The 56,692-nt window shown below is 73.8% G+C and carries 59 protein-coding genes and 1 pseudogene (1 of these 60 cut by a window edge); 44 read left to right on the top strand and 16 right to left on the bottom strand.

The genetic code is table 11. The features are described 5' to 3' along the window. Together rnc and mutM are read left to right on the top strand one after the other, a co-directional pair. On the top strand, positions 1–45 hold the 3' end of the coding sequence (rnc, locus tag Q8R60_03060; GenBank protein MDP3711452.1) for a ribonuclease III. It extends 675 nt beyond the left edge of the window; 45 of the gene's 720 nt are visible here — the last part of the coding sequence; its start codon lies beyond the left edge, outside the window; its stop codon occupies positions 43–45. Next, positions 45–896 (top strand): bifunctional DNA-formamidopyrimidine glycosylase/DNA-(apurinic or apyrimidinic site) lyase, encoded by an 852-nt coding sequence (mutM, locus tag Q8R60_03055; GenBank protein ID MDP3711451.1) that lies wholly within the window; start codon positions 45–47, stop codon positions 894–896. Before rnc ends, mutM begins: the two co-directional genes overlap by 1 nt. Here mutM and Q8R60_03050 read toward each other — a convergent pair. Continuing rightward, entirely contained in the window at positions 884–1,081 is a 198-nt protein-coding gene (locus tag Q8R60_03050) for a hypothetical protein (protein ID MDP3711450.1), read from the bottom strand. The genes mutM and Q8R60_03050 overlap by 13 nt on opposite strands. Before the next feature lie 18 nt (positions 1,082–1,099). On the opposite strand from Q8R60_03050, the gene Q8R60_03045 reads away from it, so the two are divergent. From Q8R60_03045 to ftsY, 5 genes are all read left to right on the top strand, one after another. After that, a complete protein-coding gene (locus Q8R60_03045; protein ID MDP3711449.1) occupies positions 1,100–1,372 on the top strand; it encodes an acylphosphatase in 273 nt (90 codons plus the stop codon). 181 nt (positions 1,373–1,553) lie between these two features. Continuing rightward, on the top strand, positions 1,554–1,751 hold the full coding sequence (locus tag Q8R60_03040; GenBank protein MDP3711448.1) for a hypothetical protein: 198 nt from the start codon (positions 1,554–1,556) through the stop codon (positions 1,749–1,751). Between the two features lie 142 nt (positions 1,752–1,893). Then, on the top strand, positions 1,894–5,430 hold the full coding sequence (gene smc, locus Q8R60_03035; protein ID MDP3711447.1) for a chromosome segregation protein SMC: 3,537 nt from the start codon (positions 1,894–1,896) through the stop codon (positions 5,428–5,430). Between the two features lie 14 nt (positions 5,431–5,444). After that, entirely contained in the window at positions 5,445–6,893 is a 1,449-nt protein-coding gene (locus Q8R60_03030) for an aminotransferase class V-fold PLP-dependent enzyme (GenBank protein ID MDP3711446.1), read from the top strand. A gap of 30 nt (positions 6,894–6,923) precedes the next feature. Continuing rightward, positions 6,924–8,114, top strand: coding sequence for a signal recognition particle-docking protein FtsY (gene ftsY / locus Q8R60_03025; protein MDP3711445.1), 1,191 nt, complete (start codon positions 6,924–6,926; stop codon positions 8,112–8,114). A gap of 4 nt (positions 8,115–8,118) precedes the next feature. Here the strand turns inward: ftsY and Q8R60_03020 are convergent, their stop codons facing one another. Genes Q8R60_03020 through Q8R60_03010 form a run of 3 tightly spaced genes read right to left on the bottom strand, consistent with a single transcriptional unit; the run spans position 8,119 to position 9,351 of the window. Further along, positions 8,119–8,511, bottom strand: a complete 393-nt coding sequence (locus Q8R60_03020) for a type II toxin-antitoxin system VapC family toxin (GenBank protein ID MDP3711444.1) — start codon at positions 8,509–8,511, stop codon at positions 8,119–8,121. Continuing rightward, complete coding sequence (locus Q8R60_03015) at positions 8,508–8,738, bottom strand: hypothetical protein (GenBank protein ID MDP3711443.1); 231 nt, start codon at positions 8,736–8,738, stop codon at positions 8,508–8,510. The genes Q8R60_03020 and Q8R60_03015 overlap by 4 nt, the downstream gene beginning before the upstream one ends. A gap of 31 nt (positions 8,739–8,769) precedes the next feature. Continuing rightward, positions 8,770–9,351: a class I SAM-dependent methyltransferase gene (locus tag Q8R60_03010; protein ID MDP3711442.1), complete on the bottom strand. Its 582-nt coding sequence runs from the start codon at positions 9,349–9,351 to the stop codon at positions 8,770–8,772. A 152-nt stretch (positions 9,352–9,503) separates the two neighbouring features. Between Q8R60_03010 and Q8R60_03005 the strand changes: the two genes are divergently transcribed. From Q8R60_03005 to Q8R60_02990, 4 genes are all read left to right on the top strand, one after another. Then, positions 9,504–10,913, top strand: a complete 1,410-nt coding sequence (locus Q8R60_03005; protein MDP3711441.1) for an ammonium transporter — start codon at positions 9,504–9,506, stop codon at positions 10,911–10,913. Continuing rightward, on the top strand, positions 10,910–11,248 hold the full coding sequence (locus tag Q8R60_03000) for a P-II family nitrogen regulator (GenBank protein MDP3711440.1): 339 nt from the start codon (positions 10,910–10,912) through the stop codon (positions 11,246–11,248). Before Q8R60_03005 ends, Q8R60_03000 begins: the two co-directional genes overlap by 4 nt. Then, positions 11,245–11,583: a P-II family nitrogen regulator gene (locus tag Q8R60_02995; protein MDP3711439.1), complete on the top strand. Its 339-nt coding sequence runs from the start codon at positions 11,245–11,247 to the stop codon at positions 11,581–11,583. Before Q8R60_03000 ends, Q8R60_02995 begins: the two co-directional genes overlap by 4 nt. A 70-nt stretch (positions 11,584–11,653) precedes the next feature. Continuing rightward, positions 11,654–13,927: a [protein-PII] uridylyltransferase gene (locus Q8R60_02990; GenBank protein MDP3711438.1), complete on the top strand. Its 2,274-nt coding sequence runs from the start codon at positions 11,654–11,656 to the stop codon at positions 13,925–13,927. Positions 13,928–14,034: 107 nt separating this feature from the next. On the opposite strand, the gene Q8R60_02985 is transcribed toward Q8R60_02990, so the two are convergent. Then, positions 14,035–15,969 carry a protease pro-enzyme activation domain-containing protein gene (locus Q8R60_02985; protein ID MDP3711437.1) on the bottom strand — a complete coding sequence of 645 codons (1,935 nt, stop codon included), beginning with the start codon at positions 15,967–15,969 and terminating at the stop codon, positions 14,035–14,037. Positions 15,970–16,024: 55 nt separating this feature from the next. Between Q8R60_02985 and ffh the strand changes: the two genes are divergently transcribed. Next, a complete protein-coding gene (gene ffh, locus Q8R60_02980; protein MDP3711436.1) occupies positions 16,025–17,596 on the top strand; it encodes a signal recognition particle protein in 1,572 nt (523 codons plus the stop codon). Positions 17,597–17,726: 130 nt separating this feature from the next. After that, the gene (locus tag Q8R60_02975; protein ID MDP3711435.1) at positions 17,727–19,385 is read left to right on the top strand and encodes a hypothetical protein; all 1,659 of its coding nucleotides are present in this window, start codon (positions 17,727–17,729) and stop codon (positions 19,383–19,385) included. A gap of 3 nt (positions 19,386–19,388) precedes the next feature. Here the strand turns inward: Q8R60_02975 and Q8R60_02970 are convergent, their stop codons facing one another. Together Q8R60_02970 and Q8R60_02965 are read right to left on the bottom strand one after the other, a co-directional pair. Continuing rightward, on the bottom strand, positions 19,389–20,300 hold the full coding sequence (locus Q8R60_02970; GenBank protein MDP3711434.1) for a PHB depolymerase family esterase: 912 nt from the start codon (positions 20,298–20,300) through the stop codon (positions 19,389–19,391). Positions 20,301–20,354: 54 nt separating this feature from the next. After that, positions 20,355–21,608: an MFS transporter gene (locus tag Q8R60_02965; protein MDP3711433.1), complete on the bottom strand. Its 1,254-nt coding sequence runs from the start codon at positions 21,606–21,608 to the stop codon at positions 20,355–20,357. A gap of 263 nt (positions 21,609–21,871) precedes the next feature. Between Q8R60_02965 and rpsP the strand changes: the two genes are divergently transcribed. From rpsP to whiG, 15 genes are all read left to right on the top strand, one after another. Next, entirely contained in the window at positions 21,872–22,468 is a 597-nt protein-coding gene (gene rpsP, locus Q8R60_02960) for a 30S ribosomal protein S16 (GenBank protein MDP3711432.1), read from the top strand. Beyond that, the gene (locus Q8R60_02955) at positions 22,468–22,707 is read left to right on the top strand and encodes an RNA-binding protein (GenBank protein ID MDP3711431.1); all 240 of its coding nucleotides are present in this window, start codon (positions 22,468–22,470) and stop codon (positions 22,705–22,707) included. The genes rpsP and Q8R60_02955 overlap by 1 nt, the downstream gene beginning before the upstream one ends. A 4-nt stretch (positions 22,708–22,711) precedes the next feature. After that, positions 22,712–23,287 carry a ribosome maturation factor RimM gene (gene rimM, locus Q8R60_02950; protein MDP3711430.1) on the top strand — a complete coding sequence of 192 codons (576 nt, stop codon included), beginning with the start codon at positions 22,712–22,714 and terminating at the stop codon, positions 23,285–23,287. Between the two features lie 2 nt (positions 23,288–23,289). Next, entirely contained in the window at positions 23,290–24,093 is an 804-nt protein-coding gene (trmD, locus tag Q8R60_02945; protein ID MDP3711429.1) for a tRNA (guanosine(37)-N1)-methyltransferase TrmD, read from the top strand. 99 nt (positions 24,094–24,192) lie between these two features. After that, positions 24,193–24,612 carry a 50S ribosomal protein L19 gene (gene rplS, locus Q8R60_02940; GenBank protein MDP3711428.1) on the top strand — a complete coding sequence of 140 codons (420 nt, stop codon included), beginning with the start codon at positions 24,193–24,195 and terminating at the stop codon, positions 24,610–24,612. Between the two features lie 37 nt (positions 24,613–24,649). Further along, the gene (lepB, locus tag Q8R60_02935; GenBank protein MDP3711427.1) at positions 24,650–25,579 is read left to right on the top strand and encodes a signal peptidase I; all 930 of its coding nucleotides are present in this window, start codon (positions 24,650–24,652) and stop codon (positions 25,577–25,579) included. Positions 25,580–25,595: 16 nt separating this feature from the next. Further along, complete coding sequence (locus Q8R60_02930; protein MDP3711426.1) at positions 25,596–26,051, top strand: NUDIX domain-containing protein; 456 nt, start codon at positions 25,596–25,598, stop codon at positions 26,049–26,051. Next, on the top strand, positions 26,051–26,764 hold the full coding sequence (locus Q8R60_02925; protein MDP3711425.1) for a ribonuclease HII: 714 nt from the start codon (positions 26,051–26,053) through the stop codon (positions 26,762–26,764). The genes Q8R60_02930 and Q8R60_02925 overlap by 1 nt, the downstream gene beginning before the upstream one ends. After that, positions 26,754–27,074: a DUF2469 domain-containing protein gene (locus Q8R60_02920; GenBank protein ID MDP3711424.1), complete on the top strand. Its 321-nt coding sequence runs from the start codon at positions 26,754–26,756 to the stop codon at positions 27,072–27,074. Before Q8R60_02925 ends, Q8R60_02920 begins: the two co-directional genes overlap by 11 nt. A gap of 33 nt (positions 27,075–27,107) precedes the next feature. Further along, positions 27,108–27,509: a hypothetical protein gene (locus Q8R60_02915; GenBank protein MDP3711423.1), complete on the top strand. Its 402-nt coding sequence runs from the start codon at positions 27,108–27,110 to the stop codon at positions 27,507–27,509. A 75-nt stretch (positions 27,510–27,584) separates the two neighbouring features. Then, a complete protein-coding gene (locus tag Q8R60_02910) occupies positions 27,585–27,947 on the top strand; it encodes a YraN family protein (protein ID MDP3711422.1) in 363 nt (120 codons plus the stop codon). Next, positions 27,947–29,479 carry a YifB family Mg chelatase-like AAA ATPase gene (locus Q8R60_02905; GenBank protein ID MDP3711421.1) on the top strand — a complete coding sequence of 511 codons (1,533 nt, stop codon included), beginning with the start codon at positions 27,947–27,949 and terminating at the stop codon, positions 29,477–29,479. The genes Q8R60_02910 and Q8R60_02905 overlap by 1 nt, the downstream gene beginning before the upstream one ends. Then, positions 29,476–30,690 (top strand): DNA-processing protein DprA, encoded by a 1,215-nt coding sequence (dprA, locus tag Q8R60_02900; GenBank protein ID MDP3711420.1) that lies wholly within the window; start codon positions 29,476–29,478, stop codon positions 30,688–30,690. Before Q8R60_02905 ends, dprA begins: the two co-directional genes overlap by 4 nt. Before the next feature lie 116 nt (positions 30,691–30,806). Then, a complete protein-coding gene (locus tag Q8R60_02895) occupies positions 30,807–31,682 on the top strand; it encodes a tyrosine recombinase XerC (protein MDP3711419.1) in 876 nt (291 codons plus the stop codon). Beyond that, positions 31,657–32,559 (top strand): RNA polymerase sigma factor WhiG, encoded by a 903-nt coding sequence (whiG, locus tag Q8R60_02890; GenBank protein MDP3711418.1) that lies wholly within the window; start codon positions 31,657–31,659, stop codon positions 32,557–32,559. The genes Q8R60_02895 and whiG overlap by 26 nt, the downstream gene beginning before the upstream one ends. A 57-nt stretch (positions 32,560–32,616) precedes the next feature. Here whiG and Q8R60_02885 read toward each other — a convergent pair whose 3' ends face one another. The 3 genes and pseudogenes from Q8R60_02885 to Q8R60_02875 form a co-directional block, all read right to left on the bottom strand. Beyond that, on the bottom strand, positions 32,617–33,225 hold the full coding sequence (locus Q8R60_02885; protein ID MDP3711417.1) for a mobile mystery protein B: 609 nt from the start codon (positions 33,223–33,225) through the stop codon (positions 32,617–32,619). Then, complete coding sequence (locus tag Q8R60_02880; GenBank protein ID MDP3711416.1) at positions 33,218–33,631, bottom strand: mobile mystery protein A; 414 nt, start codon at positions 33,629–33,631, stop codon at positions 33,218–33,220. The genes Q8R60_02885 and Q8R60_02880 overlap by 8 nt, the downstream gene beginning before the upstream one ends. Before the next feature lie 705 nt (positions 33,632–34,336). Next, a pseudogene (locus tag Q8R60_02875) lies at positions 34,337–34,771 on the bottom strand (M23 family metallopeptidase). Between the two features lie 283 nt (positions 34,772–35,054). Here Q8R60_02875 and rpsB point away from each other — a divergent pair. The 11 genes from rpsB (at position 35,055) to Q8R60_02820 (ending at position 46,468) form a co-directional block, all read left to right on the top strand. Beyond that, on the top strand, positions 35,055–35,999 hold the full coding sequence (gene rpsB / locus Q8R60_02870; GenBank protein MDP3711415.1) for a 30S ribosomal protein S2: 945 nt from the start codon (positions 35,055–35,057) through the stop codon (positions 35,997–35,999). Between the two features lie 37 nt (positions 36,000–36,036). Continuing rightward, complete coding sequence (gene tsf / locus Q8R60_02865) at positions 36,037–36,852, top strand: translation elongation factor Ts (GenBank protein ID MDP3711414.1); 816 nt, start codon at positions 36,037–36,039, stop codon at positions 36,850–36,852. A gap of 53 nt (positions 36,853–36,905) precedes the next feature. Next, positions 36,906–37,652, top strand: coding sequence for a UMP kinase (gene pyrH / locus Q8R60_02860; protein ID MDP3711413.1), 747 nt, complete (start codon positions 36,906–36,908; stop codon positions 37,650–37,652). After that, complete coding sequence (gene frr, locus Q8R60_02855; protein ID MDP3711412.1) at positions 37,649–38,206, top strand: ribosome recycling factor; 558 nt, start codon at positions 37,649–37,651, stop codon at positions 38,204–38,206. The genes pyrH and frr overlap by 4 nt, the downstream gene beginning before the upstream one ends. Continuing rightward, on the top strand, positions 38,206–39,099 hold the full coding sequence (locus Q8R60_02850) for a phosphatidate cytidylyltransferase (GenBank protein ID MDP3711411.1): 894 nt from the start codon (positions 38,206–38,208) through the stop codon (positions 39,097–39,099). Before frr ends, Q8R60_02850 begins: the two co-directional genes overlap by 1 nt. 66 nt (positions 39,100–39,165) lie before the next feature. Beyond that, a complete protein-coding gene (gene rlmN, locus Q8R60_02845) occupies positions 39,166–40,257 on the top strand; it encodes a 23S rRNA (adenine(2503)-C(2))-methyltransferase RlmN (GenBank protein ID MDP3711410.1) in 1,092 nt (363 codons plus the stop codon). Further along, positions 40,254–41,432: a 1-deoxy-D-xylulose-5-phosphate reductoisomerase gene (gene dxr, locus Q8R60_02840; GenBank protein MDP3711409.1), complete on the top strand. Its 1,179-nt coding sequence runs from the start codon at positions 40,254–40,256 to the stop codon at positions 41,430–41,432. The genes rlmN and dxr overlap by 4 nt, the downstream gene beginning before the upstream one ends. Next, positions 41,426–42,655 (top strand): site-2 protease family protein, encoded by a 1,230-nt coding sequence (locus tag Q8R60_02835; protein MDP3711408.1) that lies wholly within the window; start codon positions 41,426–41,428, stop codon positions 42,653–42,655. The genes dxr and Q8R60_02835 overlap by 7 nt, the downstream gene beginning before the upstream one ends. 14 nt (positions 42,656–42,669) lie before the next feature. After that, positions 42,670–43,806 carry a flavodoxin-dependent (E)-4-hydroxy-3-methylbut-2-enyl-diphosphate synthase gene (gene ispG / locus Q8R60_02830; GenBank protein MDP3711407.1) on the top strand — a complete coding sequence of 379 codons (1,137 nt, stop codon included), beginning with the start codon at positions 42,670–42,672 and terminating at the stop codon, positions 43,804–43,806. Positions 43,807–43,948: 142 nt separating this feature from the next. Then, positions 43,949–44,791 (top strand): GNAT family N-acetyltransferase, encoded by an 843-nt coding sequence (locus Q8R60_02825; GenBank protein ID MDP3711406.1) that lies wholly within the window; start codon positions 43,949–43,951, stop codon positions 44,789–44,791. Between the two features lie 138 nt (positions 44,792–44,929). Beyond that, a complete protein-coding gene (locus Q8R60_02820; GenBank protein MDP3711405.1) occupies positions 44,930–46,468 on the top strand; it encodes an aldehyde dehydrogenase family protein in 1,539 nt (512 codons plus the stop codon). A 111-nt stretch (positions 46,469–46,579) separates the two neighbouring features. On the opposite strand, the gene Q8R60_02815 is transcribed toward Q8R60_02820, so the two are convergent. Further along, positions 46,580–47,329 carry a peroxide stress protein YaaA gene (locus Q8R60_02815; GenBank protein ID MDP3711404.1) on the bottom strand — a complete coding sequence of 250 codons (750 nt, stop codon included), beginning with the start codon at positions 47,327–47,329 and terminating at the stop codon, positions 46,580–46,582. Positions 47,330–47,339: 10 nt separating this feature from the next. Further along, complete coding sequence (locus Q8R60_02810; protein MDP3711403.1) at positions 47,340–47,933, bottom strand: antibiotic biosynthesis monooxygenase; 594 nt, start codon at positions 47,931–47,933, stop codon at positions 47,340–47,342. Between the two features lie 105 nt (positions 47,934–48,038). On the opposite strand from Q8R60_02810, the gene Q8R60_02805 reads away from it, so the two are divergent. Further along, complete coding sequence (locus tag Q8R60_02805; protein ID MDP3711402.1) at positions 48,039–48,617, top strand: hypothetical protein; 579 nt, start codon at positions 48,039–48,041, stop codon at positions 48,615–48,617. Beyond that, a complete protein-coding gene (locus Q8R60_02800; GenBank protein ID MDP3711401.1) occupies positions 48,614–50,725 on the top strand; it encodes a bifunctional polysaccharide deacetylase/glycosyltransferase family 2 protein in 2,112 nt (703 codons plus the stop codon). Before Q8R60_02805 ends, Q8R60_02800 begins: the two co-directional genes overlap by 4 nt. Here Q8R60_02800 and Q8R60_02795 read toward each other — a convergent pair. After that, the gene (locus tag Q8R60_02795; GenBank protein MDP3711400.1) at positions 50,722–52,062 is read right to left on the bottom strand and encodes a S8/S53 family peptidase; all 1,341 of its coding nucleotides are present in this window, start codon (positions 52,060–52,062) and stop codon (positions 50,722–50,724) included. The genes Q8R60_02800 and Q8R60_02795 overlap by 4 nt on opposite strands. Before the next feature lie 173 nt (positions 52,063–52,235). Here Q8R60_02795 and Q8R60_02790 point away from each other — a divergent pair, with 173 nt between their 5' ends. Genes Q8R60_02790 through Q8R60_02780 form a run of 3 tightly spaced genes read left to right on the top strand, consistent with a single transcriptional unit; the run spans position 52,236 to position 55,158 of the window. After that, positions 52,236–53,960: a proline--tRNA ligase gene (locus Q8R60_02790; protein ID MDP3711399.1), complete on the top strand. Its 1,725-nt coding sequence runs from the start codon at positions 52,236–52,238 to the stop codon at positions 53,958–53,960. Beyond that, the gene (locus tag Q8R60_02785) at positions 53,960–54,439 is read left to right on the top strand and encodes an aminoacyl-tRNA deacylase (protein ID MDP3711398.1); all 480 of its coding nucleotides are present in this window, start codon (positions 53,960–53,962) and stop codon (positions 54,437–54,439) included. The genes Q8R60_02790 and Q8R60_02785 overlap by 1 nt, the downstream gene beginning before the upstream one ends. A gap of 35 nt (positions 54,440–54,474) precedes the next feature. Continuing rightward, positions 54,475–55,158: an HAD-IA family hydrolase gene (locus tag Q8R60_02780; protein MDP3711397.1), complete on the top strand. Its 684-nt coding sequence runs from the start codon at positions 54,475–54,477 to the stop codon at positions 55,156–55,158. Between the two features lie 216 nt (positions 55,159–55,374). Here the strand turns inward: Q8R60_02780 and Q8R60_02775 are convergent, their stop codons facing one another. The 3 genes from Q8R60_02775 to Q8R60_02765 all read right to left on the bottom strand — a co-directional run. Beyond that, a complete protein-coding gene (locus Q8R60_02775) occupies positions 55,375–55,794 on the bottom strand; it encodes a ferritin-like domain-containing protein (protein ID MDP3711396.1) in 420 nt (139 codons plus the stop codon). Then, entirely contained in the window at positions 55,791–56,300 is a 510-nt protein-coding gene (locus tag Q8R60_02770; protein ID MDP3711395.1) for a hypothetical protein, read from the bottom strand. The genes Q8R60_02775 and Q8R60_02770 overlap by 4 nt, the downstream gene beginning before the upstream one ends. A 103-nt stretch (positions 56,301–56,403) precedes the next feature. Continuing rightward, positions 56,404–56,692 (bottom strand): hypothetical protein (locus tag Q8R60_02765; GenBank protein MDP3711394.1); only part of this gene is annotated, 289 nt, incomplete at its 5' end.

Below are 56,692 nucleotides of genomic sequence, written 5' to 3'. Positions count from 1 at the left end.
CTGACCGCCGATCCGCCGGCCGCGCCGGCCGCGTCGGGGGACTAGTGCCCGAGCTGCCCGAGGTCGAGGTTGTCCGCTTCGGCCTGGAGCGCGGCGTCGCCGGCCGCACGATCGCCTCCGTCGACGTCCACCACCCGCGCGCGGTGCGCCGCCACGCCGCCGGCGAGCGCGACTTCGCCGACCTGCTCGCCGGCCGGACCGTCACTGCGGCGCGCCGCCGCGGGAAGTACCTCTGGCTGCCGCTCGACTCCGGCGACGCCCTCACCGGCCACCTCGGCATGAGCGGGCAGCTGCTCGTCGTACCCGACGACAAACCGGTCGAGGCCCACCTGCGGATCCGCGTCCGCTTCGCCGACGGCGGCCGCGAGCTGCGCTTCGTCGACCAGCGCACCTTCGGTGGGCTGCAGGTCGTGGCCGGTGGCGCGGAGCTCCCAAGCACGATCGCCCACATCGCGCGCGACCCGCTCGACCCGGACTTCGACGACGCGGCCTTCGTGCGGCGGCTGCGGGCGAAGACCACCGGCATCAAGCGCGCGCTGCTCGACCAGACCCTGATCAGCGGGATCGGCAACATCTACGCCGACGAGGCGCTGTGGCGCGCCGGCCTGCACGGCGGCCGTGCGACCGAGCTGGTCACGACGCCCAAGGCCCGCGAGCTGCTGGCCCATGCGCGCGACGTCCTGACCGAGTCGCTGGCTCAGGGCGGCACGTCCTTCGACGCGCTCTACGTCAGCACCGAGGGCGTGAGCGGGCTGTTCGAGCGGTCCCTGCACGCCTACGGCCGGGAGGGCGAGCCGTGCGACCGGTGCGGCACGCCGATCCGGCGCGAGGCGTGGATGAACCGCTCGTCGTACTCCTGCCCGCGGTGCCAGCCGCGTCCGCGCTACCCGCGCTGAGCGGTGTCACGGGCCTCGCGGACCCCGGGCGGCCACGACCCGTCGAGCTGACGCGGCGCCCAGGCCTCGCCGGGCTGCCACTGCGACCCGCACCCCACACAGGCCCACAGCGGAACCGGTGGGCGCACGGCCTGCCAGTCGCAGGCGGAGCGGCAGGGCGCGGAGGTGAGGGGGGAGTCGAGCACGTCGCTAGCCTCCCAGGGATGCAGCCCGTCCGCCTCACGGCGACCGTGAAGGGGCGCGTCCAGGGCGTCGGCTTCCGGTGGTGGACGCGGGCGCGGGCGCTCGAGCTGGGCCTGTCCGGGGCGGCGACCAACCTCGAGGACGGCCGGGTCGAGGTCGTCGCGGAGGGGCCGCGCGTGGCGTGCGAGGCACTGCTGGCGGCGCTGCGCACCGGGGGGACCCCGGGTCGCGTCGACTTCGTCGGGGAGCGCTGGGGAGACCCGCGCGGGGAGACCGGCTTCGTCGAGCGCTGACGGTCTGCCCGGTTCGTGACCGGACCGTGATCAGGTCCTTGACCCGCGCGCCGACGGGTGTCATCCTCGACTCACCACCCCTGTGCACACCCGGTAGACATGGACGACGCCGGACGCCGTGCGGGGTGCTCGGGACACCGATCACGACCACCGTCACCGTCGACGCGGAGGAACCACAGCCATGGCCAAGGCCCTGTTCGGACACGTCGGCACGTCTGCGGACAGCCGACTCGCGGCGGAGTGCCACCGGCTCCGCGCCCGCGTCGTCGACCTGGAGGCCGAGCTCAGCCGTGTCAGGGCCGCCAACGACGCGCTCGTCGCGACCGTGACGGTCGACGACGACATCCGCGTGCTCACCGAGGAGCCCGTCCTCACCTGAGCCACCCGCTCCACCCGCAGAGGGCGTCCCGTGCCGGGGCGTCCTTTGTGCTGTTGGGGGTCGGCCCGTCCTCCCCGCGCCCGGCGAGGCCTCCCGGTAGGCTCTCCCCGGCCTTCCCCACGGCCGACGGACAGGCAGCCAGGTGCACCTCAAGAGCCTCACGCTGAAGGGCTTCAAGTCCTTCGCGTCACCGACGACCCTGCGCTTCGAGCCGGGCATCACCTGCGTCGTGGGGCCCAACGGGTCCGGCAAGTCCAACGTCGTCGACGCGATCGCCTGGGTGCTCGGCGAGCAGGGCGCCAAGGCGCTGCGCGGCGGCAAGATGGAGGACGTCATCTTCGCCGGCACGCCCGGCCGGCCGCCGCTCGGGCGGGCCGAGGTGACGCTGACCATCGACAACACCGACGGCGCGCTGCCGATCGACTACGCCGAGGTCAGCGTGACCCGGCTGATGTTCCGTGACGGCGCGTCGGAGTACGCCATCAACGGCACCAAGTGCCGGCTGGTCGACATCCAGGAGCTGATGAGCGACAGCGGCATCGGCCGCGAGCTGCACGTCGTCGTCGGGCAGGGCCAGCTCGACGCGGTGCTGTCCGCGCGGCCCGAGGACCGGCGCGCCTTCATCGAGGAGGCCGCGGGTGTCCTCAAGCACAAGAAGCGCAAGGAGAAGGCCCTGCGCAAGCTCGACGCGATGCAGGCCAACCTCACCCGCCTGCAGGACCTCACCTCCGAGCTGACGCGTCAGCTCAAGCCGCTCGGCCGGCAGGCGGAGGTCGCCCGTCGGGCCGCTCAGGTGCAGGCCGACCTGCGCGACGCCAAGCTCCGGCTGCTCGCCGACGACCTGCTGCAGCTGCGCGCGACCCTCGACGCAGAGGTCCGCGACGAGACCGCGCTGCGCCAGCGCCGGGCCGAGGTCGAGCGCGACCTCGCCGGGCTCCAGGAGCGCGAGACGGTCCTGGACGAGGCCGTGGCCGAGCAGGCGCCGCGGCTCACCCGGGCGCAGGAGACGTGGTACCGCCTGTCCGCGCTCGAGGAGCGGCTGCGCGGCACCGCCCAGCTCGCCTCCGAGCGGCACCGCCACCTCACCTCCGAGCTGCCCGAGGAGGCCCGGCAGGGCCGCGACCCTGAGCAGCTCGACGCCGAGGCCGCATCGGTGCGCGGGCAGGAGCGCGATCTGGCGGAGCAGATCGCCGCCGACGGGGTGCGGCTCACCGACGCCGTGACCCGCCGCACCGACGCCGAGGCCGCCCTCGCGACCGAGGAGAAGGCCCTGGTCGCCGCCCGGCGCGCGGTCGCCGACCGCCGCGAGGGGCTGGCCCGGCTCACCGGGCAGGTCGGCGCGCTGCGGTCCCGCGCCGCGGCCGCCGAGGCCGAGCTCGGCCGCATCGCCGCGTCGCTCGCTGACGCCGAGGCCCGCGTGCTGCGCGCGCAGTCCGACCTCCAGACCCTGCAGGGCGAGGCCGGTGGGCTCGACGAGGGCGAGACCGACCTCGACGCGCGCCACGAGGCCGCCGAGGTCGTCCGGTCCACCGCCGCCGACAAGCTCGCCGCCCTGCAGGTGCAGGAGCGCGAGGTCGAGCGCGACCGCAGCACCTGGGCCGCGCGGCGCGACGCGCTGTCGCTGTCACTGGCCCGCAAGGACGGCAGCGCCGCGCTGCTCGGCACCGACGGCGTCCTCGGATCGGTCGCCTCCATCGTCAGCGTGCAGGCAGGTCACGAGGCTGCCGTCGCCGCGGCCCTGGGGGCTGTCGCCGACGCGGTCGCCGTCGCCTCCCCGGCCGACGCCGCCCGCGCCCTGCAGCGGCTCAAGGACGACGACTCCGGCCGGGCCGGCCTGCTCGTCGGAGGCGGGCCGCTCGTCGACGAGCCAGCCTGGCCCGCCCTGCCCACCGGCGCCCAGTGGGCGGTCGACCTCGTCGACGTCCCCTCATCGCTGCGCCCCGCGGTGGTCCGCGCGCTGCACCAGGTCGCCGTCGTCGCGTCCCTCGACGAGGCCCGCCACCTCGTCGAGCAGCACCCCTCGGTGCGGGCCGTCACCGCCGAGGGCGACCTGCTCGGCGCTCACTGGGCCGTGGGTGGCTCGGCCTCCGCGCCCTCGCTGCTCGAGGTGCAGGCGGCCGTCGACGAGGCCACCGCAGCCCACGACGAGGCCCAGCACCGCCTCGAGCGCCTCGGCTTCGAGCTCGCCACCGCAACCGGCGAGCTGGCCGCCGCGACCGCCGAGGTCGAGAACGCGCTGGTCGCCCTGCACGAGTCCGACGCCCGGATGGCCGCGCTGTCCGAGCAGCTCGGCCTGCTCGCGTCCGCCGCCCGCTCCGCCGAGGCCGAGGCCGGTCGCCTGCAGCAGGCCCGGGTGCGCGCCGAGGAGGCTCGCGACAAGGACCTCTCCGGCCTCGCCGAGCTCGAGGAGCGGCTCGCCTTGGCAGAGCAGGCCCCCACGGAGGAGGAGCCCTCCACGGATCTGCGCGACCGGCTCGCCGGCGAGGCCTCCGCTGCCCGCACCGCCGAGACCGAGGCGCGCCTCGCGGTCCGCACCGGCGAGGAGCGCGCCAAGGCGCTGGCCGGCCGGGCCGAGTCGCTCGAGCGGGCCGCCCGTCAGGAACGGGCCGCCCGCGAGCGGCTCGTCGAGCTGCGCGAGCAGCGTGCCCGTGGTGCCGTGATCGCCGCGGACGTCGCGCGCGGGGCGCAAGAGGCGCTGGGCCGGATCGGCGCCTCGCTCGCCGCTGCAGCCGTCGAGCGCGAGCAGGCCCAGGCCGCGCGCACCGTCACCGAGGGCGAGCAGCTCGCCCTGCGGGCCCGCAGCCGCGAGCTGTCCGCCGAGCTCGACCGGCTCACCGACGTCGTCCACCGCGACGAGGTCGCCCGCGCCGAGCAGCGCATGCGCATCGAGACCCTCGAGTCCCGCGCGGTCGAGGAGTGGGCCGTCCCGCTCGAGCAGCTCCAGGCCGACTACGGCCCCGAGGTCGCCGTCCTCACCTTCCTCGAGGACGGCAGCCCGGGGGAGCCGGTGCCCTACGACCGCACCGAGCAGGAGAAGCGCGCCGGCTCCGCCGAGCGGGCCCTCGCGCTGCTCGGCAAGGTCAACCCGCTCGCGCTGGAGGAGTACGCCGCGCTCGAGGAGCGGGCCGCCTTCCTCTCCACCCAGCTCGAGGACCTCAAGGCCACCCGCCGCGACCTGCTCACGGTCGTCAAGGACGTCGACGAGCGCATCCACGACGTCTTCCAGAGCGCCTACGAGGACACCGCCCGCGAGTTCGTCCACGTCTTCGCGACGCTGTTCCCCGGTGGCGAGGGCAAGCTCGTCCTCACCGACCCGGGCGACCTGCTCACCACCGGCATCGAGGTGATGGCCCGTCCCGCGGGCAAGAAGGTGTCGCGGCTGTCGCTGCTGTCGGGCGGCGAGCGGTCCCTGACCGCGATCGCGCTCCTGGTCGCGATCTTCCGCGCCCGCCCCTCGCCGTTCTACGTCATGGACGAGGTCGAGGCCGCCCTCGACGACCGCAACCTCGGTCGCCTGCTCGAGGCGCTCGAGGGCCTGCGCGAGTCCTCCCAGCTCATCGTCATCACCCACCAGAAGCGCACGATGGAGATCGCCGACGCGCTCTACGGCGTGACGATGCGCGGCGACGGCGTCTCGACGGTCGTGTCCCAGCGGCTCCGCGAGCGCGAACCGGCCTGACGCGAGGAGTGGTCGTGGAGCGGGAGACAGGTCGCCTCACCGAGCTGACAGCCGCGGTGCTGCCCGCCCTCGACGCCTTCCTCAGGGGCGACCACGCGCCCCTCGAGCACCGCGACGACCCGCCGGGGTCGTGGCGTGCTGCGCTGGCAGGGACGCTCCCCGTGCAGGGCCTGCCTGCGGACGACGTCGTCCGGTTGCTCGCGGACGTCGTCGTGCCTCACGGCAGCCCGATGTCCGACCACGGCTTCCTCGGCTTCATCACCGCACCGGGCACGACGGTCCCGACCGTGGCGGCACTTGTGCAGTCCGTCGTCGCCAACCAGCGCTACATGGACAGCTGCGGCAGCCTGCTCGAGCGCCAGGCGCTCCGGTGGACGGCCGACCTGCTGGGGCTGCCGGACCACGGCGACGGGGTCATCAGCTCGGACGGCTCGGCCGCGACTCTCGTCGCGCTCGGCGCCGCCCGGCAGAGGGCCTTCGAGGCCCGCGGCGTCGACGTCGCCGCCGCGGGCCTGCCGACGGGGGCCGAGCCGGTCGTCTACGCCAGCGCCGAAGCGCACCACTGCGTCCTCAAGGCGGCTGCGGTCCTGGGCCTGGGTCGCCACGCGGTGCGGCTGGTCGACGTCGACGACCGGGTCCGGATGCGCGTCGACCACCTCGCCGAGCTGCTCGGCGCCGACCTCGCCGCCGGTCGGGTGCCCGTCGCCGTGGTCGCCACCACGGGCACGACGGCGACCGGCTCGATCGACCCCGTCCGTGAGATCGCCGACCTGTGCGCGCAGCACGACGTCTGGCTGCACGTCGACGGTGCCTACGGCGCGTGGGCGGTGCTCGACGAGCGGGTAGCCCCGCTCTTCGCAGGGTGGGAAGCCGCCGGGTCGGTGCTCGTCGACGCCCACAAGTGGCTGGGCACCCCGATCGGCGCCGGGCTGCTGCTGGTCCGCGACCCCGCGCTCCTCGAGCGCGCGTTCACCGGCGAGCCGAGCCCCTACCTGCAGGACGCAGCCCATGACGACCGCTCCTTCTACGGCGACCTCGCGACCCGCTGGGACGAGCGCGGTCTGGAGCTGTCTGCGCCCGCCCGTGGCGTCATGGTCTGGGCCGCCCTGCTCGAGCTCGGACGGGCCGGCGTCACGGAGGTGGTCCGCACCGACAACGACCGCGCCTGGCGGCTCGCGCAGCTCGTGCGCGACCACGACGAGCTCGAGCTGCTCGTCGAACCGGACCTCTCCGTCGTCTGCCTGCGCTACGTCGCCGGTGTCCCGTCCGAGGGGCTCGACCTGCTCAACGCCCGGCTGCTCGAGCGGCTGCGCCGGGAGACGCCCTACGCGCCCTCACCGGCGCGCCCGCACGGGCGCTTCGCGATCCGCCCCGTCTTCCTCAACGCCCGCACCCGCGACGACGACGTCGAGGGCCTGCTCGCCGAGGTCGTGCGCCTCGGTCGGGAGCTCGCCACCCCCTGATCGCCCGGGTGCTCTGCTAGACCTGTCGGCGTGATCGAGCTCCTCCTCATCGTCGTTGCCGTCCTCGTCGTCTCGGTCGTGGCCGTGGTCGCGCTCGTCAAGCCCGGCGGCAAGAAGTCCCTCCCGCCCGCGCCGCAGCCCGGCGTCGACTACGCCCCCGGCACCGGTGACGACGCCGAGGTCCCGCGCGACACCCCGAAGCGCTCGGTCGACACCGTCACGCTGCCCGCCGAGGACATCCACGTCGACGCGGCCCCGACGGCCCCGGCACTCGACGTCCCCGAGCCCACCGCCGGTCGGCTGTCGCGCCTGCGCGGCCGGCTGTCGCGTAGCCAGGGCACGCTCGGCCGCGGGCTGTTCGCGCTGCTGTCGCGCGACACCCTCGACGAGGACACCTGGGAGGAGGTGGAGGACACCCTGCTCACCGCCGACATGGGCGTCGCCGCCACCCAGGAGCTCGTCGGCCGGCTGCGCACCCGGGTCCGGGTCGAGGGCGCCAAGACCACGTCGGAGCTGCGGGCGATGCTGCGCGAGGAGCTCGTGACGACGATCGGTGCCGACACCGACCGGTCGCTGAAGACCCTGCCCCACGCCGACGGCCGGCCCGCGGTCGTGCTGGTCGTCGGCGTCAACGGCGTCGGCAAGACCACCACCTGCGGCAAGCTCGCGCGCGTCCTCGTCGCCGACGGCCGCAGCGTCGTGCTCGGCGCGGCCGACACCTTCCGCGCCGCCGCCGCCGACCAGCTCGAGACCTGGGGCGGCCGGGTCGGCGCCACCACCGTGCGCGGCCCCGAGCAGGGCGACCCCGCGAGCGTCGCCTTCGACGCGGTCGCCAAGGGCATCGAGCAGCGCGTAGACACCGTCCTCATCGACACTGCCGGCCGGCTGCACACCAAGACCGGCCTGATGGACGAGCTGGGCAAGGTGAAGCGGGTCGTGGAGAAGCACGGGCCGGTCGACGAGACGCTGCTCGTGCTCGACGCCACCACCGGTCAGAACGGCGTCGTGCAGGCCCGGGTCTTCACCGAGGCCGTCGACGTCACCGGCATCGTGCTGACCAAGCTCGACGGGACGGCCAAGGGCGGCATCGTCATCGCGGTCCAGCGCGAGCTCGGCATCCCCGTCAAGCTCATCGGCCTCGGCGAGGGCCCGGACGACCTCGCGCCCTTCGAGCCCGAGGCGTTCGCCGACGCCCTGCTCGGCGACGAGGCCGCCCTCTGACCGCTCAGTGCACGAGGTCGACGCGCACAGTGCCGGCCGACCACGCCAGCGCCGCGTCGAGGGTGACGAGCGGCGCATCGAGGGCCTCAGCGAGGGCCAGGTACGCCGCGTCGTAGGCCGTGACGTTCGCGCGGCGCGCCCAGATGCCGGCCAGGAGCGGCTCGTGCGCGTAGAGGTTGACGTCGAGGTCTGAGAGGGCCTGCAGCGCCTCGATCCCACGAGCCTCCGACAGGGCGCCGACGAGGTGGTACCTCCTGACCACCTGCGCGACCTCGATCGTCAGCAGGTGGGGGGCGTGCAGCGAGGGGGCCCCCTCGATCAGTCGCCGCTCGACGGCCTGAGCCCGTGGCCCCTGCAGCAGCAGCTCCACGACAGCGGAGGCGTCAAGGACGATCACCGCCCGGCGTGATCCCGCTCAGCGCGGACTGCTGCAGCTGCGTCCACGCCCTCGACCGCAGACAGTGAGCGGACCCGCGCGAGCAGCTCGGCGCGGGTCGGGCGTTCCATGGCTCGCCGGAGCTCGTCGAGCGCGAGCTCGGACAGGGAGCGCCCTTGCAGTGCCGCCCGAGCCTTGAGGCTGCGATGGAGCTCCTCGGGGACGTTCCGAATCTGCAGAGTGGTCATGCATTCAGCATGAAAGCATGCACAATGCATGTCAAGAGGGCGTCGTGGTCCGGTCCACCGCGACGCACCAGTCGGCGTCGTCGTGCCAGGGGGCGCAGTCCCAGGTCGACCAGCGCGCGACCGGCTCGAGCCCGGCGGTCGCGGCGAGGTCGTCCCACGAGGCCCGCGACAGCAGGTCGGTGCGCCAGCCGCAGACCAGCAGCCCACCAGGCCTGAGCACGCCGGCCAGCCGGCCCACCACCTCCTGCTCGGTGCCCGGCGCCAGGAAGACGACGACGTTGCCGGCGGCCACGACCAGGTCGTACGACGCCTGCGCGGGCAGCTCGGTGAGGTCGGCGAGCCGCCAGTCGAGGTCCGGGGCGTCTCGGCGGGCCACCTCGAGCATCGAGGCGTCCGAGTCGACCCCCACGACGTCGTAGCCCCGACGGGCGAGCTCGACGGCGACGCGACCGGTGCCGCAGCCGGCGTCGAGGACGCGGGCGCCAGGGGCTACGAGCGCGCCGACGAAGGCCGCCTCACCGTGGACGTCCACGCCTGAGGCGGCCAGCTCGCGGAACCTCTCGGCGTACTCCTCGCCCCTGGTCCCGCCGGTCTCCTCCAGCCACCTGCTCACGGCACCAGCCTGCCAGCCCGTCGGTCCGCCCGAGTGTTCACGTCGGTGAAACACAGCCGCAGCAACCGTCACGACCGCGAAACACGACACGGGACCCCCGCGAAACACGCGACGGCCAGTCTCTGGGGCAGTCCCCGCCCTAGAGGAGAAGCATGGAACCCGTCCCCGTCATCAACCAGGCGAGCACCGCATGGGTGCTGGTCAGTGCCGCGCTGGTGCTGCTCATGACGCCCGGCCTCGCCTTCTTCTACGGAGGCATGTCGCGCAGCAAGAGCGTGCTCAACATGCTCATGATGAGCTTCAGCGCGCTCGGCGTCGTCAGCATCCTGTGGGTCGTCTACGGCTACGCGATCGCCTTCGGCGCGTCGGAGGGCGGCCTGTTCGGCTGGACCGCCGATCTCGTCGGACTCGACCTGCTCATCCGCAACGCGGGCATCGACGACTCCACGCAGGACGCCTTCATCTCGGCGACCTTCGGCCTGCCCGACATCGCCTTCGCCGGCTTCCAGCTGATGTTCGCGGTCATCACCGTCGCGCTCGTCAGCGGTGCCGTCGCCGACCGCATGAAGTTCGGCGCCTGGATCGGCTTCACGGTCCTGTGGTCGTCGGTCGTCTACTTCCCGGTCGCGCACTGGGTCTTCGGCTTCGGCACCGTCGCGGCCGAGGGCGACGAGCCCGGCGCGGGCGCGGCGTCGCTGTTCGCCGCCGACACCGGCGGCTGGATCGTCAACCGGCTCGGCGCGCTCGACTTCGCCGGCGGCACCGCGGTCCACATCAACGCCGGTGCGGCCGCCCTCGCGCTCATCCTCGTCCTCGGCAAGCGCAAGGGCTTCGGCAAGGAGCCGATGAAGCCGCACAACCTGCCGCTGGTCATGATCGGCGCCGGTCTGCTGTGGTTCGGCTGGTTCGGCTTCAACGCGGGCTCGGCGCTGGCCGCCAACGGCATCGCGTCGCTGGCCTTCGTCAACACCCAGGTCGCCACCGCCGCCGCGCTCGTCGCGTGGATCGGCACCGAGCGCCTGCGTGACGGCCACGCCACCACCCTCGGCGCCGCCTCCGGTGCGGTCGCCGGTCTGGTCGCCATCACCCCGGCCTGCGCCTTCGTCAGCCCGCTCGGCGCGATCCTCATCGGCCTCGTCGCCGGTGGCGCGTGCTGCTTCGCGGTCACCTTCAAGCACAAGCTGGGCTACGACGACTCGCTCGACGTCGTCGGTGTCCACCTCGTCGGTGGCCTCGTCGGCACCCTGATGATCGGCATCGTCGCGGACAGCGAGTTCGCCGCGGGCTACGAGAGCGTCCTCGACGGCGGCAGCTTCGAGCTGCTCGGCAAGCAGGCCCTCGCGGCCGGTGCGGTCATGGCGTACTCCTTCGTCGCGACCCTCGTCATCGCCCTGCTGCTCAAGGTCACCATCGGCCTGCGCATCAGCGAGGACGACGAGATCACCGGCATCGACCAGACCAGCCACGCCGAGGCCGGCTACGAGCTCACCGGCATCGGTGGCGGCGGCAGCGCCTTCGCCGGGGCGTCCCGGACGGCCCCGGCCGCGACGGTGTCCTCGTGAGGCTCGTGACGGGCGTCGTCAAGCCGTTCAAGCTCGACGACGTCAAGACCGCGCTGGAGTCCTTCGGGGTCCAGGGGATGACGGTCAGCGAGGTGCAGGGCTTCGGCCGCCAGCGCGGGCACACCGAGGTCTACCGCGGCGCGGAGTACACCGTGTCGTTCGTCCCGAAGGTCCGCATCGAGGTCCTCGTGGACGATGCTGATGCCGGCGACGTCCTGGAGGTCATCGCCAAGGCGGCCCACACGGGCAGCATCGGTGACGGCAAGGTCTGGAGCACCCCGGTCGACGAGGTCGTCCGGGTCCGGACCGGCGAACGAGGGGTGGAGGCGCTGTGAAGCTGGTGACCGCGGTCATCAAGCCCTTCAAGCTCGATGACGTGAAGGCGGCTCTCGAGACCGCCGGCGTCCAGGGCATGACGGTGAGCGAGGTGCAGGGCTTCGGCCGGCAGCGCGGGCACACCGAGGTCTACCGCGGCGCGGAGTACACCGTGTCGTTCGTGCCGAAGGTGCGCGTCGAGGTGCTGGTCGACGACGCCGACGCAGCCCGCATCGTCGACGTCGTGGTCGCCGCCGCCTCCAGCGGTGCGATCGGCGACGGCAAGGTCTGGACGACCCCGGTCGACGAGGTCGTCCGGGTCCGCACGGGCGAGCGGGGCGCGGAAGCGCTCTGACAGCAGCAGCAGGTGAGGGGTCGGGCGGGTGCCCGGCCCCTCACTGCTGTCGGGAGGCAGGATGGGTGACGTGAAGGACACGCGCGCGGCGCTGCTCGCGCGACCCGACCTCACCGGCGCCGCGCTGCGGACCGCCCTGGTCGAGCTCCACGACGGGTGGCTCGCCGAGCTGCTCGGTGACCCCGGCCCCGGGGTGGCGCTGGTCGCCGTCGGCGGGCTCGGGCGGCGCGAGCCCGCGCCGGCCTCCGATCTCGACCTCGTGCTCGTCCACGACGGCCGGCCGGGAGTGGCCGCGGTGGCCGACCGGGTCTGGTACCCCGTGTGGGACAGCGGTGTCGGCCTCGACCACTCGGTGCGCACCATCGACGAGGCGGTCGCCGTCGCCCGCGACGACCTCAAGGCCGCTCTCGGTCTGCTCGACGCCCGCCACGTCGCGGGCGACCCGGCGCTGTCGGCGCAGCTGCTCTCCCGCACCCGCGCGGCCTGGCGGGCCGGTGCCGCAGAACGGCTGCCGGAGCTGAAGGCGGCCGTCGCGGAGCGCGCCGCCTCGGCCGGTGAGATCGCCTTCCTGCTGGAGCCCGACCTCAAGGAGGGCCGCGGCGGGCTGCGCGACGTCCACGCGCTGCAGGCCGTCGCCGCGGCCCAGGTCGCCGACCCGCCGTCGGCCGCGGTCGTCGACGCCCACCGGATGCTGCTCGACGTCCGCGGTGAGCTGCACCGGCGCACCGCCGGCCCGGGCCGTCGCACCGTCGACCGGCTGCTCATGCAGGAGCAGGACGCCGTCGCGGCCGCGCTCGGGATGGCCGACGCCGACGCGCTGATGGCGGCGGTCTCCGGTGCCGGCCGGGCGATCGCTTTCGCGTCCGACACCGTCTGGCGGCGCATCACCCCACCGCCCCGCAAGCGGCTGCTGGGCCGGCGCGCCCCCGGCCCGGTCCGCCGGCCGCTCGCCGACGACGTCGTCGAGCAGGACGGCGAGGTCGTGCTCGCCCGTGACGCGACCCCCGAGAGCGACCCGGTGCTGGTGCTGCGGGTCGCGGAGGCCGCAGCCCGCGCCGGCCTGCCGATCTCACCGATCGCGCTGGAGCGGGTCACGGCCGCCCCGGACCTGCCGGTGCCGTGGCCGCGCGAGGCGCTCGACCACTTCGTCGGCCTGCTCGGCGCCGGTCCCGGCACCGTGGCGGTGATGGAGGCCCTCGACCAGTACGGCCTGCTGGTCCGGCTGCTGCCCGAGTGGGAGCAGGTCCGCAGCAAGCCGCAGCGCAACAGCTACCACCGCTTCACCGTCGACCGGCACCTGGTCGAGGCCGCCGTCGGCGCGGCCGCCCGCACCCGCCGGGTCGCGCGCCCCGACCTGCTGCTGCTCGGCGCGCTGCTCCACGACATCGGCAAGGGCCTGCCCGGCGACCACACCGACGTCGGGATGCGCGTCGTCGCGGAGATCGGGCCGCGGCTCGGTCTGCCGCCGGACGACGTCGACGTGCTCATCGCGATGGTCCGCCACCACCTGCTGCTGCCCGACGTCGCGACCCGTCGCGACCTCGCCGACCCCGCCACCGCGACCGCCGTCGCCGAGGCGGTCGGCAGCGCCGAGGTCCTCGAGCTGCTGCACGCCCTCACCGAGGCCGACAGCACAGCCACCGGCCCCGCCGCCTGGTCGCCGTGGAAGGGCCAGCTCATCGACGAGCTCGTACGCCGCACAGCCGGCCTACTCGCGGGCCGCCCCGTGGCCCCGGACCCGCCGCTGACCGAGCGCGCGCAGGAGCTGGCCGCCCGCGGGCAGCTGGCCCTCGAGGTCGACGGCGAGCAGGTCACGGTCGTCACGCCCGACCGGCCGGGGCTGCTGTCGGTCGCCGCGGGCGTGCTGTCGCTGCACCAGCTCGAGGTCCGGGCGGCCTCGGTGCGGATCGTCGGGCCGAGCGCGGTCTCGCAGTTCCAGGTCGCGCCGCGCTTCGGGTCGCTGCCGGACTGGGCGCTGGTCCGTGACGACCTACGGCATGCTCTCGACGGGTCGCTCCCGCTGCGCGACCGGCTCGCCGTCAAGGAGGCCGCCTACCCCCGGCGTACCCCTGTGCCTGTCGCCCCCGCGACGGTGCGCCTGGTCGACGACGCCTCCGACACCGCGACCGTCGTCGAGGTCCGCGCCGCCGACGGCGCCGGCGTGCTGCACCGCATCACCGCGGCGCTGTCGACCTGCGGGCTCGACGTCCGCACGGCGCACGTCTCGACCCTGGGTGCGGACGTCGTCGACGCCTTCTACGTCGTCGGCCCCGATGGCGGCAAGCTCACCGACCCGGCGCTGCGCGACCGCGTCACCGCCGAGGTCCTCGCCGCCCTCGCCTGACCCGCCTGACCACACCGACCACGACAGCGTCCGCTCGGGCGCCGCGCGAGCGGGTCCGGGTGAGCGGACGTTCCGGGGGAGGAGGGGGGTGGGGCAGGCGCGACGGGTCAGCCGAGGCGGGCGAAGAAGGCAGCGGTGGGGGAGCCGAGGCCGGTCGAGGTGTCGTAGCCCTTCGCGGCCGGGTTGCTCTCATAGGCCTCGAAGACCTTCAGCACCCTGCGGGTCTCGCCGCGGTCACCGGCGACGAACTCGGTGCGGACCCTCGCACCGAGCCGGCCCGACGGGACGACGTCGTGCAGGGTCGCGCGCGACTGGTAGAGCAGCGGGTTGAGGAAGCCCAGCGGCCCACCGGCGGCGTCGTTGGCCAGGGCGACCAGCGCCGCGAAGACCGCTGTCGCGGACTCGCCCGAGGCGTGCCGGCGCTCGGCGTAGCGGTCGGTGCCGTCGGGGAAGCGCTGGGTCAACCCGATGATGAGGCCGGTCTCGGCGTCACCGTTGACGGCCACGTCGGGGACGGTGCGGCCGAGGGTGCCGTTGGCCCGTTCGGCGAGCCGCGCCGGGACGACGCCGCGCTGGTAGTCGGGCTGGTCGTGCAGCGCCGACACGCCACCGCCGCTGCCGCGGAAGGTCGACGCCGCGGACTCCTCCCAGACACCGTCCTCCAGCACCAGCTGCGTCTTGGCCCAGCCGACCTCGCGGGTCCGGCCGGCCTTGTCGACGAGCAGCGACGTCGCACCGACCGCGGTCACCATCGGCTCGGTGGCCGGCGACACCGGCGAGGGCTGCACGCCCTGCGAGGACAGGTCGCCGATGGAGCCGGTCGCGAACAGCAGCGAGATGCCCTGCGCCGCCGCCTGCATCGCGGTGTGCTCGAGCTGGGCCATGGTGGCGGCGTTGGCGTTCTCCCCGGCGGAGTACCAGCCGTTCATGACGACGTCGCCGAGGTGGGCGTCGACGGCGAGGGTCGTGCCGTTGGTGAGGTCGAGGCTCGAGGTCGTGCCGAGGTAGACGAGGTCGGCGCCGGGCGCCATGGCGTGGAGGTTCTCCACGATCATGTGCGACTGCAGCGCCCACACCTGCGGCCGCAGGACCGGCTCGGCGGTCGGGGTCTGGTAGGCGCTCGGGTAGGACAGCTGGGTCAGCTGCCCGGGCTTCAGCGCCGGCAGGCCGCGCCGGCGCGACCACTCCGCGACGTCACCGGGCAGCGTCTGCACGGCGTGCGACCCCACGACCACGACGGTCTGTCCGCTGCCGTCGATCCCCTTGGCCAGCAGGCGGTCTGCGGCGTACGCCTTGCGCTGCTGCGCCACCGTCGTCCCGCAGGAGACCGCGGCGACGGCGCGGCCTTCGAAGCGGGGGAGGCCCTTCGGGACGACCGCCCCGTCGTACGACGAGCAGGGCAGTGCGTAGACGATCGCGGCCGGCGGCGTGCTGTCGGCCGGGGTCTTGGGCATGTCCGGCAGCGGCACGGGGAGGGGGTTGGTCCCGGGCTCGGGCTCGACGACCGGCTCGTCGGCGAGGCCGCGGACCCCGACGACCCCGAGGTCGGCCGGGACCGACGGCGCGCGCAGCGGGGCGCGCAGCAGCCGGTCACCGGCGCGGTAGAGCGCGAGGTCGGTCGCGAAGGCCCGCTCGACGGCCGCGACGGTGCCGCGCGCCGGGACGTAGCCGCGGCCGAGCGGCACCGTGCCGACCTCGAGACCCGCGCCGCGCAGCCAGCCGGCGACGGCCGCGACGTGCCCGGTGGTCGGCGCGAAGCGGGCGCGGACCTCCGCGGCGCTGACGAAGGAGCGGTACGACGACGACCGCGGGTCGCTGACGTCCGCGACGAGCCGGCGCAGGCCCGCCTCGTCGCGCAGCGGCAGGACGAGCGACACCTCGACGACCGCGTCCGGGGCGAGGTCACCGGCGCGGGCGTCGGCGGTGGCGAAGCCGGGCGCCGACCAGGGCAGCTTTGTCCGGGCGGGCGGCTCGCCGGTCGCGCCGTGGGCGAGCGGGGCGAGCAGGGGCAGCAGCGCGAGGGCGGTGAGGGTGCGCTTCACGGGGGAGGGGTTCGACGGCACCGGGGGTCGCACCTGCCCCGGCTAGGCTCGCCCCGTGTTCGACACCCTCTCCGACCGGCTCGACAAGGTCTTCACGTCCCTGCGCGGCAAGGGCCGGCTGTCCGACGCTGACATCGACGCGACGGCCCGCGAGATCCGGGTGGCGCTGCTCGAGGCCGACGTCGCCCTGCCGGTGGTGAAGGACTTCATCGCCAACGTCAAGGAGCGGGCGCGCGGCGAGGAGGTCTCCAAGGCCCTCAACCCGGCCCAGCAGGTCATCAAGATCGTCAACGAGGAGCTGGTGGCGATCCTCGGCGGCGAGACCCGCCTGGTCCGCTACGCCAAGACCGCCCCGACCGTCATCATGCTGGCCGGCCTGCAGGGCGCCGGCAAGACGACGCTGGCCGGCAAGCTCGCCAAGCACCTCAAGGCCCAGGGCCACGCGCCGCTGCTCGTCGCCTGCGACCTGCAGCGCCCCAACGCCGTGCAGCAGCTGCAGGTCGTCGGCGGGCAGGCCGGGGTCGACGTCTGGGCGCCCTACCCGGGCAGTGGCGTCGGCGACCCCGTCGACGCCGCGCGCACGGCCGTCGCGCAGGCCCGCCGGATGAACTACGACGTCGTCGTCGTCGACACCGCTGGCCGCCTCGGCATCGACGCCGAGCTGATGCAGCAGGCCGCCGACATCCGCGACGCGGTGCAGCCCGACGAGGTGCTCTTCGTCGTCGACGCGATGATCGGCCAGGACGCCGTCGTCACCGCGCAGGCCTTCCAGGACGGCGTCGGCTTCACCGGCGTCGTCCTCACCAAGCTCGACGGCGACGCGCGCGGCGGTGCGGCGCTGTCGGTGCGCCACCTCACCGGCCAGCCGATCATGTTCGCCTCCACCGGCGAGAAGCTCGACGACTTCGACGTCTTCCACCCCGAGCGGATGGCCTCGCGCATCCTCGGCATGGGTGACGTCATGACCCTGATCGAGCAGGCCGAGAAGGTCTACGACCAGGCCACCGCGGAGAAGATGGCCGGCAAGCTCCAGGCCGGCGGCGACTTCGACCTCGAGGACTTCCTCGAGCAGATGCAGCAGATCAAGAAGATGGGCTCCATCACCTCGCTGCTCGGGATGCTCCCGGGCATGGGTCAGGTGAAGGAGGCCCTCAACTCCGTCGACGACCGCGACATCGACCGGATCGCCGCGATCATCCAGTCGATGACCCCGCAGGAGCGGCGCGACGCGAAGGTCCTCAACGGCTCGCGCCGGTTGCGCATCGCGAAGGGCTCCGGCGTCACCGTCAGTGAGGTCAACAACCTCGTCGACCGCTTCGACGAGGCCCGCAAGATGATGAAGAGCATGGGCGGGATGCCCGGCATGCCAGGGATCCCGGGCATGGGCCGCAAGGCCAAGCGCGCGCAGGGCAAGTCCACCGGCAAGAAGGGCAAGAAGGGCCCCGGTCGCGCCGGTGGCGGCCCGAAGCAGCAGCCCGGCCTGCCGCAGGGCCTGCCGCCCGGCCTGCCTCCCGGTCTGCCGCAGGGCTTCCCGCAGCTGCCGCCGGGAGCTGGCAATCCGCTCGGTCTGCCCGGCGGATCGGGCGACGACCGCCCCGACCCGCTGGGTCTGCGCCGTCCGCGGTAGCCCCTTCTCGGCCCCCCTGCGTTCGGGAAAAGTGGTCACATCGGGTCATGGCGGGCGCCTCGCGCCTCACCTAGCCTCGCGGTAGCACCTCGCTGCGGCAGTGTGCTGCCGCCCGTCCTCAGGAACTCCCGTGGCCGAAAGACGCTCACGCCTGCTCGTCGCCGCCGCCCTCGCCGGCCTGACCGTGACCGCGGCGGCCTTCGCCGGCGCGACACCGTCGAGCGCTGCACCTCCCGGCCCCCCGGTCAACGAGCGCGTCGACCGCCCGCTGGTGGCTCGGGGCAGCACTCCTGCGGTGCGGAGCGCCCCGCGGCGCCTCAGCAGCCAGGCCGTCGGCGAGCGGGAGAACCCCACCGTCCCCGACGGCGCGCCGCGAGGGCTGGCCGACCCGGTGCGCCAGGCTGGCGTCGCGGGCAGCTCGACGGCGAGCGGCACTGCGGTGACCGACTCGTCGAGCTTCCTCGGGCTGGGCGTCGGGGAGACGACCTTCACCATGAAGTACGCCCCGCCGGACACCAACGCGGCTGTCGGTCTCGACCGCGTCGTGCAGACCGTCAACGTGATGGTCGGCGTCTACGCCAAGAACGACGTGCTGAACGCGGACGGGACGGTGAAGGTCGCAGCAGGGAAGCTGGTGACGCCGGCGTTCCTGGGCAGCACGCTGTTCGGCGGTCTCGTGGGCACCGCAGGTGGGCGCTGCGCGACACGTGACGACGGCGACCCCGTCGTGCAGTACGACCAGGACAACGGCCGCTGGCTGTTCTCACAGTTCGTCGCGGACAAGGCTCCCTACCTCGAGTGCGTCGCCGTCTCGAAGACCTCCGACCCCACGGGCGAGTACTGGGCCTACGCCTACTCCTACGGCACCGACTTCCCGGACTACCCGAAGATCGGGGTGTGGCCCGGCTCCTACGTCGTCACCTACAACACCTTCAGGCAGGGCAGGACCTTCAACGGCGCCGAGGCCTGCGCGCTGGACCGGGCGAAGATGATTACCGGAGCGCCCGCGGCGCAGCAGTGCTTCAAGACGAAGTCCTACGCCAGCCTCATGCCGGCCGACCAGGACGGACCCACCGCTGCGCCCACAGGGACCGACGCCTACGTCCTCAACGTCTCCAGCGGCAAGCTGCGGCTGTGGCGGCTCAAGGTCGACTGGACCACGACCGCCAACAGCCGGTTCACCGGACCCGTCGACGTCAGCGGCACCGCCGCCTGGTCTGCCCCCTGCAGCGGGGCCTGCGTCTCGCAGCCGGGCACCACCCAGAAGCTCGACGGGCTCGCCGACCGGCTGATGTACCGGCTGGCCTACCGCAACAGGGGTGGCACCCAATCGCTGCTGGTGAACCACTCGGTGGGCAACGGCTCCGGGGTCCTCGCGCCGCGCTGGTACGAGTTGCGTCCGAGCGGCAGCGGCCTCGCCGTGGAGCAGCAGGGCACCTACGCCCCGGACGCCACCAGTCGCTGGATGGGCAGCATCGCGATGAACCGTGCCGGTGACATCGCACTGGCCTACAGCGCGTCGAGCGGCTCGATATCCCCGGCACTGCGCTGGGCCGGCCGGCCGGCCGGCTCCGCCGAGGCGACCGGCACGCTCGGGGACGAGGTGTCGATCATCGCGGGAGCAGGCAGCCAGGTCGGTCTGTCGCGCTGGGGTGACTACAGCTCGATGGATGTCGACCCGAGCGACGACTGCACCTTCTGGTTCACCAGCGAGTACCTGACGTCCGGCGGGAGCTTCAACTGGTCGACCCGGATCGCCAAGCTCAAGGTGAGCAGCTGCGGGCTGTGAGGCCTACGGGCGCGGGTGCGCCATCAGGAAGCGCCAGCCCTGACCGGTGGCGTCGTACCCCTGGCTCGTGGTCGGCCACGCGTGGCCGAGCCCGGTGCGGATGACCGAACGCACCCCGCTGCCGACCGCGGCGTAGCGCCGGACGGCGTCGCGCGCCGGCGGGAGCCGCGTCCCGAGGGCCGCACTCCAGGCGGTGCCGCCCAGGGGCACGCGGGTGTCGGCGGTGCCGTGGACCGACAGCACCGCGACGGCCGAGCGGGGGCGGCACGGCGAGGTCATCGTGCCCGCGACCGCGAGGATGCCCGCGACGACGCCCGGCCGCTCGCAGGCGTAGCGGTAGGCCATCATCGCGCCGTTGCTGAAGCCGGCCAGGAAGACGCGGCGACGGTCCACCGGGTGCAGCGCGGCGACGATCGCGCGGACCCGGTCGAGGTAGGCGTCGTCGTCGACGCCGGTGTCGCGCGCCGCACCGCAGCAGCCGTGGGCGTTCCACGACGACTCGAGGCCACCGGCCCAGGCGACGACCGCGCCGCGCTCGAAGGCGCCCTGCCGCCAGCGCTGCTGCCGCTCGGCCTGGCTGACGGTGTTGCGCAGGCCGTGCAGGCTCACCAGCAGTGGGGCCGTCGGCTTCGCCGTCGACGGCACGTAGACCCGCACCCGCCGCAGCACGGTCCCGCTGCGCCACTCGAGCTCGCCGAGGAAGGCCTGGCCCGCCGCGACGGGCGGCGGCAGCTCGGTCTCACCGATGCGGAAGCGCGGCACCCCGTCGGAGGTGGTGGTGTACGACGAGAGCGCGCGCGCCGGCTCGGTCTCCGTCGAGACGGTTGTCGTCGTCCCCGCGGCCGCGGGCGAGGCGGTTGCCAGCAGCCCGGCCAGCAGGCCGGTCGTAACGAGGGCGGTCGCGAGCGCGCGCACAGCGGTCTCCTGGGTCAGGGGCGGATGCCGGTCCATCGGCACGCGCCGCTCGCCTCAGGAGTGGCGTGCGGGGGAGGCCTTGCTTGTCCTCAGGGCCAGTGCGGCGAGGACAAGGGCCAGCACCTGCGCGCCGGCGAGGACGGCGGTGCCGACCCGCGGTCCGTGGGTCGCGGCGACCGCACCGGTGACGGCGCTGCCGACCGCGAAGGCCGCGAACTTCAGGCTGGCGGCGGTCGTGACGACCTGGGTGCGCATCCAGCCGGGGGTGTGCAGCTCGCGGACGGTGAGGGTCGCGGCGAAGACCGGTCCCTCGAGCGCCCCCGCGATCGCGATGACGACCAGCGCGACGGGCAGCGTCGGGGCGAGGGCGAGCGCGCCGAAGGCGACGGCCAGGCCGGCGATGCCGAGCAGCGCGGTGCGCAGCGGGCCGGTGCGCGGGGTCCGGGCCGCGACGCCGAGCGACCCGGCGAGCGCGCCGAGGGCGAAGCAGCTCAGCAGCGCGCCGGACGCCGCGGCGCCGGCGCCGAGCTCCACCGCGAGCAGGGGGAGGACGACGGGGAGCGCGCCCATGCCGCCGAAGCTGGCCGTCGTCGCGAGGGTCGTGGCGCGCAGCGGCGGGCTCGTGACGAGGTGACGGAGCGCGCGGGCCACGCTGCGCAGCACGGGCGTGCCGGCCGGTGCCTCGCCGCGCGGCATCGGCACCCGCAGCACCACCGCGAGCGCGACCGCGGACAGCACCGCCGCGGCCGTGACCGCGGCGGCCGGGTCGACCAGCCCGGCGAGCGCGCCCGCGAGGGCGGGCCCGGCGACGGACGCGACGTTGTAGGAGGTGGCCTCCGCGCCGTAGGCCCGGCGCAGGTCGGCCCGCGGGACGAGCGGGGCGATCAGGCCGGTGAAGCCGCCGGTGAGCACCGGGCTCGTCAGCCCGGCGGCGAGCCCCAGCGCGAGCACCGCCACCGGCGGGGTCGTCGCGGAGACCGACAGCAGGCCGACCAGCGCGAGCAGGAGCAGCAGCTGGTTGGCGACGAACGCCGAGCGCCGGTGGGCGGTGCGGTCGAGCCAGGCCCCGAGCAGCGGGCCGGTGACCAGCGACGGGATCGTGGCCGCGGCGACCAGCCCTCCCGCGAGCGCCGGTGACCCGGTGCGGTCCAGCACGAGCAGCACCATCGCGACCCGGGCCGACTCGTTGGCCAGCCGGGCGGTCGTCGACGCCGCGAACAGCGACCGCAGCCCCGGCGACCGCCACAGCCCGGTCGGCGCCGCACCCGGGGACGCGTGCTGAGCTGCGTCGAGGTCGGCGGCGGTCACCCCACCAGGGTCGCAGCGCGAGGGCCGCTGTGGGGCCTGCCTGCCCGACTCGTCCTGTGAGGTCCCTCACCGACCGCTCCTGTGACGGCCGGTCGGGGTCCGCCCGTACGGTCCCGGCGCGGGTTCTGGCACACTGGTCGGCGAGTCACCGCTGGACGACGGCCCTCTACCCGTCCCTGGCGGGTCCGCACGATGCGGCCGCAGCGCACCCCCACGCGCAGACCGGCCGCTCACCCACGCCCGTACGACTGGAGCAACACCCCGTGGCAGTCAAGATCAAGCTCATGCGTCTCGGCAAGATGCGCGCGCCCTACTACCGCATCGTCGTCGCCGACGCCCGCACCAAGCGCGAGGGCCGCGTCATCGAGACGATCGGCAAGTACCACCCCAAGGAGGACCCCTCCTTCATCGAGGTCGACGGCGAGCGCGCCGCCTACTGGCTGGGCGTCGGCGCGCAGCCGACCGAGCCCGTGACGGCGATCCTCAAGGTCACCGGTGACTGGCAGAAGTTCAAGGGCCTCCCGGCGCCGCCGCCCATGCTCGTCGCCGCGCCGAAGGCCGACAAGAAGGCCGTCTTCGCCGCCGCCGCGCTCGAGAGCGTCGAGGCCGCCGGTGCCGCGACGACCCCGAAGAAGAAGGCCGCCCCCAAGAAGGCTGCCGACGAGGCCGCTCCCGCTGCCGACGCCACCGAGGCTCCGGCTGAGGCTCCCGTCGCTGAGGACGCCCCCGCCGCCGAGGCCCCCGCACCCGAGGCCGCCGAGGCTCCCGCCGCCGAGGCCCCTGCCGCCGAGGCCCCTGCTGACGAGGCTCCTGCCGCCGAGGCTGAGGCCCCGGCTGCCGACGAGACGGCCGCCGAGTAGTGCTCGAGAACGCCCTCGAGCACCTCGTCAAGGGCATCGTCGACAACCCCGACGACGTCACGGTCGACCTCGTCACCAACCGGCGCGGCCGCACTCTCGAGGTGCGCGTCAACCCGGAGGACCTCGGCAAGGTGATCGGCCGCAACGGCCGCACCGCCAAGGCCCTGCGCACCGTCATGACCGCCCTCGGCGGCCGTGGCCTGCGCGTGGACGTCGTCGACACCGACGAGATCCGCTAGTCCCGTGCAGCCCGACGACCTCGTCGTCGTCGGTCGCATCGGCAGGCCGCAGGGGATCCGCGGCGAGGTCACCGTCGAGGTGCGCACCGACGACCCCGGCGTCCGCTACGCCGCCGGGTCGGTCCTCGTGACCGACCCGGCGGAGCGCGGCCCGCTCACCGTCGCGACCAGCCGCGACCAGGGCGGCCGCCTCGTCGTGCTCTTCGAGGGCGTCGCGGACCGCACTGCCGCGGAGGCGCTGCGCGACACCTTGCTGAGCGTCCCCGTCGCGAGCCTCGGCGACCTCGACGACCCCGATGAGTTCCACGACTTCCAGCTGCGCGGCCTGGCCGCCGCGCTGCCCGACGGCACGCCGCTCGGCACCGTCTCCGACGTCCTGCACCTGCCGCAGGGCGATGTCCTCACCATCGACCGCAGCGCGGTCGCGCCCGGCACCCCTGAGCTGCTCGTGCCCTTCCTCACCGCGATGGTCCCCGTCGTCGACGTCGCCGGCGGTCGCCTCGTCGTCGACCCGCCGCCCGGCCTGCTCGACCTCACCGAGCGCGAGGCGGACGCGCCCGACGCCGACGAGCCGGTCTGACCGTGCGCGTCGACGTCGTCACGATCTTCCCGGACTACCTCGCGCCGCTCGGGGTCAGCCTGCTCGGCAAGGCCCAGGAGCGCGGTGTCCTGCAGGTCGGGGTCCACGACCTGCGGACCTGGACCTACGACGTCCACCGCACCGTCGACGACAGCCCCTACGGCGGGGGCCCCGGGATGCTCATGAAGCCCGAGCCGTGGGGCGAGGCGCTCGACGCGGTCGCGCCCCCCGGCGGCCCGCAGCCCCGGCTGGTCGTCCCGACGCCGAGCGGCCGGCCGTTCACCCAGGAGCTCGCCCACGAGCTCGCCGCGGAGCCGTGGCTGCTGTTCGCCTGCGGCCGCTACGAGGGCATCGACAGCCGGGTCGCGCAGCACGCCGCGACCCGGATGCGGGTCGACGAGGTCTCCATCGGCGACTACGTGCTCGCCGGCGGGGAGGCCGCGGTGCTCGTCGTCGTCGAGGCCGTCGCCCGGCTGCTCCCGGGCGTGCTCGGCAACGCCGCGTCGCACCGCGACGACAGCTTCAGCGACGACGCCGGCGGGCTGCTCGAGGGTCCGTCGTACACCCGTCCTCCCGTCTGGGAGGGGCTCGAGGTCCCGGCGGTCCTCACCTCCGGCGACCACGCGGCGATCGCCCGCTGGCGACGCGACGAGGGGCTGCGCCGGACCGCCGAGCGGCGCCCCGACCTGCTCGCCCGGCTCGCCGACCGGCTCGACCCCCGCGACCGCGCCGTGCTCGCCGAGCACGAGCAGCAGTCGGGGAGCAGCCGGCCCTTCGACGCCGACCCCGGTGGTGTGGCACAGTAGAGGGCTGTTGCCGCCGCCTGTGAGCGAGCGGCCCACTGACCTACGACCCGGACCACCCCTGGCGCGCGCTGACGCGTGCCCCGATGGAAGCGACACGAGATGCACACCCTCGACGACCTCGACGCCTCGCAGCTGCGTAGCGACGTCCCCGACTTCCGCCCGGGCGACACGCTCGACGTCGGCGTCCGCGTCGTCGAGGGCAACCGCTCCCGCGTCCAGCACTTCCAGGGCGTCGTCATCCGCCGTCAGGGCGGTGGCATCCGCGAGACCTTCACGATCCGCAAGGTCAGCTTCGGTGTCGGCGTCGAGCGCACCTTCCCGGTCCACACCCCGGTCATCGAGACCATCAAGGTCGTGACCCGCGGTGACGTCCGTCGCGCCAAGCTCTACTACCTGCGCGAGCTGCGGGGCAAGAAGGCCAAGATCAAGGAGAAGCGCGACGCGGTGCCCGCCAAGGCCAGCGCTGCCACGGCCGCCGCCGCTGCTCCCGCGGCCCCCGCCGCCGACGCCACGTCCTGACCGGGCACGCCACCGCAACCCGGGTCGTCGTACGACCGTGAACCCGGACACCCCGACGACCCCGGACGCGACCGCGCCTGACAGCCCGACCTCGGTCGAGCCGGGCCGTCACCGTGCTCCGAAGCCGGACAAGAAGGACACGCAGCACGGGTCGTTCCTGCGCGAGCTGCCGTTCCTCGTCGTCATCGCGCTCGGCCTCGCGCTGCTCATCAAGAGCTTCGTCGTCCAGGCCTTCTACATCCCTTCGGGCTCCATGCAGCAGACCCTCGAGCTGCAGGACCGGGTGCTGGTCAACAAGGTCGTCTACCGCTTCGGTGAGATCCAGCGCGGCGACGTCGTCGTCTTCAACGGTCTCGACAACTTCGAGCCGGAGACGACGATCATCGAGGCGCCGGCCAACGGCGTGCAGAAGGCCCTGCGCGGCATCTCGCGCGCCCTAGGGGTCGGGCCGCCGACCAGTCGCGACTTCATCAAGCGCGTCATCGGTGTCGAGGGCGACGTCGTCGCCTGCTGCACCGACGGCAAGGTGACGGTCCTGCCCCAGGGCGCGACCACCCCGATCGTGCTCCAGGAGGACTACCTCTTCGAGGACGACAAGCTCGAGTTCTGCGCCGCCGGCACCGGGCCGACCGCCTGCCCGCCAGGGGCGAAGGGCGTCACCGTCCCCGAGGGTCGGCTGTGGGTGCTCGGCGACCACCGCGGCCAGTCCAGCGACTCGCGCGCCCACATCACCGACAAGAACACCGGCACCGTCCCCACCGACAAGGTGATCGGCAAGGCCTTCGTCGTCGTGTGGCCGCTCGACCGGTTCTCGGGCCTCGGCACTCCGGAGACCTTCGACCAGCAGGCGCTCGCGATGAGCGGGCCCGCCGCCGCCGGCGCACCGCTCGCGCTCGGCCTGGTCGGCGCGTTGCCCGTCGTCGCGGTCCGCCGCCGGCTGCGCCGCAGACGAGACTGCCGGCGCTGACCTAGCCTCGTCCCTCATGGGAGACCGGGTCATCGAGCGCGAGGCGGCCAGGGTGCTGCTCGTCGACGCGGCCGACCGCGTCCTGCTCTTCCTCGGCTGCGACCCGGCCGAGCCCGACGCCGGCCAGTGGTGGTTCACTCCCGGTGGCGGCCTCGAGCAGGGCGAGTCCGCTCGGGCCGGGGCGGTCCGCGAGGTCTTCGAGGAGACCGGCCTGCGGCTGTCCGAGGACGACCTCACCGGGCCCGTGCACAGCGAGACGGCGGAGTTCTCGCTCGGTGGTGACCGCTACCGCCAGACCGGCGAGTTCTACCTCGCCCGCGTCGACGCCCACGAGGTCGACACCGCGGGCTTCAGCGCGCTCGAGCAGTCCTTCGTCCTCGACCACCGCTGGTGGACTCGTGAGGACCTGCGCGCCACCACCGAGACCGTCTTCCCGGCCTCTCTCGTCGACCTGCTCGACCGGCACGGCTGATGCTCGCCACCCGCCCCGTCGTCCGCAGCGAGAACGGCCTGTGGGCCTTCGAGCGCGTCCTGCAGCGGTCCGGCTTCGCCCACGTCGCCGGCGCCGACGAGGCCGGCCGCGGGGCCTGCGCCGGGCCGCTGGTGACCGCCGCGGTCGTCCTGCCGCCCGGCCGCCGCGGGGAGGTCCCGGGGCTCGCCGACTCCAAGCTGCTCACCCACCGGGCGAGGGAGAGGGCGTACGACGAGGTCGTCCGCCGCGCCCTCGCCTGGTCCGTCGTCGTCGTACCCCCTGCTGTCGTCGACGAGCGCGGCCTGCACGTCATGAACGTCGAGGCGATGCGCACCGCGGTGGCGCGCCTGGACCCGTGCCCCTCCTACGTCCTGACCGACGGCTTCCCGATCCCCGGCATGCCCGCCCCGGCGCTCGCGGTGTGGAAGGGCGACCGGGTCGCGGCCTGCGTGGCCGCCGCGTCGGTGGTCGCGAAGGTGACCCGCGACCGGATCATGGCCGAGCTCCACGAGACCCACCCGGACTACGGGTTCGACGTGCACAAGGGCTACTGCACCGCTGACCACCAGGCCGCGCTCGACGTCCACGGGCCGTGCTCGGAGCACCGGTTCTCCTACGTCAACGTCCAGGCTGCCCAGCGCGCGGCGATCTTCAGGCAGAATGTGTCGATGCAGACGCAAGGGTCGCAGGAGGTGCCAGCCGGTGAGCGCTGAGGACCTCGAGAAGTACGAGACCGAGATGGAGCTCCAGCTCTACCGGGAGTACCGCGACATCGTCCGGCAGTTCGACTACGTCGTCGAGACCGAGCGGCGCTTCTACCTCGCCAACGCCGTCGACGTGCAGCCGCGCACCAGCGGCGCCGGGGGCGACGGCGAGGTGTGGTTCGAGCTGACGCTGACCGACGCGTGGGTCTGGGACATGTACCGCCCCGCGCGCTTCGTGAAGTCGGTGCGCGTCCTGACCTTCAAAGACGTCAACGTCGAGAAGCTCGAGAAGCCCGACCTGGAGCTCCCCAACAGCTGAGTCGAGAGGGCCCGCAGCGGGTAGGGGCCGATCATGACCGAGCAGCCTGGCGAGATGAACAGCCCTGACGGCGACGGCCCCGTCGACCTCAGCGACCGCGTCTCCGGGGGAGCCCCCGCGGCCAACCAGCGGGCCCACGAGCACGTCCACCCGGGCTCCGCGCCTTCCATGTCGGTGGGGGAGGGCGACCCGCAGGCCCCGTCGCACCCCGCGGCCGGTGACCGCTGGCTGCACGGCGGCGGCGACGTGAGCGACAGCCCGGAGGAGCAGGACACCGACGTGGTGCAGAGCGCCGCGCGGATGGCGGACCTCGACGGCCTGGCCGGTGTCGGTGAGCCGCAGGGCGTCCCCGCCGCGTCGGTCGACGCGGCGAGCGGCACCAGCGAGGACCAGGGCGTGGTCCAGGGCGCCCGCACGCCGTCCACAGGCGGCTAGTCCGTCCACAGCACGGCGTACGCCGCCCCCGCGGGCCGGCGTGGCGGTCCATGGTCGGTCCCGGAGGTGGTCGGGATGGACCGTTCGGAGCTGGGGCGCTACGGGGAGGACCTCGCGGCGCAGCACCTGGAGGGGTCGGGCTACACCCTGCTCGACCGCAACTGGCGGTGCGCGCGCGGTGAGCTGGACCTGGTGGCGCTCGCGCCCGACGGGACGGTCTGCTTCGTCGAGGTCAAGACCCGCACCGGCACCGGCTACGGCGTGCCGAGCGAGGCCGTCACGCGGCTGAAGGCCACCCGGATCCACCGGCTCGCGCTGGCCTGGCTCTCGGACCACCGCCCCGACGGGCACCGAGGGGCGCTGCGCTTCGACGTCGTGTCGATCGTGCGCCGCCGCGGCTTCGCGCCGGTCCTCACCCACCTCGAGGGGGCGTTCTAGTGGCCCTCGGACGCAGCTTCTCCGTCTCCCTGGTGGGTCTCGACGGCCACGTGGTGGAGATCGAGGCCGACCTCGCGCAGGGACTGCCCTGCGTCACGCTCACCGGCCTGCCCGACACCTCGGTGGGCGAGGCTCGCGACCGGGTCCGCGCGGCGCTGGTGAACTCCGGCTTCACCTGGCCGTCGGCCCGCATCGTGCTCGGCCTGTCACCGGCCTCGTTGCCCAAGCGCGGCAGCGCCTTCGACCTCGCGCTGGCCAGCGCGATCCTCGCTGCGGACGGCCTGGTCAGCAGCCAGCGGACCCAGGGGGTCGTCATGCTCGGCGAGCTCGGGCTCGACGGGACGGTCCGGCCGGTGGCCGGTGTGCTGCCAGGGGTGCTGACCGCTGCGCGGGCGGGCTTCCGGGTCGTCGTCGTGCCCGAGTCCAACCTCGCGGAGGCGCGGCTGCTGCCCGATGTGGAGGCGGTGGGCGTGTCGCGGCTCACCGAGCTGGTGGCGTGGCTGCGCGACGAGCTGCCCCGCGCCCGCACCAGCCAGCTGGTGCTCCCGCAGGACCCGCCCCGCGACGTACCCGACATGGTCGACGTCGCCGGCCAGGTCACCGGCCGCACCGCGATGGAGGTCGTCGCGGCCGGCGGTCACCACGCGCTGATGCTCGGCCCGCCCGGGTCCGGCAAGACCATGTGCGCGGCCCGACTGCCCGGCTTGCTGCCGCCGCTCGCGCTGGACCAGGCCCTCGAGGTGACCGCCATCCACTCGGTGGCGGGGGTGCTGCCCGTCTCGCAGCCGCTGGTGCGCTGGGCGCCGTTCCAGTCGCCCCACCACGGCGCGACCACCGCGTCCATCATCGGCGGTGGCAGCGGCATCGCCCGGCCGGGCGCGGCGTCATTGGCCCACCACGGGGTGCTCTTCCTCGACGAGGCCCCGGAGTTCGCCGCCGGTGTGCTCGACGCGCTGCGCCAGCCGCTGGAGAGCGGCGAGCTCTCGATCACGCGCGTGGGTGGCACCGCGACCTACCCGGCCCGCTTCACCCTCGTGCTCGCCGCCAACCCCTGCCCGTGCGGGAAGGAGCTCAAGGACTGCACCTGCCCGCCCGACCGCCGCCGGCGCTACCTCGCCAAGCTCTCCGGCCCCCTGCTCGACCGCATCGACCTCCACGTCGACGTCCCGCGCATCACCCGCGCGGAGATCATGAGCGAGGGCGGTCGGGGCGAGCCGAGCGCCGCGATCGCCGCGCGGGTCGCGCACGCCCGCTCGCGGGCGCTCGAGCGGCTGGCCGGCACCCCGTGGCGGGTCAACGGGCAGGTGCCCGTCCCGGTCCTGCGCGAGCGCTGGCCGCTGGACCGTGCCGCGATGAAGCCGCTCGAGGCGGCCCTCGACACCGGGGCGCTGACCGCCCGTGGCTTTGGACGCGTTCTGCGAGTGGCGTGGACCCTGTCGGACCTGCTCGACGCCGGCACGCCCGGCCAGGAGCACGTCGCGATGGCGCTCGGGTTCCGGCTCGGTGAGCGCGGTGTGGGGGTCGCCGCGTGACCGCCACCGTTCATGGGCCGGCGGTCGACCGGGTGGCCCGGGCGGCGCTGTCGCGGGTGTTCGAGCCGGGCTCCGACGCCGTGCAGGCCGCGGTCGCCGAGATTGGCGACCTGGAGGTCTGGACGCGGGTGCGCGCCGGGCTGAGCGTCCCTGGGCTGTCCCCGGCGCTGGTCGAGGGCGCCCGCGGGCGGGCGGCGGCGTGCGACCCCGAGCAGGAGCTTGCCCGGGCGGCGGCGTGCGGCGCCCGGCTGGTGGTGCCCGGCGACACCGAGTGGCCCGAGCGCCAGCTCTGGTGGTCGCGTGACCCCGACCGGCCCGTCGACCCTGCCGCCGGCGCAGACCCCGACGTGCTGCACCGCGACGAGGCACCGCCGCTCGCGCTGTGGGTCCGCGGCGAGCGGGGCCTCGCTGAGACCGTCGAGCGCTCCGTCGCCGTCGTCGGGGCCCGCGCCGCGACGCCCTACGGCACCCACGTCGCCACCGAGCTGGCCTTCGGCCTCGCCGACCGGGGCTGGACCGTGGTGAGCGGAGCGGCCTACGGCATCGACGGCGCTGCCCACACCGGCGCGCTGTCGGCGCAGCGCGCACCGACCGTCGCGGTGCTCGCCTGCGGCGTCGACGTGGCCTACCCCAAGGGTCACGACCGGCTCCTCGGCCGCATCCTCGAGCAGGGGCTGGTCGTCAGCGAGGTCCCCCCGGGCGCGGCCGCGACCCGGCTGCGCTTCCTCGTGCGCAACCGGCTGATCGCCGCGCTCACCGTCGCGACCGTGGTCGTCGAGGCCGCCAAGCGCAGCGGCTCGCTGTCCACGGCCCGCCTCGCCGGGGCCCTGCACCGCCACGTCCTCGCGGTGCCCGGACCGGTGACCTCCGCGGCGTCGATCGGCACCCACGGCCTGCTGCGCACGGGGGCCACCTGCGTCACGTGCGTCACCGACGTCCTGGAGGCGGCCGGTGCCACAGGGGAGTACGCCGCAGACGACCGCTCCGGGCCGCGCGACCCGCGCGACGAGCTCAGCGCCGCGGTCCGCCGCGTGCTCGACGCGGTGCCGGTCCGGCGTGCGGCGGGCATCGCGAGCATCGCCCAGGTCGCCGGCGTCAGCGCGCTGGTCGTCCAGCAGGTGCTGCCGCCGCTGCTCGTCGCCGGGCTCGTCGAGCGCCAACCCGACGGCTGGCGGCTCACGACGCTCGGCGCCACCGGCACCGCGCGGTAGGAGCGTCCGGCGCTGCCGCGCGGCGCCTTGACCTTCCCGCCGGCCGGCCGCAGCGTGGGTGCGTGACCGCAGGAGGAGCAGCCCCCGCACCCCCGGCCGGCTCGCCGGAGGAGGCGCTGGCGGCGTACCTCTCCCACCTGTCGCTGGAGCGCGGTCGCTCGCCGCACACCGTGCGGGCCTACGCCGGCGATGTGGCGTCGCTGCTCGTCCACGCCCGGCGGCTGGGAGTCACCGACCTCGAGGGGCTCGACCTGCAGGTGCTGCGCAGCTGGCTGGCCCGGTTGCGCACCACCGGCGCGAGCCGCGCGACGCTGGCCCGGCGGGGGAGCGCGGCGCGCGCCTTCACCGCCTGGGTCCACCGGCGTGGCCTGACGACCACCGACCCCGGGCTGCTGCTCGCGACACCGAAGGGGCTGCGGCCGCTGCCGGAGGTGCTGCGCCAGGACGAGGCGGTGCGGCTGGTCGAGGGCGTCGACGGCGACGACCCCGAGGCGCTGCGCGACCGGCTTGCCCTGGAGCTGCTCTACGCCACCGGCATCCGCGTGGGGGAGCTGTGCGCGCTCGACGTCGACGACGTGGACCAGCACCGCCACGTCGTGCGGGTGCTGGGCAAGGGCGGCAAGGAGCGGGCGGTGCCCTACGGCGCTCCGGCGCAGCGCGCGCTCGAGACCTGGCTCGCGACCGGCCGGCCCGCGCTGGCCGGAACACGCAGCGCAGCCGCCCTGTTGCTGGGAGTGCGTGGCGGTCGGGTGGACCCGAGGACCGTGCGCGCGCTGGTCCACCGTCGGATTGCCGACGTGCCCGGCGCGCCTGATCTCGGTCCGCACGGTCTGAGGCACAGTGCAGCAACACACCTTCTCGAGGGTGGCGCCGACCTGCGGAGCGTCCAGGAGCTCCTCGGTCACGCTACGCTCGCGACGACCCAGATCTACACCCACGTGAGCGTCGAGCGACTGAGGACGAGCTATGACCGTGCGCATCCCCGAGCCTGACGGCTCGAGCGGCAGCGCTACGGGCACGGCCGTCGAGTCCGACGCCCCCGAGGTCAAGCCGACCCCGCGCCGTGGCCGCTATGCCGGTGTCTCCGACGAGGAGCGCGCCGAGATCGAGTCGGCCATCGCCGAGCTGTGGCGGGAGTACAAGGAGACGGGCAAGGAGTCGCTGCGCGAGCGGCTGATCCTGCACTACTCCCCGCTCGTGAAGTACGTCGCCGGCCGCGTCGGTGTGGGCCTGCCGCCCAACATCGAGCAGGCCGACCTCGTCAGCTACGGCATCTTCGGGCTCATCGACGCGATCCAGAAGTTCGACCTCGAGCGGGCCATCAAGTTCGAGACCTACGCGATCAGTCGCATCAAGGGCGCGATCATCGACGAGCTGCGCTCGATCGACTGGATCCCGCGCTCCGTGCGCTACAAGGCGCGCGAGGTCGAGAAGGCCTACGCCGCCCTCGAGGCCCGGCTGCACCGCACCCCGACCGAGGCCGAGGTCGCGGGCGAGCTCGGCATCGCGCTCGAGGACCTCCACCAGATCTTCAGCCAGGTCAGCTTCGTCAACGTCGTCGCGCTCGACGAGCTGCTCTCGGCCGGCCAGGAGCGCGGCGACAAGCTCTCGCTGGTCGACACCCTCGAGGACACCAAGGCCGAGGACCCGGTCACGGCGTTCGAGACCGAGGAGACCAAGTACCTCCTCGCCAAAGCCATCAACACGCTGCCCGAGCGCGAGAAGATCGTCGTGACGCTCTACTACTACGAGGGCCTCACCCTCGCCGAGATCGGCCAGGTCCTCGGCGTCACCGAGTCGCGGATCTGCCAGATGCACACCAAGGCCGTGCTGCAGCTGCGCGGCAAGCTCGCCGACCAGAAGGACTAGCGCAGAGCGCGACGGCGACACGTATGGCCCCCGCAGCTGCGGCGCCCGTGGCTGCCCTCAAGCTCGAACGAACCGTGACAGCGGCTCGTAGTCGCCAGTGTCCGCGGCGCGCAGGGCCGCGAGGTAGGTGTCGCGGACGTTGCCGTCGAGGTCGCGACCGGCTCGCCCCCAGGTGAAGGGCTGCTCGCCCTTCGCGCGCAGGAGCAGGTCGGTGAGCAGTCGGCTGTGCCTGCCGTTGCCGTTGGGGAAGGGGTGGATCGACACGAGGCGGTGGTGGAACGTCCACGCGGCCGCGTCGGGAGTCATCGCAGCGGCGCCCCCGAACCAGTAGGCCGCATCGAGCACGAGGTCGCGCACGGCGACGCTGATGTGGTGCGGGTCGATGCCGATGCTGGCTTCGTAGCGGCGGTAGGTGCCGGCCCACGTCCACACGTCTCCGAACATGTCCTGGTGAAGGCGCCGGACCGCGGTGTCCGTCAGCAGGGTGCTCGTCGGTGGTCGCCGCCAACGAGGGCGGCGGAGCGCGGCGAGGATGTTGGCCTGCTCGGCGGCGTCGAGGTCCGCCCGGGTAGCGACCCAGGTGAGCGCGAGGCCAGCGGCGTCGTCCGGGTCGAGGGGCGTGGCTCCGGACCATGCCGACTCGTGGGGTCCTGTCGGCTCAGTCATCGCTCCACAGGCCCGGCTCGTCCGCGATGAGCGCGGCCTGCTCGGCAGCCTGCTCGCGGACCACCGACGCGGTGACCTGCTGGTTCTCGAGCAGCATCGAGTGCCCCACGCTGGCGAGCAGGGCGTCGGCCTTGCGTTGGGCCTGCGTGGCGACCATGTCCTCCAGGGGACGTCGCGGGACGAGCGCGTAGACGAGGTCGCAGTCCAGGGCGTCGGCGGCACGCCGGAGGCTGTCGAGGCGGGCGCCGCCGTCGCGCTCGCTCCCCTCGAGGCGCAAGACGCTCGTGTGCACCGTCCCCATCCGCCTGCCGAGCTCTGCCGCCGACATCCCGAGGGACTCGCGGATCGCGTGGACCCACCCGCCCTGGGGTGCAGTGGCCTCCGGGACGACGGACCGCACCGCCACGAGGCGGCTGTCGAGGGTGCGCCGGGCGGTACGGCGAAGAGAGGGGGCGCGTTGGCGGGGCACGGGAACCTCACTTCTGCTGTGTGCATCTGGACGAGATCAATTGTGCATGCAAGTGCATGATAAATATGATCTATTGTGCGCTCTTCGAGCCAGCGTTGCAAGCGGTCACGCCAGACGCCCAGGACTCGCCCCCTCCGGCTGTGGCGCCACGCAGCGGTCGGTGGGTCGCCGACGGGCTCGCTCGACGGCGAGGTCGACAGGGAGCGCAGCAGCGGCGTCGGTCCGGTCGGGAGAAGGATCGTCGACCTCGGGCTGATCGGCTGGCTGATCGGCCGGCGAGCCGGTGAGTCGGTCGCGTGCGTGGAGCGCGAGCCCAAGACCCGGGGCGAGCGCGGGGGCCACGGGCGGGTCGTCGGGGTCCGGCGCGCCCGCTGGCTCGGGGCGGGGCCGGCGGGTCAGCAGGACGAGACCGGCGATGAGTGAGAGCAGCGCCGTGGCGCCACGTGGCAGGTCTGCCGAGCGCAGCGACCAGCCCGGCGGGTCGGGCGGGGAGCCGTCGGCGGACGCACGGTCGACCGGGTCCGAGCTCGCCTGGGGTCGAGCCCCCTGTCCCACCAGCGACCCGGGCAGTGGGGCGAGGCGGGCGGCGCGGGCCAGCGCCCGGTCCGACGCGGTGAGGGGCAGCAGCACCGACGGTCCGCGACGCAGCAGGGACAGCGGGTCGAGGTAGCTGTCGCCGCGGCGCAGCCCCCAGTGCAGGCAGGCGCGGCAGGGGGAGTGGCCGCGCTCGAGCAGGCCGATCGGCTCCCCGGCCGCCACCCGGTCTCCCACGGAGACGCCGGCCGCGACGGGCTCGTACGTCGTACGCACGTCGCCGTGGACCACCGCGACGACGCCGCGGCCGGCGAGGACCCCGGCGAACGACACCCGGCCCGAACCCGCAGCTCGCACCACCGTGCCCGCGGGCGCCGCGAGGTCGACGCCGCGGTGCCCCGGGCCGTAGCGCGTCTCGGGCGGGTCGAAGCCGCGGGTCACCTCGAGCGGGGCCGGCAGCGGTGGTACCCATGGGGAGGCGTGGGCGGGTGCGGGCAGGCCGAGCAGCAGGAGCGGGAGCGCGAGCAGCGGGAGCCGGGTCATGCCCGCGAGCCTGCGCGCCGCGGCCGTCCTGCGTCACCCCCGCGGGCGGATCTGTGGAGGCCGGGACGCGCAGCGGGTAGCCTGTGGACAGCGACCTCGCGAGAGGTCGACTTCGCGTGTCCGACACACGGCACGTCCCGGTGGTCCCCGACAGGGGCGGGGCGGGTCGCGGGCACCAGGGCGAGGCGCCACCCGGTGCCCCGCGACAACCCGACAGCCCGCCGACCGACCCGCCTGCACGCAGTGGGTCGTCGTCGCGCGGGCCAGCACAGACAGGCTTCACATGGCAGTCGTCACCATGCGCCAGCTCCTCGAGAGCGGCGCCCACTTCGGGCACCAGACCAAGCGCTGGAACCCGAAGATGAAGCGCTTCATCTTCACCGAGCGCAACGGCATCTACATCATCGACCTCACCCAGACGCTGGGCTACATCGACCGCGCCTACGACTTCGTCAAGGAGACGGTCGCCCACGGCGGGACGATCATGTTCGTCGGCACCAAGCGCCAGGCGCAGGAGTCGATCGTGGAGCAGGCCACCCGCGTCGGCATGCCCTACGTCACGGAGCGCTGGCTCGGCGGCATGCTCACCAACTTCTCCACCGTCTACAAGCGCCTGCAGCGCCTCAAGGAGCTCGAGCTCATCGAGGCCACCGGCGGCCAGACCGTGCTGACGAAGAAGGAGGCGCTCGTCCTCACCCGCGAGCGCATCAAGCTCCAGCGCACCCTCGGCGGCATCCGCGAGATGACCCGCACCCCGTCCGCGATCTGGATCGTCGACACCAACAAGGAGCACCTCGCCGTCAACGAGGCGCGCAAGCTCAACATCCCGGTCGTCGCGATCCTCGACACCAACTGCGACCCCGACGTCGTCGACTACAAGATCCCCGGCAACGACGACGCGATCCGCAGCATCCAGGTGCTCACCCGCGTCATCGCCGACGCCGTCGCCGAGGGCCTGATGGCCCGCGCCGGAGCGTCCGCCAACGCCGACGACAAGCCCGAGGCCGGCCAGCTCGGCACCGACGAGCCGCTGCCCGAGTGGGAGACCGCCGTGCTGTCCGGTGACGCCGCGAGCGCCGCCGGCGTCGACGCAGCCCCCCTCGAGTCGGCCGGCGTCGACGCCGCCGCTGCCGACGCCCCCGCTGCCGACGCCCCCGCTGCCGACGCCGCCGCGGTCGACGCCCCCGCTGCCGACGCCGCCGCGGTCGACGCTGCGCCCGCGCAGTAGTCCCCGCCCACACAAGACCGGAGAGACGTACACACCCATGGCTGTTTCCGCCGCTGACATCAAGAAGCTCCGCGAGGCGACCGGCGCCGGCATGAGCGACTGCAAGAACGCGCTCGTCGAGGCCGACGGCGACTACGACAAGGCCGTCGAGACCCTGCGCATCAAGGGCCTCAAGGGCGTCGCCAAGCGCGAGGGCCGGGCCGCCTCCAACGGCCTGGTCACCGCCAAGCTCGAGGGCACCTCCAAGGGCACCCTGCTCGAGCTCAACTGCGAGACCGACTTCGTCGCGAAGGGCGAGCGCTTCCAGGCCCTCGCCGAGACCGTCGTCGGTGCCGCGCTGGGCGCGAGCGACCCCTCGGCCGTGACCGTCGACGGCCGCCCGCTCCAGGAGGTCCTGGACGAGGCCAACGCCACCCTCGGTGAGAAGATCGAGGTCCGTCGCGTGCAGACCTACGAGGCGCCCTACGTCGGCGTCTACCTGCACAAGACGAGCCCCGACCTGCCCGCCCAGGTCGGTGTCCTCATCGCCCTGACCGGCGAGGCTCCTGAGGTCGCCAAGGACGTCGCGCAGCACATCACCGCGTTCTCGCCCCAGTTCGTCTCCCGCGACCAGGTCGACGCCGACGTCGTCGCCAAGGAGCGCGAGATCGCGCGCGCCACGGCGATCGAGGAGGGCAAGCCCGAGGCGGCGCTCGACAAGATCGTCGAAGGTCGCGTGACCGGCTTCTTCAAGGACAACGTCCTGCTCGAGCAGGCCTTCGCCAAGGACAGCAAGAAGACCGTGGCCAAGGTGCTCGAGGAGGCCGGCGTCGAGATCGTCGGCTTCACCCGCTTCAAGGTCGGACAGGCCTGAGCCGCTAGGTTCGCACCCGTCCGCACCGCACGACCGAGGAGGCCGCCCCCCTGATGAGCACCACAGGAGAGGCGGCCTCTTCGTCGTCGTACGACAGGGTCCTGCTCAAGCTGTCCGGTGAGGCCTTCGCCGGGGGTGGCGCCATGGGCGTCGACCCGCTGACGGTCCAGCTCATCGCGCGCCAGATCGCCGAGGTCGTGCGCTCCGGCGTGCAGGTCGCCGTGGTCGTCGGTGGCGGCAACTACTTCCGGGGCGCCGAGCTCACCGAGCAGGGCATGGACCGCCCGCGCGCCGACTACATGGGCATGCTCGGCACCGTCATCAACTGCCTCGCGCTGCAGGACTTCCTCGAGAAGCAGGGCATCGACACCCGGGTCCAGACCGCCATCGCGATGGGTCAGGTCGCCGAGCCCTACGTCCCGCGCCGCGCGATCCGCCACCTCGAGAAGGGCCGGGTCGTCATCTTCGGCGCCGGTCTCGGCGTACCGTTCTTCTCCACCGACACCTGCGCGGCGCAGCGCGCGCTGGAGGTCGGCGCCCAGGCGGTGCTCATGGCCAAGCAGGTCGACGGCGTCTACGACGACGACCCCCGCAAGAACCCCGACGCCGTGAAGTTTGACGCGCTGTCCTACTCCGAGGTGCTCGAGCGGCGCCTCAAGGTCGCCGACGCGACCGCCATCAGCCTGTGCATGGACAACGGGCTGCCCATCGTCGTCTTCGACCTCCTGCAGGAGGGCAACATCGGCCGCGCCGTGCGCGGCGAGAAGATCGGCACCCTCGTGAGCGGAGACAGCGCATGATCGACGAGACCCTCCTCGACGCCGAGGAGAAGATGGAGAAGGCGGTCAACGTCGCCAAGGACGACTTCGCCTCGATCCGCACCGGTCGCGCGACGCCGCAGATGTTCAACAAGATCGTCGTGGACTACTACGGCGCGCTGACCCCGGTCACCCAGCTGGCGAGCCTGCAGGTGCCCGAGCCGCGGATGTGCGTGATCTCGCCCTACGACAAGGGCTCGCTCAACGCGATCGAGACCGCGATCCGCAACAGCGACCTCGGGGTCAACCCCACCAACGACGGCAGCATCATCCGCATCGTCTTCCCGCAGCTCACCGAGGAGCGCCGCCGCGAGTTCATCAAGGTCGCGGGCAAGAAGGCGGAGGACGCCAAGATCTCGATCCGCAACATCCGCCGCAAGGCCAAGGACGACCTCGACAAGCTGGTCAAGGACGGCGAGGTCGGCGAGGACGACGTGGCGCGCGCGGAGAAGGAGCTGGAGAAGACCACCGGGTCCTACGTCCACAGCGTCGACGAGCTGCTCAAGCACAAGGAAGCCGAGCTGCTCGAGGTCTGATGGCGACCACCAGCCCTGACCCCACCGCTCCGGAGCCCGCGCTCGACGACGCGGCCGAGGACGCGACCGCGCCGAAGGCCTCGCGGGCCGGACGCAACCTGCCCGCCGCCATCGGGGTCGGCCTCGGCCTCGGCGCCCTCATCACGGTGCCGCTCTACTCGCCGTACCGCTGGGGCTTCATCGTCGTGCTGGCTGCGGCGGTCGCCGTCGGCACCCGCGAGATCGTCCACGCCCTGCGGACCCTCGGTGCGCAGCCGCCGATCGCGCCGCTGCTCGTCGGCGGTGCGGTCATGGTGGTCGTCGCCTACCGCGAGGGCTCCGAGGCGCTGTTCGTCGGCCTCGTGCTCACGGTGCTGGCGTGCATCGTCTTCCGCCTCGCCGACCCGGCCGAGGGCATCTTCCGTGACATCAGCGCGGCGACCTTCACCGCGGCCTACGTCCCCTTCCTCGCCGGCTTCGCCGCGCTGCTCGCGGTGCCCGCCGACGGCCCCCGCCGGGTCACGGTCTTCGTCGCGACGGTCGTCTGCAGCGATGTCGGGGGCTACGCCGCGGGCGTGCTGTTCGGCAAGCACGCGATGGCGCCCACGGTCAGCCCGAAGAAGTCGTGGGAGGGCTTCGCCGGCTCAGCCGCCGCGTGCGCGCTCGCCGGCGCGATCTTCTTCCCGACGCTGCTCGGCACCTCTGCGCTGCTCGGTGTCGTCTACGGCCTCGCGGTCGTGCTGACCGCCACGCTGGGCGACCTGGGGGAGTCGATGGTCAAGCGCGACATCGGCATCAAGGACATGGGCAGCCTGCTGCCCGGCCACGGCGGCATCATGGACCGCCTCGACTCGCTGCTGCCGACCGCCCCGATTGCCTTCCTGCTGCTGAGCGCCTTCGTCCCCCTGCCCTGACCGCAGGGAGGGCTCCGACCGCCACGAGGGGTCGGTGAGCGCTGTGCGACGTACCCTGATGGTGCTGTGACCGCCTCCCGCGCCCCCCTTCCCCTCGTCTTCGACGCGCCCAAGCGCGGGCTGCCCCCGACCCACCTCGCCGACCTCGACACCGCCGGTCGCCGTGCGGCCGTCGAGGCCCTGGGCGAGAAGGCGTTCCGCGCCGACCAGCTCTCGCGGCACTACTTCGGCGCGACCACCGGCAGCGACCTCGGGCCGGCGCTGCGAGACAAGCTGGGCAGCCTGCTGCCGCCGCTGCTCACGACCGTCCGCGACATCTCCTGCGACGACGACCAGACCGTCAAGACGCTGTGGCGCGGCCACGACGGCACGCTCGTCGAGTCGGTCCTCATGCGCTACGCCGACCGCACGACCGTGTGCGTCAGCAGCCAGGCCGGCTGCGGCATGGCCTGCCCGTTTTGCGCGACCGGCCAGCAGGGCCTGACCCGCAACCTGTCGACCGCCGAGATCGTCGAGCAGGTCGTCGCCGCCGAGCGCGTCGAGAAGGCCCGCGGCGGCCGGGTCTCCAACGTCGTCTTCATGGGCATGGGCGAGCCGCTCGCCAACTACTCCCGCGTCGTGGCCGCGGTCCGGCGCATCACCGACCCGCAGCCACACGGCCTCGGGATCTCGCAGCGCAGCGTCGTCGTCTCCACCGTCGGGCTGGTGCCGGCCATCGAGAAGCTCACCCGCGAGGGTCTGCAGGTCACCCTCGCGCTGTCGCTGCACGCCCCCGACGACGAGTTGCGCGACACCCTCGTTCCGGTCAACACCCGCTGGCCGGTGAAGGAGGTGCTCGCGGCCGCCTTCGGCTACACCCGCGAGACCGGGCGGCGGCTGTCGATCGAGTACGCCCTCATCCGCGACGTCAACGACCAGCCGCACCGCGCCGACCTGCTCGCCAAGCGGCTCGCCGGCAAGCTCGTGCACGTCAACCTCATCCCGCTCAACCCCACGCCCGGCTCGGAGTGGGACGCCTCGCCGAAGCCGGTGGAGCGCGAGTTCGTACGCCGCCTGCGGGCAGCGGGCGTGGCGACCACCGTGCGCGACACCCGCGGCCGCGAGATCGCCGGCGCCTGCGGCCAGCTCGCGGCGGTGCCGGTCGAGGGGGACTCGTGAGGGACCTCGTCCTGCTGGGCGCGACCGGGTCGATCGGGACCCAGGCGATCGACGTCGTACGCCGCAACCCCGACGCCTTCCGGGTCGTCGGGCTCGGCGGCGGGGGCGGCCGCGTCGACCTGCTCGCCGCCCAGGCCCTCGAGCTCGGGGTCGAGGTCGTGGCGGTCGCGCGGGCCACCGCCGCCCAGGACCTGCAGCTCGCCTTCTACGCCGAGGCGACCAGGCGCGGCTGGTCCAGCGGCGACTTCCGGCTGCCCAAGGTCCTCGCCGGCCCCGACGCGATGACCGAGCTCGCGGCCTGGCCGTGCGACACCGTCCTCAACGGCATGACCGGCTCGGTCGGGCTCGCCCCGACCCTCGCCGCCCTGCAGGCCGGGCGGACCGTGGCGCTGGCCAACAAGGAGTCCCTGGTCGCCGGCGGCCCGCTCGTCACGCCGTACCGCTCCCAGCTCGTCCCCGTCGACAGCGAGCACTCCGCGCTGGCGCAGTGCCTGCGCGGCGGCCGGCGCTCCGAGCTGCGCCGGCTGGTGCTGACCGCCTCGGGCGGGCCCTTCCGCGAGCGCGACGACCTCACCGGCGTCACCCCGGCCGACGCGCTCGCCCACCCGACCTGGGACATGGGTCCGGTGGTGACGGTCAACAGCGCGACCCTGGTCAACAAGGGGCTCGAGCTCATCGAGGCCCATCTGCTCTTCGACGTGCCCTACGCCGACATCGACGTCGTGGTGCACCCCCAGTCGATCGTGCACTCGATGGTGGAGTTCGCCGACGGCTCGACGCTCGCGCAGGTCAGCCCGCCCGACATGCGGCTGCCGATCGCGCTCGCGCTCGGCTGGCCGGACCGAGTCGCCGACGCGATCCCGCCGGTCGACTGGACCGTGGCGCAGCGCTGGGACTTCCTGCCGCTCGACGAGGTCCGCTTCCCCGCGGTGCAGCTGGCCCGCGAGGCCGGCGAGCGTGGCGGCACGGCCCCGGCGGTCCTCAACGCTGCCAACGAGGTGTGCGTGGCCGCCTTCCTCGAGGGACGCCTGGCCTTCCCCGCGATCGTCGACACCGTCGCCCGGGTCGTCGCCGAGCACGAGTTCAGGGAACGCCCGGACCTGGTCGATGTGTTGGACAGTGAGAACGCTGCCCGGGCGAGTGCCCGGCTGCTCGTAGGGGAGGACTCGTGCTGATCGCGCTGGGCGCGTTCGCGTTCTTCGTGGCTCTGCTGGTGTCGGTCACGCTGCACGAGGCGGGCCACTTCTTCACCGCGCGCCGCTACGGCATGAAGGCCACGCAGTTCTTCGTCGGCTTCGGCCCCACCATCTGGTCGCGCACCAGGGGCGAGACGGAGTACGGCGTCAAGGCCATCCCCGCGGGCGGGTTCGTGAAGATCGTCGGCATGACACCGCTCGAGGAGCTCGAGCCCGGCGACGAGGAGCGCGCCTTCTACCGCCAGCCGGCCCGGCGCAAGACCGTCGTCCTGGCCGCCGGCTCCACCATGCACTTCATCATCACCGTCGTCCTCGTCTTCGGGGCCTGCTGGGCGATCGGTGTCGTCGACTCGACCCGCCCGATCCTGTCCGCGCCCTCGGCCTGCGTCCCGGTCACGGTGACCGCTGACGGCGCGGTCGGTGACATCGACGGCTGCGCCGCGGGCGCGACCGTGCCCGGCCCGGCGGCGGCGGCCGGGATCCAGGCGGGCGACCGGGTCGTCAGCGTCGCGGGCGCGCCGATCGCGACCTACCGCGAGTTCGTCGAGGCGGTCCGGGCGCGGCCCGGGACCCCGCTCGACCTGGTGGTCGAGCGCGACGGCGAGCAGCTCCCGCTGACCGTGACGCCGGCCCCGGTGTCGCGGCCCAACCTCAACGACTCGAGCTACAACGTCCAGGCTGGTGCCATCGGGGTCGGCTCGCGGCTGACGACGGAGCGGGTCGGCTTCGTCGACGCGGTCGAGCAGACCGGCACGACGCTGCAGACGATGGTCGTCGGGACCTACGAGGCGCTGACCACCAAGCTCAAGACCGTCACCAAGGTCTACAGCGACGAGCGCGACCCGGCAGGCCCGGTCGGCGTCGTCGGGGTGGGGCGCATCAGTGGGGAGGTGGTCAACGCCGACGAGGAGGTCAGCATCAAGGTGCTGCAGTTCGTGCTGCTGATCGCCGGCCTCAACCTGTTCGTCGGGGTCTTCAACCTGCTGCCGCTGCTGCCGCTCGACGGCGGCCACATCGCGGTCGTCTTCTTCGAGCAGGTCCGCGACAGGCTGCGCCGGCTGCGCGGTTACGCCGGCGACCTGCAGCGCGTCGACTACAACAAGCTGCTGCCGCTCACCTACGCGGTCGCCATGCTGTTCATCGTCTTCACCGTCTTCATCGCGGGAGCCGACATCGTCAACCCCATCACCCTCGAGCCGTGACGATCCCCCTGGGCATGCCTGCCCTGCCGCCGCCGGTGCTGGCCAAGCGCCGCGTCAGCCGCCAGCTGCAGGTCGGCTCGATCGCCGTCGGCGGTGACGCCCCGATCAGCGTGCAGTCCATGACGACGACGGTCACGGCCGACGTCAACGCGACGCTGCAGCAGATCGCCGAGCTCACCGCGACCGGGTGCCAGATCGTGCGCGTGGCGGTCCCCGACCCGGTCGACGCGGAGGCGCTGCCCGAGGTCGTCCGCAAGTCGCCGATCCCGGTGATCGCCGACATCCACTTCCAGTCGAAGTACATCTACGCCGCGATCGACGCCGGCTGCGCGGCCGTGCGCGTCAACCCGGGCAACATCCGCGAGTTCGACGGCAAGGTAGGCGAGGTCGCCCGCGCCGCCGCGGCCTCGGGCACGCCCATCCGGATCGGTGTCAACGCCGGCTCGCTCGACAAGCGCATCATGGCGAAGTACGGCAAGGCCACCCCGGAGGCGCTGGTCGAGTCGGCCCTGTGGGAGTGCTCGCTGTTCGAGGAGCACGACTTCCGCGACATCAAGATCTCGGTCAAGCACAACGACCCGGTGATCATGGTCGAGGCCTACCGCCAGCTCGCCGCGCAGTGCGACTACCCGCTGCACCTCGGTGTCACCGAGGCCGGCCCCGCCTTCCAGGGCACCATCAAGTCGGCGGTCGCCTTCGGGGCGCTGCTGGCCGAGGGGATCGGCGACACCATCCGCGTCTCGCTGTCGGCCCCGCCGGTCGAGGAGGTCAAGGTCGGTCTCGCGATCCTCGAGTCGCTCAACCTGCGCCAGCGCGGCCTCGAGATCGTGTCCTGCCCGTCCTGCGGCCGCGCCCAGGTCGACGTCTACACCCTCGCCGAGCAGGTCACTGCCGGCCTCGAGGGCCTCGACGTCCCGCTGCGCGTGGCCGTCATGGGCTGCGTCGTCAACGGCCCGGGGGAGGCCCGCGAGGCCGACCTCGGGGTCGCGTCCGGCAACGGCAAGGGCCAGATCTTCGTCAAGGGCGAGGTCATCAAGACCGTGCCCGAGGCGCAGATCGTCGAGACCCTCATCGAGGAGGCGCTCCGCCTCGCCGAGGACTACCGCGTGGCCGGTGGCCCCTCCGGCACCCCCGTCGTCGCCGCCCCCTGACCCGCCACACCCCCTCGCCGGAGATCAACAGGGGGTCTGCACGCGCCGCGCCGGCGTGTCGTGAGCAGACCACCTGACGATCGTGCGGGGTGGTGGTCCGCTCGTGCCGCGCGGAAGGGGTCTGCTCGCCTACGCTCCGTCCATGCTGAGGACGTCGGGGGTGCGGCTCCTCGACGAGCGCGATCTCGCCGACGTCCTGGCGCTGCTGTCGCGCGACCCGGTGGCCGACGTCTTCGTTGCCAGCAGGATCGAGGCGGCGGGGCTCGTGAGCTGGCGGCTCGGCGCGGAGGTGTGGGGCACCGGCGATCGCGGTCGGCTCGAGGCCCTGTGCTACGCCGGGGCCAACCTCGTCCCGGTGCAGGCGAGCCCCGACGCGGCGCGGGCCTTCGCCGAGCGGGCCCGCAGGCAGGGCCGGCGCTGCTCGTCGATCGTCGGCCCGACGGACGCGGTCGCCGCGATGTGGCAGGTGCTGCAGTCGTCGTGGGGCCGGGCCCGCGACGTGCGCGACACCCAGCCCTTGCTCGCGATCGACGGCCCACCCCTCGTGGCGGCCGACCCGCTGGTCCGCCGGGTCCGGCGCGACGAGGTCGACGTACTCCTGCCTGCCTGTGTCGCGATGTTCACCGAGGAGGTCGGCGTCTCGCCCCTGCTGGGCGACGGCGGTGCGCTCTACCGCGCACGGGTCGAGGAGCTCGTCGCGCAGGGTCGGGCGTTCGCCCGGATCGAGAGCGGGGCAGTGCTGTTCAAGGCCGAGATCGGGGCGGCGACGTCGAGCGCCAGCCAGGTGCAGGGCGTGTGGGTCCACCCCTCGCTGCGCGGCCGCGGGATCGGCACGGCTGGCACCGCCACGGTCGTCGAGATCGCCCAGCGAGACATCGCCCCGGTCGTCAGCCTCTACGTCAACGACTACAACACCGGTGCGCGCTGCAGCTACGACAAGGTCGGCTTCCACCAGGTCGGCACGTTCGCCAGCGTGCTGTTCTGACCTACCCCGTCCCACGACCTGGGACGCGGTGTCCATCGTCACGTCGGTGCCGACTTGCCCCGGACGGGGAAGGCAGTCCAAGGTGCGGGATCCGGCCCGCTGAAACACGAGCCCGTTGTACGACGAAGAGGTGCCTACGTGACGCTCTCGCTCAAGCCCGGCACGTCCTGGGACGAGGTCTACGCCCGCGCCCGCAGCGCAGCGCCCGAGGCCTTCGACGCGGACCGCATCCTCAACCTCATCGGCGGTGAGTGGAAGCGCGTCGGCGACCCCGGCGAGCACGTGACGCCCGTGGACGGGAGCCCGATCCAGGGCCCGCCCCGCATCAGCCACGACGACGCGGTCACCGCTGTCGCCCAGGCCGCCGGCGAGCACAAGGCCTGGGGCGAGGTCGACCTCGACGAGCGCAAGGCCAAGGTCGCGGCGGCCGTCGCCGAGATGCGCGAGCACCGCGACACCTTGGCCCTACTGCTGGTCTGGGAGATCGGCAAGCCCTGGCGGCTCGCCTGCGCCGACGTCGACCGCGCGCTCGACGGCGTCGACTGGTACCTCGGCGAGATCGAGCGGCAGCTCGCCGGACGCACCCCGCTGCCGGGCCCGGTCAGCAACATCGCGTCGTGGAACTACCCGATGTCGGTGCAGGTCCACGCCGAGCTCGTGCAGGCGCTGGCGGGCAACGCGGTCGTCGCCAAGACCCCGAGCCAGGGCGGCTTCCACACCCTCACCCTCGCCCACGCAATCATGAAGCGGCAGGGCCTGCCGGTCACGCTGCTGTCCGGCGTCGGGTCCTCGCTCGGCAACGCGCTCATCAGCGCCCCCGAGATCGGCGCGCTGGCCTTCGTGGGCGGCCGTGCCAACGGCCGCAAGGCCGCGACGACGCTGGCCGACACCGGCAAGCGGCACTTCCTCGAGCAGGAGGGCCTCAACACCTGGGGCATCTGGGACTTCAGCGGCTGGTCCGACCTCGCGGGCCACCTCAAGAAGGGCTTCGAGTACGCCAAGCAGCGCTGCACCGCCTACCCGCGCTACGTCGTGCAGCGCGAGCTGTTCCCGGAGTTCCTCGAGATGTACCTCCCCGTCGTGCAGTCGCTGAAGTTCGGCCACCCGCTCGCGGTGGAGACCTCCTTCGACCCGCTGCCCGACCTCGACTTCGGCCCGGTCATCCACGCCACCAAGGCCGCCGAGCTGCGGGAGCACTACGAGGCCGCGGTCCGCGGCGGCGCGATCCCGCTCTACCGCGGCGACCTCACCGACGGTCGCTTCCTCGACGGCCAGGACACCTCCGCCTACGTCGCTCCGGCGTCGGTGCTGTCACCGCCGACCAACTGGGCGCTGCACCACGCCGAGCCCTTCGGTCCGCTCGACAGCGTCATCATCGTCGACACCGAGAACGAGCTGCTGGCGGCGATGAACGCCTCCAACGGTGCCCTCGTCGGCTCCGTCGCGACCGACGACGCCGACTTCGGCGCCCGGGTCGGTGAGCAGCTGCAGGCCTTCAAGGTCGGCCTCAACAAGCCGCGCAGCCGCGGTGACCGCGACGAGGTCTTCGGTGGCAAGGGCGCGTCCTGGAAGGGCGCCTTCGTCGGCGGTGACCTGCTCGTGCAGGCCGTCACCGAGGGCGACGGCCAGCTCTACGGCAACTTCCCGTCGTACTCCCTCTATCCCGACAAGGTCTGACCCCTCGCCACCCCCCTCAACCCCCGCCTTGTGCGCGGGTGTCGGCGCTACCGAGGCCTGGTAGCGCCGACACCGGCGCACATGCGGAAGGTTGAGGGAGCGCGGGGGCGGTCAGCGGGCGCTGGCCAGGCCGTGCAGCAGGAGGTCGACGCGCGACCCGTCGACCTCGACCGCGTCGCAGACCGAACGGCCCACCTCGGCCACGTCGGCGACCGTCGTGACCGCGTCGAGGCACAGCGCTCGCGCGAGCTTGCCCTTGGTCCACTTGTTGTCGTGGCTGACGACGGTGCGCCGGCCATCGGTGTCGCGCAGCACCCGCACCTCGACGGCGCCCGGCACCCGCGCCAGCTTGGCGTAGTCGCCGGAGCGCAGGTCCACGACGAGCTCGTCGCGCGCGGCGAGCAGCGGCTCGAGGACAGGTCGCCATCGACCTCCCAGCCCCCCGTGACCGGGGAGGACGGTGCCTCCCGACAGCCGGTACGCCGGGATGCGGTCCGTCGGCCGCAGCAGCCCGAACAGCGCCGACGCCACGACGAGCGAGGCGTCCGCCCGGCGGCGGGCGTCCGCGGGCAGCGACGGGTAGTCGAGGTTGTCGTAGACGATGCCGGTGTAGACCTCGAGCGCCGGCAGGGTCGGGGCGCTGGTGAGGACCCGGTCGCGGGCGAGCTCGCCGGCCTGACCGGCCGACAGGCCGAGCGCCTGGGACAGCTCGGCGGGCTGCGTCTTGGCGAGCCGCTGGAGGTCCGCGACGAGCGACTTGCGGGTGCGGGTCAGCTCCGGGAACGACAGCGTCGCGAGGCCGAGCCGGGGGCCGTCGGTACCGGCCGCCTTGGTCTCCGACGGGGGCAGCAGGACGAGCACGCGACGAAGGCTAGCCGCGGCCGCGTCGCCACGGCGGCGGTGCCCCCTGGAGCCACCAGCCGAGCGCGCGGGTGAGCCGCGGCAGCACGACGTAGACCATCACGGGGGTGCACGCGAGGCTGGTGATCGCGATGCGCGGCACGAGCGGCACGTCGTCGGTGACCAGGCCGAGCAGCAGCGCCATCACGACGTTGACGGGGAAGAAGCCCAGCCAGATGACGGTGCCCTGCTTCCAGCGCGGCGGGCCCTTCGGGGCCGCGACCTCGACGGTGTCGGCGGGCTCGAACCAGCCCTCGATGCCGGTGCGCTTCTCGGTGCGGGTCTCCTCGACCAGCCCCTGCGCGGACCCGAGCCACCACGCCCGCTGGTCGGAGCGCTCCCAGGCGGCCAGCCGGGCGGCGTCGCTGAAGCGGTAGAGCACGTGCCAGTCGGGGCTGGCCGCGGTCGGCTTGACCCAGCCGATGCCGAGGAAGCCGGGGAACTGCTCGACGAGCGACCTGCCGGCGCGCAGCCAGGCCAGCACCTCCGGGCCGCGCTCGGGGGCGGCCCGCCTGGTCACCGTGACGGTGACCGCGCCGGCGGTGGCAGGGGTGGGCTCGCTCATGCACCTATCCTCGGGGCTGGGAGCCCTGCCGGAGCCGTCGAGTGGCCGACCCCACAGTCGCACCTCGCGACGGTCCGCCCGGCACCGTCGAGAGGTCGGAGGGTCGTGTCGGAGCAGCCACGCCACGTCTTCGTCGACGCCACCGGGCGCCGGGCGGCCTGGCTGCGCCTCACCGGGTGGGCCGTGACGGTGCTCGTCTCGGCGTACCTCCTGCTGCTCGTCGCTGCGCTGGTCGGCCCGCCGGGGCTGTCGCGGCTCGCGGTGCCCGGCCTGCGGGGTGCCCTGCCCGAGGTCGGGCCGGCGCAGCTCGGTGACGGGGAGGGTGGCAGCGGGGACCCGCAGGACGTGCTCGAGCAGACCGGCCCGGCACCGACGCCGCGACCCACCGACCCGCCGCCGGGCCAGTCCGGGTCGGACGCAGGCGCCTCACCGGGAGCCCCCGCGTCCACCGCCGGGGCGACGACGGCGCCGACCGGTGGGCCGACGACGGCGCCGACCGGTGCTCCTGGTGGCGGGACGACCGCGGCGCCGAGCCCGACCCCCACGGAACCGGGCAGCGCGCCCAGCACGCCGCCCGGGCAGTCCGCCGCGACGCCGACCAACAACGGCCAGGGCAGCGGCAAGCCCTCCGCAACGCCCTCGCGCCGACCCACCGACCGACCCACCAAGGGCCCCGGCGCATGACCGGTGGGCGCGCCGCGCGCCGCCCGCAGGCGCACTGGGGCGTGCTGGTCGTGCTGCTGCTCGCGCTCGTGGGTGCCCTCCTGCTGCAGGGCCTCACCGAGGGCAGCCGGTCGGGCACCGGCAGCGCGGCCCGCGAGTCCGCGCCCCTGTCGGGTGGGTCGGCGGTGGCCTACGACGGCCGTGACGGGCTCGCCTCGCGCCCGCTCGAGCCGCGGTCGGTGGCGCTCACCTTCGACGACGGCCCGGACCCGGAGTGGACCCCCGCGGTCCTCGACCTGCTGCGCCGCGAGGGCGTGCCCGCGACCTTCTTCGTCACCGGTGCCCAGCTGTCCGCGCACCCCGAGCTGGTGCGCCGGGCCGTCCGCGAGGGGCACGAGGTCGGCCTGCACACCTGGAGCCACCGCGACCTGTCGGAGCTGTCGTCGTGGCGCGCGCGCCTCGAGCTGTCGCTGACCCAGCTCGGTCTGGCGGGCGCGACCGGCCGCACCAGTGCGCTCGTCCGACCGCCCTACAGCTCCACCCCCGGTGCGCTCGACACCGACGAGCTCGCCGTGGTGGCGCGCGCCACCGGCGACGGCTACCTCGTGGTCCTCGCCGACCAGGACGCCCGCGACTGGGAGCGACCCGGGTCGACGGCCGTCGAGCAGGCGCTCGCCCCCACCGGTGACGACGGCACCGTCCTGCTGCTCCACGACGGTGGCGGCGACCGCGCGCAGACGATCGCTGCCCTGCCCGCGGTCATCGCCTCCCACCGCGCCGCGGGTCACTCCTTCACGACCGTGTCGGGTGGTCTGGGCCTGCCTGCCCAGGCCGGGCTCGCCCGGGCCGGCCGCGTCACCGTCCTGCAGGGCGACGCGCTGCTGCTCGCCGTCGCCGCCTCCGGTGCGCTGGTCACCGCCGTCACCTGGCTGGTCCTGCCCATCGGTGCGCTCATGCTGCTGCGCACCCTGCTCGTCGTCGGGCTCGCCGGCCGCCATGTCCGCACCGCCCGGGCTCGCGTCGGTGACGGCACCTGGGCGCCGGGGGTCAGCGTCCTCGTGCCGGCCTACGACGAGGCGGTCGGCATCGAGGCGACCGTGCGGTCGCTGGTCGCGAGCGACCACACCGGCCCGCTCGAGGTCGTGGTGGTCGACGACGGCTCGAGCGACGGCACCCCCGAGCTCGTCGAGGCGCTGGTCGCCCGCGAGGGACTGACCGGGGTGCGGGTGGTCCGCCAGGCCAACGCGGGCAAGGCGATGGCCCTCGCGCGCGGTGCCCGTGAGGCCCGGCACGACCTGCTCGTCATGCTCGACGGTGACACCGTCTTCGAGCCCGAGACGGTGCGCTGGCTGGTCCAGCCGCTGCAGGACCCGCGGGTCGGTGCGGTCAGCGGCAACACCAAGGTCGGCAACCGGCACGGGCTGCTCGGTCGTTGGCAGCACCTCGAGTACGTCATGGGCTTCAACCTCGACCGCCGGATGCTCGACCTCTTCGGCTGCATCCCGACGGTCCCGGGTGCCAGCGGGGCCTTCCGGCGCGCGGCTCTTGCGGCAGCCGGCGGGATGAGCACCGACACCCTCGCCGAGGACACCGACATCACGATGGCCATCACCCGGGCCGGCTACCGCGTCGTCTACGAGGAGCGGGCCCGTGCCTGGACCGAGGCGCCGCTGACCTTCCGCGACCTGTGGCGGCAGCGCTACCGCTGGGCCTACGGCACCCTGCAGTGCGTCTGGAAGCACCGGGGCGCGGTCCGGGAGCGGTCGAGCCTCGGTCTGCTCGGGATCCCCTACATGCTCACCGTCCAGGTGCTGCTCGCCCTGCTGTCACCGGTCGTCGACGTCTTCGCCGTCTACGGCCTGCTCGCCGGCGACGCCGTCGAGGTGCTCGCCTTCTGGACGGCCTTCCAGCTGCTCGGCGTCGTGTCCGCCGCCTACGCGCTGCGGCTCGACGGCGAGAGCCTGCGGCCGCTGTGGGCGCTGCCGTTGCAGCAGGTCGTCTACCGCCAGCTGATGTACCTCGTGGTCATCCAGTCGGTGGTCGCCGCGGCGAGCGGGGTCCGGCTGCCCTGGCACAAGCTCGAGCGCACCGGCGTCGACAGCGACCTGGTGCCCGCGGGCGCTCCCTAGTCGCGGCAGGCGACGTAGGGGTCGAAGCCGGTGAGGAAGGACTCGCTCGACGGGATGAGGGTGTCCCAGTAGGCGACGCGGGCGTCGTGCTGCGCGGTCATGTAGTCGCACGCGGCGTCGCTCTTGGTGCGGGTCGGCGTGCCCCGCACCCCGAGGTGCGCCAGCGACTCGGCGACCACGGCGTACTCCGTCCTGGTCGACAGCACGCCCCAGCCGATCTGGACGTAGGGCGCCGCGTCCGCGACGGGCATCGCGCCGGTGTCGTCGAGCAGCGCCGACGCGGCGTCGTAGCCGCTCATCGAGGGGTACGCGGAACCCTCTTCCAGCGCACGACGCACCTGCCAGGGAGTGATCTGGCGGCCCTTGCCGGAGACCATGAGCGAGGCGCCGTCCGGACGCACGAGCGGGCCGCCCCGGTGGCCGGCCTTGCGCCGGGCCTCGAGCAGCACCAGCGAGGCGGTGCCCGCGCTGCGCGGCGTCGCGAACGACGTGCCGCTCGCCGAGCGGGTGCCGGTCTCGCAGTCGACGCAGTAGGGCAGCGTCTGGGTGAAGTCGGCGACGACGTCGACGAAGTTGCCCGACAGCGTCTCGCGCCCGCCGCTGGTGTCCTCGTGGAAGCCCGCGACGCCGATGGTCCACCACGGGCCGGACGTGCCGTCGGGCGGCGAGCCGGCGGGGGAGTTGTCGGCCGCACCGAAGTGCAGCTTGCCCTTGAGGACGGTGCCGGTGTAGCTGCTGGCGAGGTGGCCCATGCCGGGCGGGCTGCCGGGGATGCCGTAGCTGGTCGTCACGATGTCGACGGCCGGGTGGTTGAAGGCCCACTCCTCGCTGGCCTCGCCGAAGCTCTCGACGAGGACGACGACCGCGTCGGGGTTGGCGTTGAGGACCGCCGAGGTCGTGCCCACCCCGTGGGTGTCGCCCGGGTCGGCGAGGATCGGTGTCGAGGTCGCAGTCTTCGGCTCGAAGGAGATGCCGATGACGTTGGTGCCCGCGAACCAGTACGGCTTGCCGGGCTCGACCTTGTCCCACATCGCCATGTCGCGCGCGCGGTCCTCGGCGAAGGACCCGGTGCGGGTCACCTTCAGCACCTGCGACGGGCCGATGCCGAACTCCTTGAGCACCGCCGGCGTGACGCTGGAGGGGCCCTTGCGGCCCTTGTAGGGACCGCCGCCCGCGTAGTAGGCCTCGTGGTAGGGGTTGACGCCGGTGTCGATGTCGGCGACCACGACGCGCGGGACCGCAGCGGGAGCGGCGGTCGCGGTCGGCAGGGTCGCGGCCGCCGTGGGCAGCGCGAGCACGGCCGCGGCAGCGGCGAGGACGAGACGGGGTGCGGGCACAGGGCGCTCCGGGACGGCCGGTCGGGACAGGGGCTCTCAGGAGGAGTTCGCCACAGCCGCGCCCGCACCTGCCGGGCGCGCTCGACGACAACTCCGACGACCCGCGCCCGCGCCGTCGATAGGCTCGACCGATCCCGTCGTACTCCCTGATCGAGGTGGCTCCCGTGCTCCGCATGTCCACGCTGTTCCTGCGCACCCTCCGCGCAGACCCGGCGGACGCGGAGGTCCCGAGCCACAAGCTGCTGGTCCGCGCCGGCTACGTGCGCCGCGTCGCGCCCGGTGTCTACACCTGGCTGCCGCTCGGCCTGCGCGTCCTCAACCGGGTCGGGCAGGTCGTGCGCGAGGAGATGGACCGCATCGGCGCGCAGGAGGTGCTCCTGCCCGCGCTGGTGCCGGCGGAGTACTACCAGGCCACCGGGCGCTGGACGGAGTACGGCGACAACGTCTTCCGGCTGCAGGACCGCAAGAAGGCGGACTACATGCTCGGGCCGACGCACGAGGAGGTCTTCACCACGCTGGTGAAGGGCGAGTACTCCTCCTACAAGGACCTGCCCGTCATGCTCTACCAGGTCCAGACGAAGTTCCGCGACGAGGCGCGTCCGCGCGCCGGCATCCTGCGCGGCCGCGAGTTCGTGATGAAGGACAGCTACTCCTTCGACCTCGACGACGCCGGGCTGGCGCGCTCCTACGAGCTGCACCGCCAGGCCTACGTCGCGACCTTCGAGCGGCTCGGCCTCGACTACCGCATCGTGTCCGCCGTGTCGGGCGCCATGGGCGGCAGCGCGTCGGAGGAGTTCCTCGCCAAGGCACCGACCGGTGAGGACACCTTCGTCGCCTGCACCTCCTGCGACTACGCCGCCAACACCGAGGCTGTCGAGGTCAAGGCCGCCGCGCCGCAGGACCCCGCGACCCAGCCCGCGCTGGCCGTCCACGACACCCCGGACACTCCGACGATCGACAGCCTGGTCGAGCACTTCCGCGGCCTCGGCCGCGAGATCACCGCCGGCGACACCCTCAAGAACGTCGTCGTCACCCTGCGCCAGCCGACCGGTGAGACGTCGGTCCTGGTCGTCGGTCTGCCGGGTGACCGCGAGGTCGACCTCAAGCGCCTCGAGGCCAACGTCACGCCGGCCGAGGTGCTGCCGTTCGACGACTTCGCCAACCACCCCGGGCTCGTCCGCGGCTACATCGGCCCGCAGGGCCTGCCCGAGGGGACCCGCTACCTCGTCGACCCGCTCGTCGTGCCGGGCTCGGCCTGGGTCACCGGCGCCAACGAGGCGGGCAAGCACGCGACCGACGTGGTCATGGGCCGCGACTTCGAGCCCGAGGGCACCATCCCCGCGGCCGAGGTCCGCGAGGGCGACCTGTGCTCGCGCTGCGGCTCGCCGCTCACCATCGACCGCGGCATCGAGATCGGCCACATCTTCCAGCTCGGACGCAAGTACGCCGACGCGTTCTCGCTCGACGTACTCGGTCCGGAGGGCAAGCCGGTCCGCGTCACGATGGGCTCCTACGGCATCGGCGTCTCGCGTGCGGTCGCAGCGATCGCCGAGCAGTCCTACGACGAGAAGGGCCTCGTCTGGCCCCGCTCCGTGTCGCCGATCGACGTGCACGTCGTCGTCGCCGGGCAGGGCGAGCAGCAGGAGGGCGGCGAGGCCCTGGCGGCGGGGCTCGAGGCCGCGGGGCTCGTGGTGCTGCTGGACGACCGCAAGAAGGTCAGCCCGGGGGTGGCCTTCAAGGACGCCGAGCTGATCGGCACCCCGACCTACGTCGTCGTGGGCAAGACGCTCGCGACCGACGGCACCGTCGAGATCCGGGACCGGCGGTCCGGCTCGTCGCGGTCGGTCGCGATGGCCGACGCCGTCGCGGAGGTCGTGTCCGAGGTGCGCGGGGCCTGATGGCCGGCAAGGGGACCCCCGCGACGGTGGTGCTCGACCGGGAGGGCGTGGCGCACGTGCTCCATGCCTACGAGGTCCCCGCCGACCACCCGGGCGGCTACGGCGAGGCCGGCGCCGCGGCGCTCGGCGTCGAGCCGGAGCGGATGTTCAAGACGCTGCTCGCCGACCTCGACGGCGAGCTCGTCGTCGGGGTCGTGCCGGTCGCTGGATCGCTCGACCTCAAGGCGCTCGCCACGGCGCTCGGCGGCAAGCGGGCAGCGATGGCCGAGCCGGCGCGCGCCGAGCGGGCCACCGGCATGGTCGTCGGCGGCATCAGCCCGCTCGGTCACCGGGCGCCGCACCGCACCGCCGTCGACGAGACCGTCGAGCTGTGGGACACCGTGCACGTCTCCGCCGGCCGCCGCGGGCTGTCGCTCGAGATCGCACCCGGCGACCTGCTGCGGCTGACCGGCGCCGTCCTCGCGGACCTCGCGCGATGAGCGGTGGTCCGACGACTTCCCGGCCGGCGAGGGCCGTGCTCTTCGACTGGGGCGGCACGCTGTCGACGCACGTCGACGTCGACCTGCTCGACATGTGGCGGGCCGCCGCCCGGGTGCTCGCCCCGACCGACCCCGAGCCGGTGGCCGCCGCCCTGCTCGAGGCCGAGCTGCACTGGTGGCGCAGCCGGGTCAGTGCGGGTGACGGGACCGGTTCGGGGACGACCGAGGCCATCGTGCGGTCGGTCGCGGCCGAGACGCACCTCGACGTCGCGGGCGCGCTCTCGGCGTACCACGGTGCCTGGGAGGTCACGGTCGCGCACGACCCGCACGCGGTGGCGTGCCTGACGGCGCTGCGGGACCGCGGGCTGCGCACCGGGCTGCTGTCCAACACCCACTGGCCGCGGGCCCTGCACGACCGCTGGCTGGCTGACGCGGGGCTGCTCGACCTGCTCGACGCGCGGGTCTACACCAGCGAGCTGGCCCACATGAAGCCGCACCCCGAGGCCTTCCTGGCCCTCACCGCAGCGCTCGGCGTCGACCCGGCCGAGTGCGTCTTCGTCGGTGACCGGCCGCGCGACGACGTCTCCGGCGCGCAGGCCCTCGGGATGCGCACGGTGCTGCTCACGGGCCGGCCGGTCGAGCCCTTCGACGTCGTGCCCGACGCTTCGCTGCCCGACCTCGCCGGTCTCGCGGACCTCGTCGCCTCCTGGTCCCCCTGACCCAGCGCTGCTGAGCCGGCCGCCGGTGACCGGGCCGCACCGATCCGCACTGCTTCCACCTCCAGGTGGTGCGGCCGTGCACCGGGCCGGTTGAGCGTGGGGGGCGGGGGTGCTTCGCGGGACTGGAAGCAGTTCGGACCGGTCTGCGCTGACTGAGGCCGGGGCTCGGGGGTCGGGGGCTTGGGGGTCGGGGGCCTGGGGGTGGGGGCTTGGCGGTCAGGCGCCGGGAAGGGCCACGGTCGCGGGGGTGACGCGCGCGCGGACCCGCCACTGGGTCGCGCGCACCGCGGTCTCGTTCAGCCCGGCCAGCGCGAGCCGGCGCAGCTCGACGTCGTCGGTGCCGGCGAGCAGGTCTCGCCAGCGCTGCGACAGGCCCTCCTCGAGCCGGACGGCCAGCAGCAGCGCACCCGCGCGGTCGGGGACCACCACGTCGTACGCCGCCTGCGTCACCGGGGCCTCGGCGCCCCGCTCGGTGAGGGCCGCCGTGAGCAGGTCGCGCCGGTTGCGGTGGCTGTCGAAGGCGGTGCGCGCGGCCGCGCGGGTCTCGTCGTCGAGCCGGCCGCCGAGCACGCCGTAGCCGTAGACCGCGGCGTGCTCGGCCACGAGCGCCGCGGTCAGCAGGTCGGTGTCGCTCACACCAGCACCACGGGGTGCGATCTCTCGCAGGCCGACAGCTGGCCGAGCAGCCCGGTCAGCGCGGTCGAGGCGGCGAGCGCGTCGGTGGCGTGGGCGGTCGCGGCGGCCCGCTCGGCGGCGACGAGGCGGGCGAGGACCGCGGCCCGTCGCGCGGGTGCCGCGGTCGGCAGCGCGGCGGCGGGCAGCGGACCAGAGGACGAGCCGGCGGGGGTGGGCGTCGACGTCTGGCCGGGGGAGGGCGGGCCGGGGGAGGGAGTGCCGGTCGGGCTCAGGGCGGTGAGGTGGGCGACGTGGTCGGCGCGCAGCGGAGCGAGCACCGCCGCGAGGGACGGCACGGCGGCGAGCGCTGCGTCGTACTCCTGGAGCAGTCGCCTTTCGCGCGCGGCGGCCGCGTCGCGCAGGGCGATGTCGGGGTCGACGGGGGCGGGCTGCGGTGCGGGCGCGTCGGTGCACGCGGCGAGCGGGAGGGCGCCGCTCAGCAGCAGCGTGCGGCGGGTCAGGCGCATGGTCAGCCAAGGTAGTCCGGCGGTTAGCCCGGGGCAGGCGCCGAGGGCGCCCTCCCTGTGCGGGAGGACGCCCTCGGTGTCGTGCGGGGGGTGCGGGGGCTGACTAGGCCAGCTTCTTGTTCTCCGCGATGCCACCCGCGAGGGCGGCGGCCGTGTCGGGCATGTGCGTCGACGCGGTCTGGAGCTTCGCGAAGGCGGTCGGGTCACCGGCGACGACGGCGTCGATGGCGGTGAACAGGGTCGCGACGTGCGGGGTGAGGGCGTCCGCCACGGTCATGGCCGGCAGCTCCGGGACGACGGAGTTGATGAGCTCGCCGAAGGAGGTGCGGTAGCCGTCGAGGTCGGCCTTGGCCTTGGTGACCTTGGCGTCGTCCTTGGTGGCCTTGCCGAGG

It is taken from the genome of Mycobacteriales bacterium, assembly GCA_030697205.1.
Lineage (GTDB): Bacteria > Actinomycetota > Actinomycetes > Mycobacteriales > SCTD01 > JAUYQP01.
Note: the sequence above shows the minus strand (reverse complement) of the source record. Positions and strands in the feature narration are given on the sequence as shown.

Bases quoted from the DNA above. Each gene is read 5' to 3' on its own strand.
- Q8R60_03045 (MDP3711449.1), top strand. From the start codon at position 1,100: ATGCAGCCCGTCCGCCTCACGGCGACCGTGAAGGGGCGCGTCCAGGGC.
- Q8R60_03040 (MDP3711448.1), top strand. From the start codon at position 1,554: ATGGCCAAGGCCCTGTTCGGACACGTCGGCACGTCTGCGGACAGCCGA.
- Q8R60_03015 (MDP3711443.1), bottom strand. From the start codon at position 8,738: ATGACCACTCTGCAGATTCGGAACGTCCCCGAGGAGCTCCATCGCAGC.
- Q8R60_03005 (MDP3711441.1), top strand. From the start codon at position 9,504: ATGGAACCCGTCCCCGTCATCAACCAGGCGAGCACCGCATGGGTGCTG.
- rplS (MDP3711428.1), top strand. From the start codon at position 24,193: ATGCACACCCTCGACGACCTCGACGCCTCGCAGCTGCGTAGCGACGTC.
- Q8R60_02930 (MDP3711426.1), top strand. From the start codon at position 25,596: ATGGGAGACCGGGTCATCGAGCGCGAGGCGGCCAGGGTGCTGCTCGTC.
- Q8R60_02925 (MDP3711425.1), top strand. From the start codon at position 26,051: ATGCTCGCCACCCGCCCCGTCGTCCGCAGCGAGAACGGCCTGTGGGCC.
- Q8R60_02915 (MDP3711423.1), top strand. From the start codon at position 27,108: ATGACCGAGCAGCCTGGCGAGATGAACAGCCCTGACGGCGACGGCCCC.
- Q8R60_02910 (MDP3711422.1), top strand. From the start codon at position 27,585: ATGGACCGTTCGGAGCTGGGGCGCTACGGGGAGGACCTCGCGGCGCAG.
- whiG (MDP3711418.1), top strand. From the start codon at position 31,657: ATGACCGTGCGCATCCCCGAGCCTGACGGCTCGAGCGGCAGCGCTACG.
- Q8R60_02885 (MDP3711417.1), bottom strand. From the start codon at position 33,225: ATGACTGAGCCGACAGGACCCCACGAGTCGGCATGGTCCGGAGCCACG.
- rpsB (MDP3711415.1), top strand. From the start codon at position 35,055: ATGGCAGTCGTCACCATGCGCCAGCTCCTCGAGAGCGGCGCCCACTTC.
- tsf (MDP3711414.1), top strand. From the start codon at position 36,037: ATGGCTGTTTCCGCCGCTGACATCAAGAAGCTCCGCGAGGCGACCGGC.
- pyrH (MDP3711413.1), top strand. From the start codon at position 36,906: ATGAGCACCACAGGAGAGGCGGCCTCTTCGTCGTCGTACGACAGGGTC.
- frr (MDP3711412.1), top strand. From the start codon at position 37,649: ATGATCGACGAGACCCTCCTCGACGCCGAGGAGAAGATGGAGAAGGCG.
- Q8R60_02850 (MDP3711411.1), top strand. From the start codon at position 38,206: ATGGCGACCACCAGCCCTGACCCCACCGCTCCGGAGCCCGCGCTCGAC.
- ispG (MDP3711407.1), top strand. From the start codon at position 42,670: ATGCCTGCCCTGCCGCCGCCGGTGCTGGCCAAGCGCCGCGTCAGCCGC.
- Q8R60_02825 (MDP3711406.1), top strand. From the start codon at position 43,949: ATGCTGAGGACGTCGGGGGTGCGGCTCCTCGACGAGCGCGATCTCGCC.
- Q8R60_02810 (MDP3711403.1), bottom strand. From the start codon at position 47,933: ATGAGCGAGCCCACCCCTGCCACCGCCGGCGCGGTCACCGTCACGGTG.
- Q8R60_02800 (MDP3711401.1), top strand. From the start codon at position 48,614: ATGACCGGTGGGCGCGCCGCGCGCCGCCCGCAGGCGCACTGGGGCGTG.
- Q8R60_02790 (MDP3711399.1), top strand. From the start codon at position 52,236: ATGTCCACGCTGTTCCTGCGCACCCTCCGCGCAGACCCGGCGGACGCG.
- Q8R60_02785 (MDP3711398.1), top strand. From the start codon at position 53,960: ATGGCCGGCAAGGGGACCCCCGCGACGGTGGTGCTCGACCGGGAGGGC.
- Q8R60_02770 (MDP3711395.1), bottom strand. From the start codon at position 56,300: ATGCGCCTGACCCGCCGCACGCTGCTGCTGAGCGGCGCCCTCCCGCTC.